Annotated in this window: 55 protein-coding genes (2 of these 55 only partly in view); 43 read left to right on the forward strand and 12 right to left on the reverse strand. The window is 63.8% G+C overall.

Going from position 1 to position 56,777, the window contains the following annotated elements:
* The 10 genes in view from BLU39_RS05875 to BLU39_RS05920 are tightly spaced (at most 46 nt apart) and all read left to right on the forward strand, a layout consistent with a single transcriptional unit that may run on beyond the window.
* Positions 1-770, forward strand: the end of a protein-coding gene (locus tag BLU39_RS05875) for a type II and III secretion system protein family protein (protein WP_092710894.1). The gene continues 823 nt to the left of window position 1, outside the view; 770 of the gene's 1,593 nt are visible here — the last part of the coding sequence; its start codon lies off the left edge, out of view; the stop codon is at positions 768-770.
* Between the two features lie 9 nt (positions 771-779).
* Positions 780-1,067, forward strand: coding sequence for a hypothetical protein (locus BLU39_RS05880; RefSeq protein WP_092710897.1), 288 nt, complete (start codon positions 780-782; stop codon positions 1,065-1,067).
* A 46-nt stretch (positions 1,068-1,113) separates the two neighbouring features.
* Positions 1,114-2,664: a Tad domain-containing protein gene (locus BLU39_RS05885; RefSeq protein ID WP_092710900.1), complete on the forward strand. Its 1,551-nt coding sequence runs from the start codon at positions 1,114-1,116 to the stop codon at positions 2,662-2,664.
* A 7-nt stretch (positions 2,665-2,671) separates the two neighbouring features.
* On the forward strand, positions 2,672-3,139 hold the full coding sequence (locus tag BLU39_RS05890; RefSeq protein ID WP_092710903.1) for a TadE/TadG family type IV pilus assembly protein: 468 nt from the start codon (positions 2,672-2,674) through the stop codon (positions 3,137-3,139).
* 10 nt (positions 3,140-3,149) lie between these two features.
* Positions 3,150-3,665: a TadE/TadG family type IV pilus assembly protein gene (locus tag BLU39_RS05895; RefSeq protein WP_092710907.1), complete on the forward strand. Its 516-nt coding sequence runs from the start codon at positions 3,150-3,152 to the stop codon at positions 3,663-3,665.
* Positions 3,666-3,699: 34 nt separating this feature from the next.
* Complete coding sequence (locus BLU39_RS05900) at positions 3,700-4,851, forward strand: CpaE/TadZ family protein (protein ID WP_092710910.1); 1,152 nt, start codon at positions 3,700-3,702, stop codon at positions 4,849-4,851.
* A gap of 45 nt (positions 4,852-4,896) precedes the next feature.
* On the forward strand, positions 4,897-6,264 hold the full coding sequence (locus tag BLU39_RS05905) for a TadA family conjugal transfer-associated ATPase (protein WP_092710913.1): 1,368 nt from the start codon (positions 4,897-4,899) through the stop codon (positions 6,262-6,264).
* Between the two features lie 10 nt (positions 6,265-6,274).
* Positions 6,275-7,249 carry a type II secretion system F family protein gene (locus BLU39_RS05910; RefSeq protein ID WP_092710916.1) on the forward strand — a complete coding sequence of 325 codons (975 nt, stop codon included), beginning with the start codon at positions 6,275-6,277 and terminating at the stop codon, positions 7,247-7,249.
* A gap of 19 nt (positions 7,250-7,268) precedes the next feature.
* A complete protein-coding gene (locus BLU39_RS05915; protein ID WP_092710919.1) occupies positions 7,269-8,216 on the forward strand; it encodes a type II secretion system F family protein in 948 nt (315 codons plus the stop codon).
* 13 nt (positions 8,217-8,229) lie between these two features.
* Positions 8,230-9,258, forward strand: coding sequence for a LytR C-terminal domain-containing protein (locus tag BLU39_RS05920; RefSeq protein WP_092710922.1), 1,029 nt, complete (start codon positions 8,230-8,232; stop codon positions 9,256-9,258).
* Here BLU39_RS05920 and BLU39_RS05925 read toward each other — a convergent pair.
* The 3 genes from BLU39_RS05925 to edd form a co-directional block, all read right to left on the reverse strand.
* On the reverse strand, positions 9,220-9,732 hold the full coding sequence (locus BLU39_RS05925) for a hypothetical protein (protein ID WP_092710925.1): 513 nt from the start codon (positions 9,730-9,732) through the stop codon (positions 9,220-9,222). The genes BLU39_RS05920 and BLU39_RS05925 overlap by 39 nt on opposite strands.
* A 62-nt stretch (positions 9,733-9,794) precedes the next feature.
* A complete protein-coding gene (locus tag BLU39_RS05930; RefSeq protein ID WP_092710928.1) occupies positions 9,795-10,424 on the reverse strand; it encodes a bifunctional 4-hydroxy-2-oxoglutarate aldolase/2-dehydro-3-deoxy-phosphogluconate aldolase in 630 nt (209 codons plus the stop codon).
* 3 nt (positions 10,425-10,427) lie between these two features.
* Positions 10,428-12,341: a phosphogluconate dehydratase gene (gene edd / locus BLU39_RS05935; RefSeq protein WP_092710931.1), complete on the reverse strand. Its 1,914-nt coding sequence runs from the start codon at positions 12,339-12,341 to the stop codon at positions 10,428-10,430.
* A gap of 336 nt (positions 12,342-12,677) precedes the next feature.
* On the opposite strand from edd, the gene pgi reads away from it, so the two are divergent.
* Positions 12,678-14,342 (forward strand): glucose-6-phosphate isomerase, encoded by a 1,665-nt coding sequence (gene pgi, locus BLU39_RS05940; protein ID WP_092710934.1) that lies wholly within the window; start codon positions 12,678-12,680, stop codon positions 14,340-14,342.
* Between the two features lie 14 nt (positions 14,343-14,356).
* Complete coding sequence (locus BLU39_RS05945; RefSeq protein WP_092710937.1) at positions 14,357-15,253, forward strand: SMP-30/gluconolactonase/LRE family protein; 897 nt, start codon at positions 14,357-14,359, stop codon at positions 15,251-15,253.
* A gap of 222 nt (positions 15,254-15,475) precedes the next feature.
* On the opposite strand, the gene BLU39_RS05950 is transcribed toward BLU39_RS05945, so the two are convergent.
* A complete protein-coding gene (locus tag BLU39_RS05950; protein WP_034750860.1) occupies positions 15,476-16,429 on the reverse strand; it encodes a chemotaxis protein in 954 nt (317 codons plus the stop codon).
* 563 nt (positions 16,430-16,992) lie between these two features.
* Here BLU39_RS05950 and zwf point away from each other — a divergent pair.
* From zwf to tal, 3 genes are all read left to right on the forward strand, one after another.
* Positions 16,993-18,465, forward strand: coding sequence for a glucose-6-phosphate dehydrogenase (zwf, locus tag BLU39_RS05955; protein ID WP_046685898.1), 1,473 nt, complete (start codon positions 16,993-16,995; stop codon positions 18,463-18,465).
* 87 nt (positions 18,466-18,552) lie between these two features.
* Positions 18,553-19,407 carry an SIS domain-containing protein gene (locus BLU39_RS05960; protein ID WP_034750862.1) on the forward strand — a complete coding sequence of 285 codons (855 nt, stop codon included), beginning with the start codon at positions 18,553-18,555 and terminating at the stop codon, positions 19,405-19,407.
* A 91-nt stretch (positions 19,408-19,498) separates the two neighbouring features.
* Positions 19,499-20,434 carry a transaldolase gene (tal, locus tag BLU39_RS05965; protein ID WP_092710941.1) on the forward strand — a complete coding sequence of 312 codons (936 nt, stop codon included), beginning with the start codon at positions 19,499-19,501 and terminating at the stop codon, positions 20,432-20,434.
* Positions 20,435-20,500: 66 nt separating this feature from the next.
* Here the strand turns inward: tal and BLU39_RS05970 are convergent, their stop codons facing one another.
* The gene (locus BLU39_RS05970; protein ID WP_092710944.1) at positions 20,501-21,352 is read right to left on the reverse strand and encodes a hypothetical protein; all 852 of its coding nucleotides are present in this window, start codon (positions 21,350-21,352) and stop codon (positions 20,501-20,503) included.
* 205 nt (positions 21,353-21,557) lie between these two features.
* Between BLU39_RS05970 and BLU39_RS05975 the strand changes: the two genes are divergently transcribed.
* From BLU39_RS05975 to BLU39_RS05985, 3 genes are all read left to right on the forward strand, one after another.
* Entirely contained in the window at positions 21,558-22,631 is a 1,074-nt protein-coding gene (locus tag BLU39_RS05975) for a patatin-like phospholipase family protein (protein WP_092710947.1), read from the forward strand.
* A gap of 121 nt (positions 22,632-22,752) precedes the next feature.
* Positions 22,753-24,480 carry a methyl-accepting chemotaxis protein gene (locus BLU39_RS05980; protein ID WP_092710949.1) on the forward strand — a complete coding sequence of 576 codons (1,728 nt, stop codon included), beginning with the start codon at positions 22,753-22,755 and terminating at the stop codon, positions 24,478-24,480.
* 142 nt (positions 24,481-24,622) lie between these two features.
* A complete protein-coding gene (locus BLU39_RS05985; protein WP_254788896.1) occupies positions 24,623-25,798 on the forward strand; it encodes a tetratricopeptide repeat protein in 1,176 nt (391 codons plus the stop codon).
* Here the strand turns inward: BLU39_RS05985 and hemW are convergent.
* The 3 genes from hemW to rph all read right to left on the reverse strand — a co-directional run bounded on the left by hemW (position 25,795) and on the right by rph (position 28,517).
* Entirely contained in the window at positions 25,795-27,069 is a 1,275-nt protein-coding gene (gene hemW / locus BLU39_RS05990) for a radical SAM family heme chaperone HemW (protein ID WP_092710952.1), read from the reverse strand. The two genes, BLU39_RS05985 and hemW, sit on opposite strands and share 4 nt — an antisense overlap.
* Positions 27,066-27,650 (reverse strand): RdgB/HAM1 family non-canonical purine NTP pyrophosphatase, encoded by a 585-nt coding sequence (gene rdgB / locus BLU39_RS05995; RefSeq protein WP_092710955.1) that lies wholly within the window; start codon positions 27,648-27,650, stop codon positions 27,066-27,068. Before rdgB ends, hemW begins: the two co-directional genes overlap by 4 nt.
* 138 nt (positions 27,651-27,788) lie before the next feature.
* The gene (rph, locus tag BLU39_RS06000; RefSeq protein ID WP_092710958.1) at positions 27,789-28,517 is read right to left on the reverse strand and encodes a ribonuclease PH; all 729 of its coding nucleotides are present in this window, start codon (positions 28,515-28,517) and stop codon (positions 27,789-27,791) included.
* 300 nt (positions 28,518-28,817) lie between these two features.
* Between rph and BLU39_RS06005 the strand changes: the two genes are divergently transcribed.
* Positions 28,818-29,708 (forward strand): YicC/YloC family endoribonuclease, encoded by an 891-nt coding sequence (locus tag BLU39_RS06005; RefSeq protein ID WP_092710961.1) that lies wholly within the window; start codon positions 28,818-28,820, stop codon positions 29,706-29,708.
* A gap of 3 nt (positions 29,709-29,711) precedes the next feature.
* On the forward strand, positions 29,712-30,038 hold the full coding sequence (locus BLU39_RS06010; protein WP_092710964.1) for a hypothetical protein: 327 nt from the start codon (positions 29,712-29,714) through the stop codon (positions 30,036-30,038).
* A gap of 15 nt (positions 30,039-30,053) precedes the next feature.
* Here the strand turns inward: BLU39_RS06010 and BLU39_RS06015 are convergent, their stop codons facing one another.
* Positions 30,054-30,464: a DoxX family protein gene (locus BLU39_RS06015; protein ID WP_092710967.1), complete on the reverse strand. Its 411-nt coding sequence runs from the start codon at positions 30,462-30,464 to the stop codon at positions 30,054-30,056.
* 210 nt (positions 30,465-30,674) lie between these two features.
* On the opposite strand from BLU39_RS06015, the gene gmk reads away from it, so the two are divergent.
* From gmk to BLU39_RS06030, 3 genes are all read left to right on the forward strand, one after another.
* The gene (gene gmk, locus BLU39_RS06020; protein WP_077407781.1) at positions 30,675-31,313 is read left to right on the forward strand and encodes a guanylate kinase; all 639 of its coding nucleotides are present in this window, start codon (positions 30,675-30,677) and stop codon (positions 31,311-31,313) included.
* A gap of 55 nt (positions 31,314-31,368) precedes the next feature.
* Positions 31,369-31,572, forward strand: a complete 204-nt coding sequence (gene rpoZ, locus BLU39_RS06025; protein ID WP_010400723.1) for a DNA-directed RNA polymerase subunit omega — start codon at positions 31,369-31,371, stop codon at positions 31,570-31,572.
* Positions 31,573-31,653: 81 nt separating this feature from the next.
* On the forward strand, positions 31,654-33,936 hold the full coding sequence (locus BLU39_RS06030) for a RelA/SpoT family protein (RefSeq protein ID WP_092710970.1): 2,283 nt from the start codon (positions 31,654-31,656) through the stop codon (positions 33,934-33,936).
* Positions 33,937-34,171: 235 nt separating this feature from the next.
* On the opposite strand, the gene BLU39_RS06035 is transcribed toward BLU39_RS06030, so the two are convergent.
* Positions 34,172-34,813, reverse strand: a complete 642-nt coding sequence (locus tag BLU39_RS06035; protein WP_092710973.1) for a transposase — start codon at positions 34,811-34,813, stop codon at positions 34,172-34,174.
* Positions 34,814-34,882: 69 nt separating this feature from the next.
* Positions 34,883-35,449, reverse strand: a complete 567-nt coding sequence (gene greB, locus BLU39_RS06040; RefSeq protein ID WP_092710976.1) for a transcription elongation factor GreB — start codon at positions 35,447-35,449, stop codon at positions 34,883-34,885.
* A gap of 115 nt (positions 35,450-35,564) precedes the next feature.
* Between greB and BLU39_RS06045 the strand changes: the two genes are divergently transcribed.
* The 12 genes from BLU39_RS06045 to BLU39_RS06100 all read left to right on the forward strand — a co-directional run bounded on the left by BLU39_RS06045 (position 35,565) and on the right by BLU39_RS06100 (position 48,425).
* Positions 35,565-36,155: a hypothetical protein gene (locus BLU39_RS06045; RefSeq protein ID WP_092710979.1), complete on the forward strand. Its 591-nt coding sequence runs from the start codon at positions 35,565-35,567 to the stop codon at positions 36,153-36,155.
* A 17-nt stretch (positions 36,156-36,172) separates the two neighbouring features.
* Entirely contained in the window at positions 36,173-37,663 is a 1,491-nt protein-coding gene (locus BLU39_RS06050) for a sensor histidine kinase (RefSeq protein ID WP_232731177.1), read from the forward strand.
* Positions 37,664-37,715: 52 nt separating this feature from the next.
* Complete coding sequence (locus BLU39_RS06055; protein WP_034753998.1) at positions 37,716-38,363, forward strand: response regulator; 648 nt, start codon at positions 37,716-37,718, stop codon at positions 38,361-38,363.
* Positions 38,364-38,557: 194 nt separating this feature from the next.
* Positions 38,558-40,129: a diguanylate cyclase gene (locus tag BLU39_RS06060; RefSeq protein WP_092710983.1), complete on the forward strand. Its 1,572-nt coding sequence runs from the start codon at positions 38,558-38,560 to the stop codon at positions 40,127-40,129.
* A gap of 340 nt (positions 40,130-40,469) precedes the next feature.
* Positions 40,470-41,966, forward strand: coding sequence for a flagellin N-terminal helical domain-containing protein (locus tag BLU39_RS06065; RefSeq protein WP_092710986.1), 1,497 nt, complete (start codon positions 40,470-40,472; stop codon positions 41,964-41,966).
* Positions 41,967-42,050: 84 nt separating this feature from the next.
* Entirely contained in the window at positions 42,051-42,422 is a 372-nt protein-coding gene (locus BLU39_RS06070; RefSeq protein ID WP_092710989.1) for a flagellar protein FlaG, read from the forward strand.
* A gap of 229 nt (positions 42,423-42,651) precedes the next feature.
* Positions 42,652-45,333: a flagellar filament capping protein FliD gene (gene fliD / locus BLU39_RS06075; protein ID WP_254788897.1), complete on the forward strand. Its 2,682-nt coding sequence runs from the start codon at positions 42,652-42,654 to the stop codon at positions 45,331-45,333.
* A gap of 22 nt (positions 45,334-45,355) precedes the next feature.
* Entirely contained in the window at positions 45,356-45,802 is a 447-nt protein-coding gene (gene fliS, locus BLU39_RS06080; RefSeq protein WP_092710992.1) for a flagellar export chaperone FliS, read from the forward strand.
* A gap of 3 nt (positions 45,803-45,805) precedes the next feature.
* Positions 45,806-46,132, forward strand: coding sequence for a flagellar protein FliT (locus BLU39_RS06085; RefSeq protein WP_092710995.1), 327 nt, complete (start codon positions 45,806-45,808; stop codon positions 46,130-46,132).
* Positions 46,133-46,155: 23 nt separating this feature from the next.
* Positions 46,156-47,334 (forward strand): flagellar hook-length control protein FliK, encoded by a 1,179-nt coding sequence (locus tag BLU39_RS06090; RefSeq protein WP_092710998.1) that lies wholly within the window; start codon positions 46,156-46,158, stop codon positions 47,332-47,334.
* Positions 47,327-47,653, forward strand: coding sequence for an EscU/YscU/HrcU family type III secretion system export apparatus switch protein (locus BLU39_RS06095; RefSeq protein ID WP_034787205.1), 327 nt, complete (start codon positions 47,327-47,329; stop codon positions 47,651-47,653). The genes BLU39_RS06090 and BLU39_RS06095 overlap by 8 nt, the downstream gene beginning before the upstream one ends.
* A 25-nt stretch (positions 47,654-47,678) precedes the next feature.
* Complete coding sequence (locus BLU39_RS06100; protein WP_092711001.1) at positions 47,679-48,425, forward strand: flagellar brake protein; 747 nt, start codon at positions 47,679-47,681, stop codon at positions 48,423-48,425.
* A gap of 98 nt (positions 48,426-48,523) precedes the next feature.
* On the opposite strand, the gene fliE is transcribed toward BLU39_RS06100, so the two are convergent.
* Positions 48,524-48,826: a flagellar hook-basal body complex protein FliE gene (gene fliE / locus BLU39_RS06105; RefSeq protein WP_254788898.1), complete on the reverse strand. Its 303-nt coding sequence runs from the start codon at positions 48,824-48,826 to the stop codon at positions 48,524-48,526.
* A gap of 328 nt (positions 48,827-49,154) precedes the next feature.
* Here fliE and fliF point away from each other — a divergent pair, with 328 nt between their 5' ends.
* The 8 genes from fliF to fliM form a co-directional block, all read left to right on the forward strand.
* Positions 49,155-50,870 (forward strand): flagellar basal-body MS-ring/collar protein FliF, encoded by a 1,716-nt coding sequence (fliF, locus tag BLU39_RS06110; RefSeq protein ID WP_092711008.1) that lies wholly within the window; start codon positions 49,155-49,157, stop codon positions 50,868-50,870.
* Positions 50,863-51,861 carry a flagellar motor switch protein FliG gene (gene fliG, locus BLU39_RS06115; protein WP_034787109.1) on the forward strand — a complete coding sequence of 333 codons (999 nt, stop codon included), beginning with the start codon at positions 50,863-50,865 and terminating at the stop codon, positions 51,859-51,861. The genes fliF and fliG overlap by 8 nt, the downstream gene beginning before the upstream one ends.
* Complete coding sequence (gene fliH, locus BLU39_RS06120; protein WP_269800009.1) at positions 51,854-52,606, forward strand: flagellar assembly protein FliH; 753 nt, start codon at positions 51,854-51,856, stop codon at positions 52,604-52,606. The genes fliG and fliH overlap by 8 nt, the downstream gene beginning before the upstream one ends.
* 89 nt (positions 52,607-52,695) lie before the next feature.
* Positions 52,696-54,012 carry a flagellar protein export ATPase FliI gene (gene fliI, locus BLU39_RS06125; RefSeq protein ID WP_232731380.1) on the forward strand — a complete coding sequence of 439 codons (1,317 nt, stop codon included), beginning with the start codon at positions 52,696-52,698 and terminating at the stop codon, positions 54,010-54,012.
* A gap of 32 nt (positions 54,013-54,044) precedes the next feature.
* On the forward strand, positions 54,045-54,485 hold the full coding sequence (gene fliJ, locus BLU39_RS06130) for a flagellar export protein FliJ (RefSeq protein ID WP_092711014.1): 441 nt from the start codon (positions 54,045-54,047) through the stop codon (positions 54,483-54,485).
* Positions 54,486-54,504: 19 nt separating this feature from the next.
* Positions 54,505-55,776, forward strand: a complete 1,272-nt coding sequence (locus BLU39_RS06135; protein ID WP_254788899.1) for a flagellar hook-length control protein FliK — start codon at positions 54,505-54,507, stop codon at positions 55,774-55,776.
* 186 nt (positions 55,777-55,962) lie between these two features.
* Positions 55,963-56,475, forward strand: coding sequence for a flagellar basal body-associated protein FliL (gene fliL, locus BLU39_RS06140; protein ID WP_092711017.1), 513 nt, complete (start codon positions 55,963-55,965; stop codon positions 56,473-56,475).
* 6 nt (positions 56,476-56,481) lie between these two features.
* A protein-coding gene (fliM, locus tag BLU39_RS06145; protein WP_034754035.1) for a flagellar motor switch protein FliM crosses the window boundary here: on the forward strand, positions 56,482-56,777 show its 5' portion. Its footprint extends 691 nt past the window's final position; only the first 296 of its 987 coding nucleotides appear in the window; it begins with the start codon at positions 56,482-56,484; the stop codon falls past the right edge of the window.

The raw sequence follows: 56,777 nt of genomic DNA on the forward strand, positions 1-56,777 counted from the left end.
TGCTGTCCAGTCTGCTCAGCAACAATCCCAGCGGCTTGAGCGGCGCCAGCAAGAACAACTTCTTCAACCTCGACGCGCAAAAACGCGATGGCCTGATCAAGGTGCTGGCCGAACCGAACATCATGGCCATCAGCGGGCAGGAGGCCAGCTTCCTGGCCGGCGGCAAGATCTTCATCCCCGTCAGCCAGACCAACAATGGCGGCGTGCCCACCATCACGCTGGAAGAGAAGGAGTTCGGCGTGGCCGTGAAATTCACGCCCACCGTGCTCGAAGGGGGGCGCATCAATCTGAAGGTGGCGCCGGAAGTGTCGGACCTGAACAAGGACGGCATCGGCATCACGGCCACGGGCATCTCGGCCACGGCCGTCCTGCCTTCGTTTACGACGCGGCGCGCCACCACGACGGTGCAGCTGTTCGACGGCCAGAGCTTCGCCATCGGCGGCCTGATCAAGAACAATGTGACCAGCAATATCAAGGCCCTGCCAGGCCTGGGCGAAGTGCCCGTGCTGGGCGCCCTGTTCCGCAGCACGGACTTCCAGACGGACCGCTCGGAACTGGTCTTCATCATCACGCCGCACCTGGTCAAGCCGCTGCCGGCCGACTACAAGCTGCCCACCGACGGCTACATCCAGCCGACGCGCGGCGACATGTTCATGCAGGGAAAAATGGAAGGCAGCGCACCCACAGCGGCACCAATGCCTGCGGCAACGGCCCCCATGCAGCCGCAAGCGGCCGCGCCCCAGCCTGCCGCCGGCTTCGACCTCAAATAGGAGAACACCATGAAAACCGCACATTGCCTGCCTTGCGCCACCCTGTTGTCGTTGCTGTCGCTGCTGGCCGGCTGCGCCGCCACCACCACGCCCGTGCTCGATTCGCACTTCGGCGAATCGGTGGCCCTGCTCAAGGCGCAGCAGATCATGTATCCGGACGCCTACCGCAATACCGACCCGGTCAGCGGCATCGACGGCAAGGCCGGCGCCAGCGCCTACCAGCGCTACCAGAAATCGTTCGCGGCGCCGGAACCGCAACCGAATGTCTTCACCATCGGCGTGGGCGGACGCCAGTAGGCGCCGGTTCCGCCACGCACTCCCCCCAGGCCACCAGGAGACAGCCATGAACACCGCATTTCGCAGGCACGACAAGCAGCAGGGCGCGATCGCCATCGTGCTGGGGCTGACCCTGGTGGTGCTGTTTGCCATGGGCGGCCTGGTGCTGGACCTGGGCCACCTGTACATCGCCAAGACGGAACTGCAGAACGGCGCCGACAGCGCGGCCCTGGCCGGCGCCGTGGAACTCAACCAAAGCGCCACCGGCATCGACAATGCGCAGGCCAAGGCCATCGCCATCGCGCAAAAGAACCGCTACGACTTTTCCACCGCGCTGACCATCACGGCCGCCAACATCGAGTTCGGCCCCAGCCCGGACGGCCCCTGGTCATCCGGCGCCAGCGCCCGCACCAGCCCGGACGGACAGACCTTCATCCGCGTCGACACGGGCAGCAAGACCTTCGCCACCTACCTGATGGGCATCGCCGGCATCGCCAGCACCAGCACCTCGGGCGTGGCAGTGGCGGGCCGCTTCGTCAACGACGTCACGCCCATCGGCGTGTGCGCCGTCGATCCGGCCAACAAGACGGCGCAATACACGTATCCGGCCGCGCCGGCCGGCACGGGCCTGACGGAGCTGGTGGAATTCGGCTTTCGCCGCGGCGTCACCTACAATCTGTTCGGTCTCAATCCGCTGGGCGGCTCGTCCGATCCCTACCTGATCAACCCCGTCGACGCGCCGCCCGGCAGCTGCAGCGCCTCGCATTCGAGCGCCAACTCCACCGCGCCATTCATGTGCACGGGCAGCAGCGCCGTCATCACCAGCGGCACGGGCCAGGTCTACACGAACACGGGACTGACGGCCTCGCTGGCCGCCTCGCTCAATTCGCGTTTCGACGATTATTCCTCGCCCTCCGTGTGCGATCCCGTGACGGCGCCGCCCGACACCAACATCAAGGAATATCCATGCGTGGGCGCCGCGTCGCCCTGTACCGCCACTGCCGCCAACTCGCCACCCACGGGCTGGATGGAACCGGGCGCCAGCACCCTGCCCAGCCAGCAGCCCGTCAGCCTGGCCGGCAACAAGCCGAATTACCAGCTGCCGTCGGCCGGCAGCGTGCCGGCCCCCTCGGCCACGTTCGCCCAGTTTTCCGGCTACGGCGTGCTATGGTCCTACGGCCCCGCCTACCAAAGCAATGGCGCCACCCCGGCCAAGGCCGGCACGGCGTACAGCGTGGCGGACGGCAACGCCAACCCCCTGTATAGCACGGCCAAGGCGAATTACTTCGACACGGCCAGCTACCCCGTCAGCCCCGGCGCAGGCTTTCCTGCCAGTACGCCGCCTTCGCCGTACAACCAGACCAGCGGCCCCACGTTCCAGGCGCCCTCGGTGGCCCATCCGGGCCAGCGCAACCGGCGCATCCTCAACGTGGTGCTGATCGACTGCCGCACGGCGCCCGTGGGGCCGGCCTCGTGCGGGACCATGAATGCGGTGGGCATCGGCAAATTCTTCATGACGATGAAAGCCGATTTCAGCGGCGGCACCAAGCGCCTCGACGTCGAGTTCGCGGGCCTGATCGAGCCCGTGCCGAATTCCGAAATCAAACTCTACAGGTGAGGCGGCTATGCGCAACCACTTTTCCCATCCCAGGCAGCACGGCGGCGCCGCCGTCGAATTCGGCATCGTGCTGGCCCTGCTGATCACCTTGCTGGCCGGCATCTTCGGCTTCGGCCGCGCGTTCTGGTACTACGACGCGCTGACCAAGGCCACGCGCGACGCGGCGCGCAACATGTCCGTCAAGGCCAAGGCCGGCATAGCCTCGCAGGGCGTGCCGGCGGCCAAACAGACGGTGGTCGACGCGGCCATCAGCGCCGGCATCAGCGACTTCGTCACGGCCAACGTGACGGTCACCTGCCTGGACGCGAGCTTCAACGACAGCAGCTGCACCGATGGCACGGCGCCGGGCGGCATCCGCGTCGAAGTCGTCAACTACACGCTGTCGGTGGGCCAGTACCTGCCCTTCGTGATCGGCGCGGCCAGCAGCTATGCCACGCCGCTCTCGCCGCGCACCACCATGCGCTACATGCTGTAAGGAGAACGCCATGCGCCACCTTCCACCTGCCCCCGGGACCGGCCGCCAGCGCGGCGCGGCCGCCGTCGAATTCGCCCTGGTGGCGCTGCTGTTTTTCACCCTGCTGTTCGGCATCCTCGAATTCGGCCGCATGCTGTTCCTGTACAACACGGTGCAGGAAGTGAGCCGCCGCGCCGCGCGCGAAGCGGTGGTGCGCTGGATCGACCAGACCGACGCCGTCAAGACCCTGGCCCTGTTCGGCGGCACGGCCCTGCCGGCCGCGCCGGAACTGACGGCCGCCAACATCACCATCCGCTACCTGAACAAGAGCGGCGCCGAAGTGACCTTGCCGCCGAGCGACCCGGGCGACAACCTGTCGGCCTGCGGCGACAACACGCGCACGGCCAGCTGCATCGACAGCGTGCGCGTGTCGATCGACAACGTCAGCTATACGCCGATGGTCAGCCTGTTCGGTTTTCTCAATATTGCCGTGCCGGCCTCGGTGGTGGTCATGCACGCCGAAAGCCTGGGCTTCCAGATCAATTGAACACCTTACCGTACACTTTACCGGGGAGTACCAAGTGAATATCGTCATCGTCTCGAAGAATGAAGCCCAGCTCAAACGGCTGACCCGCCTGCTGCGCGAACGCAGCTCATCCGACCGCGTCGCCCTGCTGGCGAGCATACCGGATGTATTCGACAACGGCGCCACGCCGGAAGTGCTGCTGCTGGAGCAGGAACAGACGGGCGAGACGGAGCTGGAACAGCTCGAACTGCTGGGCGGGCGCCATCCGAACCTGGCCATCATCGTGCAATGCCCGCAGCAAAGTCCGCAATTCCTGCTGCGCTCGATGCGCGCCGGCGTGCGCGAAGTGCTGCAACCGGACGACGACGCGTCCCTGTGCGCCGCCTTGCGCCGCATCGAGGAAAAGCTGCAAAAGCAGGTCACGCGCAAGGGCCAGGTGCTGGCCTTCGTCTCGTGCAAGGGCGGCAGCGGCGCCACGTTCATCGCCGCCAACCTCGGCTACGCGCTGGCCGCCGGCGAGCAGCGCAAGGTGGCGCTGTTCGACCTGAACCTGCAGTTCGGCGACGCCGCCCTGTTCGTCTCGGACCACAAGCCGGCCGCCACCCTGTCGCAACTGTCGCAGCAGATCGTGCGCCTCGACGCCTCGCTGCTGGCCGCCAGCATGATCCAGATCACGCCCGCCTACAGCGTGCTGGCCGCCGCCGACGATCCGGCCCATGCGGCCGACGTCGAAGCCGACCATATCGACCGCCTGCTGACCCTGGCGCGCAGCCAGTACGACTACATCCTGCTCGACGTGGGGCGCGGCCTCGACCCCGTCAGCGTGCGCGCGCTGGACCGGGCCGACCTGATCTTCCCCGTGCTGCAGGCAACCTTGCCGTACGTGCGCGACGGCAAGCGCCTGCTCGACGTATTCCGCGGCCTCGGCTACCGCGAAGACAAGATCCGCCTGATCCTGAACCGCTATGCCAGCAGCGATAACATCCGCGTGGCCGACCTGGAAGCGGCGTATGGCAAGCACGTCTACAAATCCATCCCCAACCACTACGAGGCGGTGGCGGCCTCCGTCAGCCAGGGCGTGCCCATCCTCAAGCTGACGCCGCACAACGCCGTCTCGCGCGCCCTGCAGGAACTGGCCGCCAGCCTGGCCGGCGAAACCCCGCCCGCCGCGCAAAGCTGGGTTTCGCGGCTGCTGGCGCGCGCCTGATTCCCTACAGCGCGCTTGATTCCCTACATTTACCGGAGACCGACCATGACTGCCGAAAAACTCACCCTGCGGGACCGCCTGGGCTATGCCCAGGATGACGCCAGCCAGAATGACGATGCCGCGCACCAGGGCGCATCGAGCCAGAGCTACCAGCAACTCAAGCACCGCACCCACCAGGCGCTGCTCGACCGCGTCGACCTGGAAAGCATGCAGCGCCTGTCGCGCGAGCAGATCCGCGAAGAGCTGAAGATCCTCGTCAGCGACGTGCTCACGGAAGACAATGTCGTGATCAACGAACTGGAACGGCGCTCGCTGATCCGCGACATCCAGGACGAGGTACTCGGCTTCGGCCCGCTCGAGCCGCTGCTGGCCGATCCCGGCGTGTCCGACATCCTCGTCAACACCTACCGCCAGGTGTATGTCGAGCGCCACGGCCGCCTGGAGCTGAGCGACGTCTGCTTCACCGACGACGCGCATTTGATGAAGATCATCGACAAGATCGTCTCGCGCGTGGGCCGGCGCATCGATGAATCGAGCCCCATGGTCGATGCGCGCCTGCCCGACGGTTCGCGCGTCAACGCCATCATCCCGCCGCTGGCCATCGACGGGCCCGTGATGTCGATCCGCCGCTTCTCGGCCCAGCCCCTGCGCCTGGCCGACCTGCTGCTCAAGCACAGCCTGACGGAGGAAATGAGCACCACCCTGCAGGCGCTGGGCAAGGCCAAGGTCAACATCCTGATCTCGGGCGGCACGGGCAGCGGCAAGACCACCATGCTCAATGCGATTTCCGGTTTCATCAGCACGGCCGAGCGCATCGTCACCATCGAGGACGCGGCCGAACTGCAGATGCAGCAGCCGCACGTGGTGCGCCTGGAAACGCGGCCAGCGAACATCGAGGGCAAGGGCGAAGTGACGCAGCGCGCGCTGGTGCGCAACGCGCTGCGCATGCGCCCCGACCGCATCATCCTGGGCGAGGTGCGCGGCGCCGAAGCGCTCGACATGCTGGGCGCCATGAACACGGGCCACGAAGGCTCGATGGCCACCATCCACGCCAACACCCCGCGCGACGCGCTGACGCGGCTGGAAAACATGATCAGCATGGCCTCCGCGGCCCTGCCCGTGAAAGCCATGCGCCAGCAGATCAGTTCGGCCATCAGCGTGGTGGTGCAGGTGTCGCGCCTGACGGACGGCAAGCGCAAGGTCACGTCGATCCAGGAAATCACGGGCATGGAAGGCGAGATGATCACCATGCAGGAAATCTTCACCTTCCGCCAGACGGGCATCGGCGAAGACGGCACGGTACAGGGGCATTTCCATGCCAGCGGCGTGCGGCCGCGTTTCCTCGAACGCCTGCGCGCCTTCGGCATCAGCCTGCCGGAAACCCTGTTCGATCCCGCCCGCCAGTACCATTAAGGGGAGCATCATGGACTATCTCTATTACGTATTCGCCATCCTCACCTTCATCGCCGTGGTACTGCTGATCGAGGGCGTGTACCTGGCGTGGAACACTTCGCGCGGCCCGGAAGCGGAAAGGGTCGCGCGCCGCCTGCGCATCATGTCGGCCGGCGCGCATGGCGACGCAGGCAGCTCGATGATCAAGAAGCGCCTGCTGAGCGACACCCCTGCCCTGCAGCGCGTGCTGCTCAGCGTGCCCCGCGTGCATGCGCTCGACCGCCTGCTCGAGCAGTCTGGCCTGAGCTGGAGCGTGGCCAGCTTCGCCGGCGTGATGCTGGCCACGGCCGGCGCCGCGTTTTTGCTGCTCAGCTACATCAGCGTACCGTGGCTGCTGCGCCTGCCGCTGGTGGCCGGCGCGGCCCTGCTGCCGCTGCTGGTCGTCTTGCGCGCCAAGGCCAAGCGCCTGCAGCGCATCGAGCAGCAATTGCCCGATGCGCTGGACCTGATGGCGCGCGCCCTGCGCGCCGGCCACGCCTTCCCCACGGCCCTGAAAATGGTCGGCGATGAAATGAACGCGCCGCTGGCCGTGGAATTTCGCGCCACCTTCGACGAAGTCAATTTCGGCATCGCCATGCAGGACGCCCTGATGAACCTGGCCACGCGCGTGCCCAGCACGGACTTGCGCTACTTCGTCATCGCCGTGCTGATCCAGCGCGAAACGGGCGGCAACCTGGCCGAGCTGCTCGACAGCATCAGCCGCATCATCCGCGAGCGCATCAAGCTGCTGGGACAGGTGCGCGTGCTGTCGGCCGAAGGCAAGCTGTCGGCCTGGATCCTGTCGCTGTTGCCCTTCGGCGCGGCGGCCATGATCCACCTGACCAATCCGCAATTCCTGGAAATGCTGTTCGTCGACCCGGGCGGACGCAAGATGCTCGTCGGCGCCCTGGTGATGATGGTGTGCGGCATCCTGGTCATGCGCAATATCATCCGCATCCGCGTCTGAGCCCGCAAGGAGAACTCTCATGAATCCCGTCCATTACGCCTTTCTCGCCCTGCTCTTCATCGCCGTCTTCGGCACCGTGCTGGTGGCCATGCGCAGCTTTGCCCCCGATCCACTGCGCCAGCGCATGGACAACGCCACCGGCAAGAGTGCGGCGGCGCCTGGCGCCTCCGCGCCCAGCCCCTGGCTGGCGCGCATGGTGCGCCTGAGCGGTCCGCTGGCCAAACTGTCGATTCCCGACCAGGGCTGGGAAGGTTCCGTGATGCGCCGGCGCTTCATGAATGCCGGCCTGCGCCAGGCGTCGGCGCCCATCCTGTTCTTTTCCGCCAAGACCATGCTGGCCATCGGCCTGCCCCTGCTGCTGTTCCTGGGACTGAGCGCGTCGGGCAGCCAGGTGGCGGGCAAAGCTCTCTTGTTCTGGCTGCTGATCGTGGCCGCCATCGGCTACTACCTGCCCAATATCGTGCTGGCGCAAATGATCAAGCGGCGCCAGCGCGACATCTTCGAAAGCTTTCCCGATGCGCTGGACTTGATGACGGTGTGCGTGGAAGCGGGCCTGGCCATGGACGCCGCGCTGGCCAGGGTGGCGGCCGAGATCGCCCTGAAAAGCGCCGTGCTGGCCGAGGAATTGCACCTGGTGATGCTGGAACTGCGCGCCGGCAATACCAAGGAGCGGGCGCTGCGCAACCTGGCCCTGCGCACGGGCGTCGAGGATGTCGACGCGCTGGTGGCCATGCTGATCCAGGCCGAGCGCTTCGGCACCAGCATCGCCGCCTCGCTGCGCGTGCAGTCGGACCAGCTGCGCACCAAGCGCCGCCAGATGGCCGAGGAAGAAGCGGCGAAGATCGCCCTCAAGCTGCTGTTCCCGCTGATCTTTTTCATCTTTCCTTCGCTGCTGGTCGTCCTGATGGGACCAGCGTTCCTGCAAATCTACCGCGTGCTCCTGCCCAGCATGGGCAGCGGCAGCTGACCGGAGAACCGCCATGTCACAGCACACCACCCTGATGCTCATGCTCGCCTGCGCCGGCCTGCTGCCCGCCTGCGGCCACCTGCCCGGCCCCGCCAGCCAGGGCAACCATGCCGCGCCACCGCAGGCGCGCATCGATGACAGCCCCGCCACCCGCAGCGCCGCTTTCTGCAAGCTGGGCAAGCGCATGCAGGAACTGGGCGACCCGCGCGCGGCAATGGAGGCGTACCGCGAAGCGCTGCTATTGACGCCCGATTCGGCCGATGCCCGCAATGGCGCCGCCGTGCTGCACGCGCAACTGGGCCAGCTGGAAACGGCGCGCGGCATGCTGCAGGCGCTGGCGCAAGAGGCCCCGGCGGCCAGGACCTACAACAACCTCGGCTACGTGCTGTACCTGCAGGGCGATTACGCGCAGGCGGCCAGCGTGTTGCGTCAGTCGCTGCAGCTCGACAACGGCCAGCAGCCGGCGCGCGCCAACCTGGATCTCGCCATTGCGGCGCTGGCGCGCAGCGTAGGAACAGTCGATGCGGTCAACACCGCCGCAGAGGCCATCGCGCCCGACCTGGCGCCGGCACCTGCGCCAGCGGCGCCCGCCAGTCGCTTGCAGCTGACGCAGTTACAGCCGAATATCTTCACGCTGAGCTGGCGCGACGCGCCCGTGGCCGCGCGCACAGCCTTGCCGGCCCCGGCAAAACCGGTGGCGCCGGTGGCAACCCTGCCACGGCTGGAAGTCATCAACGGCAATGGCGCAACGGGGATGGCGGCGCGCATGCGCGGCATGCTGGGCGGCATGGGCATCAGCGTCCTGCGGCTGGGCAACCAGCGGCCATACGTGGTCCGGGCCAGCAGCATCGTCTACCGCCCCGGCCACGCCGAGGCGGCGGCCACACTGGCCCTGGCGCTGGGCGGCATGCCGCAAGTACAGGCATCGGACGACAGCGGCGTCGGCGCGGGCGCCGACCTGCGTATCTTGCTGGGCAAGGATGCGGTAGCCAGCCTGGCGGCGTCAGCGCGGCAGCAGTTGACGGTCGCCGGGATTGAGTAGAAAACCCTGCAGGATGTCCTGCAGCTGCGGCAGCTGCGCCACGTAGGCGGGAATGCCCAGCTGGCGCGCGCCGAAGTAGTGGGCGATGATGTCGCCCTGCTGTTCCATGTTGAAGTCGGACAGGGCACCGCCCGCCTGCGCATCGTAGCGGTAGGCGCGTTGCCCGATGTAGCCGCCGCGCAGCGCCAGCAGCACGCCGTGCAGCAGCACGCTGTAGCCGAGCTGGTACTGCCACACGTGCACCATTTCGTGGATGAAGAACAGCTTGCCGCCATTGCCTTCGCGGGAAAAATCGTCGCGGTACTGGGCCGGCATGAAGTGCAGGCTGCCGCGCGGCGTCATGGCCGTGTTCTGGTCCTGCAAGCCGAACGGAAGAAAGGAGCCGCGCACGACGCGCACGCGCGCGTAGTCGATGGCGCCCTGGAAGACGCTGCGGGCCATGGCGGTTTCGCCGATGGTGAGGGGGCGGCGCAAGACTCGCATAAAGAATAGGGAAGAAAGCGCGGCAAGCGGGAAGCCTGCCGCGCGGGTACCGCTTAAACCGAACGCAGGCCGCTGGCAGCTTTCGCGATTTCAGTGATGCGGTCCCAGTTGCCGGCCGCGATCGCGTCTTTCGGCGTCAGCCACGAGCCGCCCACGCAGGCGACGTTTTTCAGCGCCAGGAACTGCGACGCCGTCTCTTGCGAGATGCCGCCCGTCGGGCAGAACGTCACGTCCGGCAGCGGGCCGTAGATCGCGTTAAGCATGCCGATGCCGCCCGCCGGCACGGCCGGGAACAGTTTCAGCTGCTGGAAGCCGTTTTCACGCGCCGCCATCACTTCGCCTGGCGTCATCACGCCTGGCAACAATGGCAGGCCGCTGCTTTTCGCCGCCGCCACCAGGGCGGACGTCAACCCTGGCGACACGCCGAAGACGGCGCCCGCATCGCGCGCCTGCGCGAATTCCTCGGGACGCGTCAGGGTGCCGACGCCGACGATGGCGCCCGGTACTTCCGACATGGCGCGGATCGCTTCCAGGCCGTGCTTGGTGCGCAAGGTTACTTCCAGCACGCGGATGCCGCCCGCCACCAGCGCGCGCGCCAGCGGTACGGCGTGTTCAGGATCGTCGATCGCAATCACGGGGATCACGCTCGAGGTGCGCATAATTTCCAGTAGTGTCATGGTCATCTCTTATTTCCTAGCCAAAAAGTCTTCATCGGAACCCGGTACGGTGTCACCGACATTGTCGGCGTCGTGCAAGGCGACGGTGGTGGGAATCGGCGACGGCAGGCCGAAGGTGGTGGCACCTTCTTCCGCCGCGCTGACGGTGGAACGGAACATGGAAAACAGCTCGCGGCCCATGCCGACGTGGTTCGGCGACAGGTCGGTCGTGACCAGCGAACGGGCATGCCAGACGTCGGCAGGCACCAGCGCCTCGAGCACGCCGGTAAACGCGTCGAGACGGATGATGTCGCCGTCGCGCACGAGACCCAGCGGACCGCCGGCGAGGATTTCTGGCGATACGTGGATGGCGGCCGGCACCTTGCCCGACGCGCCCGACATGCGGCCATCGGTAACGAGCGCCACGTGGCGGCCCGCATCCTGCAGGTTGGCCAGCGCCGGCGTCAGCGCATGCAGTTCCGGCATGCCGTTGGCGCGCGGGCCCTGGAAGCGCAGCACGGCGACGAAGTCGCGGTCCAGCGTACCGGCCTTGTAGGCGGCCATGAATTCTTCCTGCGAATTGAACACCAGGGCTGGCGCTTCGACCGTGCGGTGCTGCGGCTTGACGGCCGAGACCTTCATCACGGCGCGGCCCAGGTTACCGGCGACCAGGACCATGCCGCCGTCCGGCGCGAACGGGTTCGAAGCGGGGCGCAGCACGCTGTCGTCGGCGCTGGCGGCCGGTGCATCTTTCCAGAAGACCTTGCCGTCTTCGCCGAGGAACGGTTCCATGCAGTGCGCGCGCAAGCCGTGGCCCAGGATGGTGTTGACGTCTTCGTGCAGCAAGCCCGCGTCCAGCAATTCGCGGATCAGATAACCGGTGCCGCCGGCCGCGTGGAAATGGTTCACGTCGGCGTCGCCGTTCGGGTAGATGCGCGTGAGCATGGGCACGATGGCCGACAGTTCATTGAAATCGTTCCAGTCGATGACGATGCCGGCCGCCTTGGCGATGGCCACCAGGTGCAGGGTGTGGTTGGTCGAACCGCCCGTGGCCAGCAAGCCCACGACGGCGTTGACGATACATTTCTCGTCGACGATATGGCCGACCGGCAGGTAGCTGCCGCTTTGCGCCGTGATGACGGCCGCGCGCTGGGCGGCGGCTTTTGTCAGCGCATCGCGCAGCGGCGTGTTCGGCGTGATGAAGGCGGCGCCCGGCAAGTGCAGGCCCATCACCTCCATCAGCATCTGGTTGCTGTTGGCGGTACCGTAGAAGGTACAGGTGCCGGCGCCGTGGTAGGCTTTCGATTCGCCTTCGAGCAAGTCTTCACGCGTGGCCTTGCCTTGCGCATACAGCTGGCGCACCTTGGCTTTTTCCTGGTTCGACAGGCCCGACGTCATCGGACCGGCCGGCACGAAGACGGCGGGCAAGTGGCCGAAGTGCAGCGCGCCGATCAACAGGCCCGGCACGATCTTATCGCACACGCCCAGGTACAGGGCGGCGTCGAACATATTGTGCGACAGCGCCACGGCCGTCGACATGGCGATGGTGTCGCGCGAAAACAGCGACAGTTCCATGCCCGGCTGGCCTTGCGTCACGCCATCGCACATGGCGGGCACGCCGCCGGCGAACTGGGCGACGGCGCCCACTTCGCGCACGGCTTGCTTGATGATCTGCGGGAAGCCTTCGAAAGGCTGGTGCGCCGACAGCATGTCGTTGTACGAGGACACGATGGCGACGGACGGCTTCTTGTATTCCTTCAGCGACAATTTGTCGTTGGCGGGAAAGGCGGCAAAGCCGTGCGCCAGGTTGGTGCACGACAGGGCGCCGCGCTGTACGCCCTGGATGCGGGCCGCATCCAGGTGCGCCAGGTAGGCGCCGCGCGATGGCCGGCTGCGCGCGATGATGCGCGCTGTTACGGATTCGACTACTGGATGCAGCGCCATATGGATTTCCTTAAAAATGAGTATTTCGTGAAATTTTACTACAAAACGGTGAAGAAGAAGCACTCTTGCATGGGCCGACAACAGAAATAAGCGACAGATTGCGGCGTATCAAGGCAAACCCGGGCCATATCGCGTATCGGTGCCTGCCAACATGGCCCTTATATGTCACTGGCGCAATCGCTAAAAAAAGCACAACAAAATCCGCTTCGCGTCACAAACTGTAGTGAAATTACGTTTTTCTGATGTATTATTCTCATACCAACGCCCGATCCGCTGTTCGCCACGACGAACGCGCCGCGCTCCTTTCAACCGAGACAAGCACCCAAGCCGACCGCCATGCGCCAGCCAGCACCCACTCCCGCCATCACCGCCACCGCCAGTTTCCAGTCCCTGCAAGCGCATAGCGCCAGCCTGCGCGACGTGCATCTGCGTCAGCTGTTCGCGGCCGACCCCGCACGTTTTTCCAGCATGACGGTCGATGCGGCCGGCCTGCTGCTCGATTACTCGAAGAACAGGGTCGACGCCACCACCATGCGCCTGCTGATGGACCTGGCACGCGAGCGCGGCGTGGAAGCGCAGCGCGAAGCTATGTTCACTGGCGAGAAAATCAATCTTACCGAACATCGGGCCGTTCTGCATACCGCTTTGCGCGCGCCGCGCGGCACCAGGCTGGTCGTCGATGGCCAGGATATCGATGCCGACGTACAAGATGTGCTGCAGCGCGTGAAAGCGTTTACGGACAAGGTCCGCAATGGCAGCTGGCTCGGCTACACGGGCAAGCCGATTTGCGACATCGTCAACATCGGCATCGGCGGCTCGGACCTGGGCCCGAAAATGGCGTGCCTGGCCCTGCGCTCCTACGCCAACCCGGGCCTGGAAATGCATTTCGTTTCCAACGTCGACGGCCACGACATGGAAGCGACATTGTCCAGGGTTGATCCGGAAACGACCTTGTTCATCGTGGCATCGAAAACTTTCGTTACGGCTGAAACCATGCTCAACGCCAACACGGCGCGCGCCTGGTTCCTGCTCGAAGGCGAAGAAAGCGACTTGGCCAAGCACTTCGTGGCTGTCTCGACCAACACGCAAGCCATCGTCGACTTCGGCATTTCGCCTGACAATATGTTCCCGTTCTGGGACTGGGTCGGCGGCCGTTACTCCGTCTGGTCGTCGATCGGCCTGGCCGTGGCCCTGTCCGTGGGCTTTGAATACTTCAGCGATTTCCTCGCGGGCGCGCATGCGATGGACCAGCATTTCCGCCAGGCGCCGCTGGAACAGAACATGCCCGTCGTGCTGGCCATGGTCGGTTTCTGGAACCGCCAGTTCCTCGACTGCGGCTCCGTTTCCATCGCGCCGTATCACCAGGACTTGAGCCGCTTTGCCGCCTATCTGCAACAGCTGGACATGGAAAGCAACGGCAAGCGCGTCACCAAGGATGGCGTGCCCGTCGATGTGCCGACCGGCCCCGTCATCTGGGGCGATTGCGGCACGAATGCGCAGCATGCGTATTTCCAGCTGCTGCACCAGGGCACGGACATCACACCGATCGATTTCATCGCCGCCCTGCGCGCCACGCACGATTTGCCGGGCCACCACGACGCTCTGCTGGCCAACTGCTTCGCCCAGTCGGAAGCCTTCATGACGGGCAAGACGGGCGAGGAAGTGCGTCTTGACTTGCAGGCGCAAGGCTTGCCGGACAGCGAGATCGAAGCGCTGGTGCCGCACAAGACTTTCCCAGGCAACCGCCCCAGCAACACCATTTTGATGGATCAGCTGACCCCGACCACCCTGGGCGCCCTGATCGCGCTGTACGAACACAAAACCTTCGTGCAAGGCGTCCTGTGGAACGTCAACAGTTTCGACCAGTGGGGCGTGGAACTGGGCAAGGTGCTCGCCAAGAAAATCCAGGCCGAACTGACGGGCGAAGCCCGTCCCGACCACCACGACAGCTCGACCAATGGCTTGATTGCCCTGGCGAAAGCCGCCAAGGCGGCGTACTAACTTAATTGAGGTTTATGAATATTTACGAAATCAAAGTAGTGAGCGACAAGCCCATGCAAGTGGGCGAATGCCCGCTATGGCATGGCAAGGAAGCGGCCCTGTACTGGGTCGATATCGATGGCCGCGCCGTGCACCGCTTGCACCCGGCCAGCGGCAAGCATGAGCAATGGAGCATGCCGACGGAACCGTCAGCGCTGGCCATCAATGCGGGCGGCGGCCTGATCGTGGCCTTGCGCAGCGGCTTTGCCCACCTCGACACGAAGACGGGCAGCCTGGCGGAAATCGCCCCGGCGCCTTTCGACATGGCCACCACGCGCTTCAACGATGGCAAGGTCGACCCGGCAGGCCGTTTCTGGGTCGGCACGATTTTCGAACCGCGCAACGCTGACGCTGCAGAGATGTTTGTGCTGGAAAAGGGACAAGTGCGCAAGGTCTGGTCGGGCGGCATGACCGTGTCGAATGGCCTGGGCTTCAGCCCGGACAAGCGCACCATGTACCACTCGGACACCACCACGCACCGCATCGACCGCTTCGATTTCGATGCGGCCTCGGGGGCCATTTCCGCGCCGCAACCGTTCCAGCGTTTTTCCACGGACAAGAAAGCGTTTGATTACGGCGGGCGCCCAGATGGCGCGGCCGTTGACAGCGAAGGCAATTACTGGTCGGCCATGTTTGAAGGCGGCAAGATCTTGCGCTTCGCACCCGATGGCCATCTGCTGGGCGAAATCAGCGTGCCCGTGCGCTGCCCCACCATGGTGACGTTCGGCGGGCCCGACCTGCGCACCCTGTACATCACCAGCGCCAGCCACAACCGTTCGGCTGCGGAGATCGCCGACTACCCGTTGACGGGCCACGTGCTGTCCGTGCGCGTGGACGTGGCGGGCCAGCCGGAAACAGCTTACCAGGCGTAATCCGACACCATTGTTGCGCGTGGCGGCGTCGGATTACGCGCAGCTTCGCTGCGCTAATCCGACCTGGCGGACTGCCCGTGGCGGACCGGCCGTAATCGTTTGCCAGCAAGAAAAAGCGCCGGCACCCGCAAGGGTCCGGCGCTTTGCGCAACGGCGTAGGTCGGATTGGCGGGACGAAGCCCCGCGTAATCCGACAACAGTGTTAACCATGGCCGCGTCAGATTAACGCGACAATACCTTGCGTATCGTCTCGGCCAGTTCAGCCGCCACGAACTTGGCCACATAGCCATCGGCGCCCACGCCCTTGACGTGGTCTTCGTTGGTCGAACCCGTCAGCGACGAATGGATCACCACGGGGATGTTGGAGAAACGGCCATCGTTCTTGATGTTGCGCGTCAAGGTAAAGCCATCCATTTCCGGCATTTCCAGGTCGGTCAGCACCAGCGCGACCTTGTCTTTCGCCGTCTTGCCTTCCGTCGCCGCCTGGGCCGAGATCGCCTGCAGGCGTTCCCATGCTTCCTTGCCCGTCTTGGTCATGATGAAAGGCACGCCCATCGCTTCGAGACCCTTTTCGATCAGCGAGCGGGCCAGCGAGGAATCGTCGGCCGCGAGGATCACGGCGCCGGCCGGCAAGCGCACTTGCGGGCCGATGCTGTTCTCGTCCACGTCCGGGTCGCCCGACGGCAGCACATTGCGCAGGATTTGCTCCACGTCCAGCACTTGCGCCAGGCGCGTCTTGTCCGTGTCGCCATCGAGGCGCGCGATGCTGGTGACGAGGCCGCCACCGACGCTCGATTCGGCCGACAGCACCTGGTTCCATTCCAGGCGCACGATTTCATCGACCTCTTCCACGGCAAACGCCTGTGTCGAGCGGGCAAATTCGGTCACCATCAGTATCTTCAAGCCGCTGCTCTTGCAGCCGACCGCCATCGGCAAGTCGATCACGGGCACGATCTGGCCACGGATATTGACCACGCCCAGCATGTGCGGGTGCGAACCGGCCACGGCCGTGATGGCCGGCATTTCCATGATTTCGCGGACTTTGAACACATTGATGCCGAACAGTTCGCGGCTGGTCGAGTGATCGCTGGTGCCCAGCTTGAACAGGAACAGTTCGAATTTGTTATTGCCCGTCAGGCTGGTGCGTTCATCGACATCTTGCTGCATTGAATTCATTGTGTCCCCTTGAGCCGTCTTGTAAAGTTAAGTCGCCTGCCCCTGATGCTGCGGACAGTGCGGACTGCACGTCGCACGGACGTCGGATGGCGGGTTCGGGGCATGGCCGGCGCTAGCGGTGCAGTGTGTATCGTGCAATTTCATACAACCAATAGTTGCTATCGATTCGAGCTTGAATTATACGGTTTTTTACTTTCCTCAAAGCTACTTTACGCTGCCAACGGCGATACTGGCAGCATTTCTTGATTTGCCTGTTGCTACAGCGCAAATGATGATGGAGAGAACTAGAAATTTCCCTGGCAACCATGGTTGCTTTGAAAAGCCATGTGACAAGCACGACGCTGCGCCAGTGCCGGTGAACGGCATATAATGGCCATGCCGGCATCGCTGGCAGGCATAGCGGGCAAAATGGCGACGGCAGCGGCTGGAATGTAGTAAAATTTCTTGCAATTGCCTGTTCTACGTAGTAAATTTACACCACCGATTATAGTAGCGACAGACTGGCACTTCCGGTCGGTTTCCTCCCCGCTCCGGCCCTTTTACTTTTGCGACGACACTCACTTATGGCACTTACCGATTTTGACCTGGTCCTGTTTGGCGGCAGCGGCGATTTAGCAATGCGCAAGTTGTTGCCTGCAATGTATGCGCGCGACGTCGCGAACGATTTGCCGCCGACGGCGCGCATCATCTGTGTGGGCCGCCAGGACAGCGGCCAGGATGCTTTCCTGAAAATGGTGGAAACCAACTCGCGCCCGCATATCAAGGCCAGCACCCTGAATGCCGCCACCTGGAGCAAATTCTGCGCGCGCATCGTGTACGTGTCGCTCAACGCCAGCGATGCGGCCACGTATGCCCCACTGGTCGAAGCGCTGCGCGGCGATGCCGACCTGACGCGCGTGTACTACCTGGCGACGCCGCCCCATCTGTTCGCCCTGATCTGCGACAACCTGGAAGACAACGGCCTGGTGACGCCGAACTCGCGCGTGGTGCTGGAAAAACCGCTGGGCCGCGACCTGGCCAGCGCCAAGCAGATCAATGCCGAAGTGGGCAAGGTCTTCCAGGAATCGCAGATCTACCGTATCGACCATTACCTGGGCAAGGAAACCGTGCAGAACTTGCTGGCCCTGCGCTTCGGCAACATCCTGTTCGAACCGCTGTGGCGCCGCGAATGGATTTCCGACGTGCAGATCACCATCGCCGAGAAACTGGGCGTAGGCAACCGCATGGGTTACTACGACACCTCGGGCGCGCTGCGCGACATGCTGCAAAACCACTTGCTGCAACTGCTGTGCATCGTCGCCATGGAGCCGCCGACTTCGATCGCGCCGGACGCCGTGCGCGATGAAAAGCTGCAAGTGCTGCGCTCGCTGAAAAAATTCACGCCCACCACCCTGGCGCAAAACATCGTGCGCGGCCAGTACCGTGCCGGCCACGTGGACGGCGCCACCGTGCCGAGCTACCGCGACGAGCCCGATGCGCCGGAACATTCGCGCACCGAGACCTTCGTTGCCCTGAAGGCCGAAATCGACACCTGGCGCTGGGCCGGCGTGCCGTTCTACCTGCGCACGGGCAAGCGCATGGCCGACAGCCTGGCCGAGATCGTCGTGCGCTTCAAGCAGATTCCGCACTCGATCTTCAACCAGCCGACGTCGAGCTTCCAGCCGAACTGCCTGGTGATCCGTCTGCAGCCGGACGAAGGCCTGCGCATGAATCTGATGGCGAAGACCCCGGGCGACGGCATGCGCTTGAAACCGGCGGAACTGGAACTCGATTTCCGCGAATCGTTCAAGACCCCGCGCATGGACGCCTACGAGCGTTTGCTGCTCGACGTGCTGCGCGGCCAGCTGACCCTGTTCATGCGCGGCGACGAACTGGAAGCGGCCTGGGAATGGGTCGAACCGATTCTCGACAGCTGGGAACAGAACGACAGCGCGCCGATTCCGTACACGGCCGGCACCTGGGGCCCGGCGGCCGCCAGCGCCCTGATCGGCCGCGATGGCTTGCAGTGGCGTGAAGAAGCATTACCCGAGGATTAACAGGCAAGACAAGGGCCTGCCCGCAGATGGGCAGGCCCTTTACCTGTCATCCCCACACTCCTGAACACCTACCAGAAGACTACCCTGATGCTGCTTGATTCCATCCGCACCCAGCTCGATTCGCTCTCCAAGTCGGAGAAGAAGGTCGCGCTGGCCGTGCTTGACCAGCCTAACCAGACGGTCAGCCAGAACATCACGGCGCTGGCGAAAAGCGCGCAGGTGTCGGAACCGACCGTGGTGCGCTTTTGCCGCACCCTGGGCTATGACGGCTGGCATGAATTCAAGCTGAAGCTGGCGCAGGGCCTGGCCCTGGCCATGCCGGGCGCGAACGAGCAGCCGGCGCAGGATGACCTGGCGGCCGACCTGGTGAATAAAATCTGCAGCCGCTCGATCAACACCCTGCTCGACCTGCGCAACAACCTGAACCCGGAAGCGATCCAGCGCGCGCTCGACATCCTGTCGCGCGCCAGCAAGATCGAATTCTATGGCCAGGGCACGTCGGGCATCGTGGCGGCCGACGCACAGCACAAGTTCTTCCGCTCGGGCGTGCCGACGGTCGCCTACAGCGATCCGAACATCCACAGCATCGCCGCTGCCCTGCTGCGCGGCGGCGACTGCCTGGTGGCCATCTCGCAGCGCGGCAACAGCCCCGCCCTGGTACGCTCCGTGAAACTGGCGCGCCGCGGCGGCGCCGACGTCGTCGTGCTGGCCCCATCGGGCACCCCGCTGGCCGACCTGGCGACCGTGCTGATCCCGATCGACCTGGTCTTCAACACCGACCCCTACACCCCGATTTCCGCGCGCCTGGCCTACCTGGTCGTGATCGACGTGCTGGCCGTGGGCCTGGCCCTGCAACGGGGACCGGAGTTCCGCAAGAAGATGCAGAATGCGCAGAAGGCGCTGCAGGAATTCGACATGCAGTTTGATTCTTTTATTGGCTGAGGGGTATAGTTCCGGAGTAGCAGCAGACGGCTGGGGTCAGACCCGGCGGGTCTGACCCCGACTCCGACCACTTTAACTATCATCTTTCGCCATGAACCAACTCGAACAACTGAAGCAATTTACTACCGTGGTGGCCGACACCGGCGACTTCCAATCGATCCAGGCCTACACGCCGCGCGATGCGACGACGAATCCGTCGCTGATCCTGAAGGCCGTGCAGAAGGATGAATACAAGCCGCTGCTGGAAAAGGCCGTGCGCGACCATCCGAACGCCTCGACCGCCGAAATCATCGACCGCCTGCTGATCGCGTTTGGCGTGGAAATCCTGCAAACCATCCCCGGCCGCGTCTCCACCGAAGTCGATGCGCGCCTGTCGTTCGACACGGAAGGCACGGTCGCCAAGGGCCGCGACCTGATCGCACTGTATTCGAACGCGGGCATCCCGCGCGAGCGCGTGCTGATCAAGATCGCCTCCACCTGGGAAGGCATCCGCGCCGCCGCCATCCTGGAAAAGGAAGGCATCCGCTGCAACATGACCCTGCTGTTCTCGCTGGCGCAGGCCATCGCCTGCGCCGAAGCGGGCGCCCAGCTCATTTCACCGTTCGTCGGCCGCATCTACGACTGGTACAAGAAATCGACGGGCATCGACTACATGGGCGCGGAAGACCCGGGCGTGCAATCGGTCCGCCGCATCTACAACTACTACCGCAAGTTCGGCTACAAGACCGAGGTGATGGGCGCGAGCTTCCGCAACACGTCGCAAATCCTCGAACTGGCCGGCTGCGACTTGCTCACCATCAGCCCCGACCTGCTGCAAAAGCTGGCCGACAGCGATGCGCCCGTGGAACGCAAGCTGAGCGCCGAAGCGGCGCCATCGACCAACGTCGTGCAAATGTCGCTGAACGAAGAAGCCTTCCGCTTCATGATGAATGAAGACGCGATGGCGACGGAAAAACTGGCCGAAGGCATCCGCGCCTTCTGCGTCGATTCCGGCAAGCTGAAACAGATGATCGCCGCACTGCGTTAATTCCGGCACGCGAAAAAAAAGCGGCGTCCGTGCATGCACGGCGCCGCTTTTTTCATGCCCGCGCGATCAGGAGCAACGGAACGTGGCCACGCCCTGGTAATTGGCGCCATTCGCCAGCTGCGTCTTGTAAGCGGCGATCAGCAGATAGCGGCCGGCGCCGCCGTCGCCCAGCATCAGCTGCGCGCCCGTGCCGCTCGACAGGTAGCCGCCGATAATGCTGCTCGACGCGGCCGAAGCCATGCTCGTTGACGCGCTGACCTTGCCCGTGCTGCCACCGGCACTGGCATCAATGGACAGCGCCACCTTGGCGCCGGAGGCATCGAACGACACGCTGGCGGTACCGCTGGCCTTGCCGAAGTTAGCATCCGAGGAGACGCTGGCGCCACCCGTGTAGGCCGGCGCCGTGAACGTACCCGCGTCGCAGCTTGGCGTGCCGCTGGCAGGCAGCGCGGCGAGGGCATTGTAAGCAACGTAATGGGCGCTGGCGTTATTGCCAGGCAAGCTGGTGGCGCCAAAGGTGTTGGTAAACGTCCCCTTGAACCAGCGTCCCTGCGCGAAGCTGGCATCGCCGCTAATTTCGCGCGTGACGGCCGGATTGCCGGTGAAGACGATGCCATTGATGTCGCTCAGGGCGCCAGCAGCGTCCTGCACCAGTGAACCGGCCTTGCCACTGCTCTGCAAGCCGATCGAGGCAAAGACAAAACGGGCACTGTCGCCTTTGACAAAGCGCGCGCTGACGGCGCCCGTGTTTTCGCCAGTGGCTGTGGGCACGACAGGAACGACGGGCGCCACCGGATCAGCAGGCTTGGTCGTATTCACGGCGACCGCCGCGTCGGATGGAGAGGACGAGCCGCCACCACCGCAAGCGGCAAGCGAAGCGGCGATCAGGGTCAGAACAACAGCGTGATTCAGTTGCATACGATTCCAATAAAAAAAAGCAAGACATAAGGAATCCTTGGCACATGCCAAAAATTCAACGTCCAATATTATGCAACATTTCTCAAGAGAATGGTTGCCTTAAAGAAATTTATTAATGCTAACAATGGGACTATAGCTAGCGCGACTGTGTCGTGGCGCCGCGCTGGCGGTAAAATATCTGACTACAGGCCGCCAACGACTACTCATGCAATCACCGATCACCATCCGCCTGGGCCGCCGCGCCCGGGCCCGCATCGCCGAAAACGGGGTGCGCGCCAGCGATATCGCCATCGTTCCTGCCGCCGCTGGCGGACCGAAAGGCTTGATCCTGCACCAGCTCGATTGCTGGCTGTTCGGCGATTTCCTGCCGCAGGCACCGCGCCAGCGCCACTTCGTCGGCGCCTCGATCGGCGCCTGGCGCATGGCCGCCGCCGTGTTTCCCGACCCGGTGGCCGCGCAGCGCCGCCTGGTGCGCGAATACGTGGGCCAGCGCTATCCCGACAAGCCCGAGGCGGCGCACGTCAGCCGCACCTGCCGCGCCCTGCTCGACGCCGTGCTCGACGGCCAGGATGCGCAGCTGCTGCGGCATGCGCAACATAGCCTGTCGGTACTGGCCGTGCGCGGCGTCGGCGCGCTGGCGCAGCCGGGCAAATGGCGCGACCGGCGCGGCTTCCTGCTGGCGGCCGCCGGCAACGCCGTGGCGCGCGCGCGCCTGGCCGCCTCGCTGGAACGCGCCGTGTTCCATGCCGGACCGGACGGCGCCAGCTGGCTGCGCTCGCGCTTCGACGCCTTTCATTCGCACTTCGTGCCGCTGGCGCAAGACAACCTGCGCGACGCGCTGCTGGCCTCCGGCTCCATCCCGCTGGTGCTCGACGCGGTCACGGACATCGCCGGCGCGCCGCCCGGGCGCTACTGGGACGGCGGCCTGGTCGACTATCATCTGCACCTGCCCTACCAGCGCGAACCGGACCTCGTGCTGTATCCGCATTTTGCCGACCATATCGTGCCGGGCTGGCTGGACAAGGCCATGCCCTGGCGCCGCGCGCGCAGCGGCGATAGCGCACTCGACAACATGATCCTCGTCTCGCCCTCACCCGCCTTCGTGGCCAGCCTGCCCAATGGCAAATTGCCGGACCGGCGCGACTTCCCCCATTACGGCCAGGACCACGCGGCGCGCATGCGCGACTGGCGCCGCGCCATCGCGGAAAGCGAGCGCATGGCGGCCGCCTTCGCCCGTTGGGTGGAGCAGCCGGACCTGCGCCAGGCGGGAAATCTGTAGCACGGGCGTGGCTGCAACAGGAGCCGAAACAAGCGCGCTTTTCCCTCGCTTCTTGGTCGCTTCTCAGTGCATACTATGTTGCACAGGCAATTAAATCCCCTCTGCGACAGGAGCTCCTACCATGCACGCCCTCTCCCACCTTCGTATCGGCACGCGCCTGGCTGCAGGCTTCGCGCTGGTGCTGTTGCTGTCCGTCATTTCCACCTCGTACGCGCTGTACAGCGCCAGCGTGAATGCCGAGGCGACGCGGCAAATGATGGAAAAACCACTGGCCAAGGAGCGCCTCGTATCGGACTGGTACGTGCTGATCTATTCGGCCATCGCGCGCACCTCGATGATCGCCAGGAGCACGGATGAAACCCTGTCGAACGTGTTTGCCGACACCATCGCCGACAGCACGAAACAGGGCAGCGAACTGCTGAAGAAAATCGAGGCGCTGCTCGACAGCGACGAAGAAAAAGCCATTTTCAAGGCGTCCATCGCCGAACGCGTCAAGTACCAGGATGCCAAGACCCTGGTGATGAATGCACGCAAGGCCGGCAACGCGGCGCAGGCGGAAAGCACCTACCGCGACAGCTTCGCCCCCGCCGCCACCAGGTACCAGAACAACGTCAAGGCCCTGCTGTCGCAGCAGCGCCAGGCCATCGACGCGACGGCGCATGCGATCGAGGCGGCCAACGGGCGCAGCTTCACCCTGCTGCTGACCTTGTGCGCACTGGTGGTGGCGCTGGGCAGCGTCTGCGCCTGGCTGATCACGCGCTCGATCACGCAACCGTTGAAGGCCGCCGTGAAGGTGGCCGAAACGGTGGCCGACGGCGACTTGCGCACGCATTTCGGCAAAGCCGCCAGCGATGAAATCGGCGACCTGATGCGCGCGCTGCACGGCATGAACGAGGCGCTGCGCAAGGTGGTGTCGGAAGTGCAGACGGGCACCAATGCAATCGCCACGGCGTCGAGAGAGATCGCCGCCGGCAACCAGGATTTGTCGGCGCGCACGGAGCAGCAGGCCAGTTCGCTGGAAGAGACGGCGTCGTCGATGGAAGAACTGACCAGCACCGTCAAGCAGAATGCGGACAATGCGCGCCAGGCCAACCAGATGGCGGTGGCCGCGTCCGGCGTGGCCGAACGGGGCGGCAGCATCGTCAGCCAGGTGGTCGACACCATGGGCGCCATCGATACGGCATCGACGAAAATCGTCGACATCATCGGCGTCATCGACGGCATCGCCTTCCAGACGAATATCCTGGCCTTGAACGCGGCCGTCGAAGCGGCGCGCGCGGGCGAGCAGGGACGCGGCTTTGCCGTCGTCGCCACGGAAGTGCGCAGCCTGGCGCAGCGTTCGGCTGCGGCGGCGCGCGAAATCAAGACCCTGATCGGCGACTCGGTGGAACAGGTCAACAACGGCACCCGGCTGGTGCAGCAGGCCGGCAGCACCATGGGCGAAGTGGTCGACAGCGTGCGCAGGGTCACCGACATCATGGCCGAGATCACGGCCGCCAGCGCCGAGCAAAGCATGGGCATCGACCAGGTCAACCAGGCCATCGCGCAGATGGACCAGGTGACGCAGCAGAATGCGGCCCTGGTGGAAGAAGCGGCGGCGGCCGCCGAAAGCATGCAGGACCAGGCGGCGCGCCTGGCGCAAGTGGCGGCCGGCTTCCAGCTCGACCACGTAGCCGCGGCGGCGCCGGTGCGCACCGCGCGGCCGGCCAGGGCCGCCATCGCCGCCACGCCAAAACCCGCGCCACGCCAGCCCCAGGCCACGGCCGGCAAGCCGGCAGCGCCCAGGGTTGCCGCAGTGCACAAAACGCCATCGCACATCACCGGCGACCAGGACTGGGAAGAATTTTAGGCCCGGTTTTCAAGCACGGTTTCAGGCGATGGCAAGGCGCTTGAAACCATTTGACAGCGGCGCCAAGCGCGCCGATACTGGTTTCAGGTGGGACTGGCGCGCCACCGCGACATGAGACAGCCGGCGCCTCCAGGGAGAGACCATGCGCCCCCATCTTGTTTCCGCCCGCGGCTTCATGCGCCTGCTTGCCGTCCTGCTCTGCGCCACGCTGGCCGCCTGCGCCGCCACGGCTCCCCCCACCTTGCCCCCGATCTTCAACGACAGCGATTTCGCACCGGCCGCCGCCATCGACGCCAGCCAGGTCTTTGCCATCGACGAGACCATGCGCCAGTATGTGCAGACGCAAGTGCGGCACGCGGCGCGCAACGGCAATCCGCGCATCGCGCTGTACGAAGCCTTGTACGACAAATCCAGGCTGAAACTCGAGTACGATGCGGCCCTGACCCGCAATGCGCGCGAAACGTTCGCCGCGCGCCAGGGCAACTGCCTGTCGCTGGTGATCATGACGGCGGCGCTGGCGCATGAACTGGGCTTGCAGGTGCGCTACCAGGAGGTGTTGGGCGAAGAAAGCTGGAGCCGCAGCGGCGACATGTATTTTGTCGCCGGCCACGTCAACCTGGTGCTGGGCCAGCGCCTGGGCGAAAACCGGAATAACTACGATACCAAGGGCACGCTGGTGATCGACTTCCTGCCGTCCGGCGACGTGGCGGGCTACCGCACGCGCGAAATCAGCGAAGCGACCGTACTCGCCATGTACATGAACAACCGCGCCGCCGAAACCATGAGCGAGGGCCAGCTGGACCAGGCGTACTGGTGGGCCCGGGCCGCACTGCTGCAAGATCCCTCATTCAGCGGCGCCTACAACACCCTGGGCGTGATCCAGTTCCGCCATGGCGACCTGGCCGCGGCGCGGCGCACGCTCGCCCATGCGCTGATACGCGCGCCGGACAACACGGTGCTGCTGTCGAACCTGGCGCAGGCGCTGGAAGCGTCCGGCCTGCCCGATGAAGCGCTGCCGCTGCGCCGGCGCCTGCTGGCGCTGCAGCCGCAGCCGCCCTTCCACTACTTCAACCTGGGCAAGGCGGCCATGCAGCAAAACGATTACGTCAAGGCGATACAGCTGTTTTCACGTGAAATCGCGCGCGACCCGTACTACCACGAATTCCACTTCTGGCTGGCGCAAGCCTACGCGCGCCTGGGCCAGCTGGAGCAGGCCGGCAAGCAGCTGGAACTGGCGATGAGCAACAGCACCACGCGCGGCGACCACACGCTCTATGCGGCCAAGCTGCAGCGCCTGCGCGCCGTCACCACGCATTAATCTTCCAGGAACATCTGCTGCAAATCGTTCAGGAAGCACAATCCCCGTTCCGTCGGGCGGATGACCTGGTGGTCGCGGTACAGCAAGCCTTTCGCTTCGGCCGCATTGAGCGGCTGCTCGATGGCGTTGAGGGCCAGGCCCGTGCGCTCGGCGAACAGGTTCGGCCCAAAGCCCTGCGTCAGGCGCAGGGTATTGAGCATGAATTCAAAACCCATTTCCTCGCGCGCCAGTTCGCGCTCTTCCTGCACCGGCTTACCGGCCAGTACCGCGTCCATGTAGGCGCGCGGCTGCTTGTAGCGGGCCTGGCGCAGCACGCGGTGCGGGAACGAGATCTTCGAATGCGCGCCCGCGCCGATACCCAGGTAGTCGCCGAATTCCCAGTAATTGCGGTTGTGCTTTGCCTGGCGGCCCGGCTGCGCGTAGGCCGACACTTCGTAGCGGCCGTAGCCCGCCTGCGCCGCGCGCGCGGCCACCATGTCGGCGATGTCGGCGCTCTCGTCGTCGTCCGGCAGCACGGGCGGATACTTGGCGAACAGGGTGTTCGGCTCCAGCGTCAGGTGATACAGCGACAGGTGTGGCGGCGCGAACGACAGCGCCGTTTCCAGGTCCTGCCGCGCCTCGTCCAACGTCTGCGTGGGCAATGCATACATCAGGTCGAGATTGAAATTGTCGAAGTTGGCGTGCGCGATCTCCACCGCGCGGCGCGCCTCGTTGTCGTCATGGATGCGGCCCAGCGCCTGCAAATGGCGGCCATTGAAGCTCTGGATGCCGATCGACAAACGGTTGATGCCGCTGGCCCGGTAAGACTTGAATTTTTCCGCTTCGAAGGTGCCCGGATTGGCTTCCATGGTGATTTCGCAATCGGGCTCCAGTGGCAGCAGGGTGCGCACGTCCGACATCAGGCGGTCCAGGCCCGCCGCCGACATCAGGCTGGGCGTGCCGCCGCCGATGAAAATCGTGTGGATCTTGCGGCCCCAGATCAGCGGCAGCGCCATTTCCAGGTCCAGCCGCAGGGCGGCCAGGTATTCGGCTTCCGGCAAGTCGCCGCGCACCTCGTGCGAATTGAAGTCGCAATACGGGCATTTTTTCACGCACCACGGGAAATGGATGTACAGCGACAGCGGCGGCAGGGCCGTCAGGTTCAGCGCGCCCGGCTGCAGATATTTCAGGGCCGCCCCGGCCGCGCCGGAAATGCCTTCCTGCGGCGCGGGAGCGGCGCCGGGCCTGGCTGCCGACTTGGCAACGGCGCCCACCAGTTTGATCGGGATCATCGCAGCTTTTCCACCAGCGCGCGCAGGGCCTGGCCACGGTGCGACAGCGCGTTCTTTTCATCGGACGTCAGTTCGGCCGCGCACTTGCCCAGCGCGGGAATGAAGAAGTGCGGATCGTAGCCGAAGCCGCCGTTGCCGCGCGGCGTGGCGATCATCTCGCCATTCCAGCGGCCGTCGGCGATCACGGGCTGCGGGTCGTCCGCATGGCGCACGTACACCAGCACGCAATAGTAATAGGCAGACTTGTCGGCATGCGCCTCGAGGTCGGCGATCAGCTTGGCGCTGTTGGCCGCATCCGATTTCGGCTCGCCCGCATAACGGGCCGAGTACACGCCCGGCGCGCCGCCCAGCGCATTGACGCACACGCCGGAATCGTCGGCCAGCGCCGGCAATCCCGTCAGGCGCGATGCGTGGCGCGCCTTTTGCAGGGCGTTTTCAACGAAGGTGTGGAACGGCTCGTCGCTTTCCGGGACGTCATACTCGCCCTGGGCGTGAACGGAAAAACCGATGGTCGAGAGCAGCTCGTTGAATTCCTTGAGCTTGCCGGCGTTGTTCGAGGCGAGGATGAGGCGTTGGGTCATGTCAGTAGTCCGGTTGAAGTGCCGACATTGTAAACCTTTTGCGTCCCCCTCACCTTGCCCCGCCGCTGCCGGAAAAATCGGCAGGTGTGGGCTTTTTGCCCGGCGCGGCGGGCAATGACATGTAAATCTGTGTAAAGATTACATGCCGAGGGCCTGCTTTTGCAGGGCGATCAGATCGGCGATGCCGCCCTGCGCCAGGTCCAGCAAGCGGTTCATGCCGGCGCGGTCGAAAGCGGCGCCTTCGGCCGTGCCCTGCACTTCGATGAAGTGGCCCGCTTCCGTCATCACCACGTTCATGTCCGTGTCGCAGCCCGAGTCTTCCACGTAGTCCAGGTCCAGCACCGGCATGCCCTGGTAGACGCCCACCGAGATGGCGGCGACAAAGCTTTTCACGGGAATGGCGGCGATCGCGCCGCGCGCCTGCAGCTGGGAAAACGCGTCATACGCGGCCACCATGGCGCCCGTGATCGAGGCCGTGCGCGTGCCGCCATCGGCCTGGATCACGTCGCAATCGAGGTGCAGGGTGCGTTCGCCGAAGGCCTGCAAATCGAAGGCGGCGCGCAGCGAGCGGCCGATCAGGCGCTGAATTTCCTGCGTGCGGCCCGACTGCTTGCCGCGTGCCGCTTCGCGGTCCATGCGCGTGTGCGTCGAACGCGGCAGCATGCCGTACTCGGCCGTCATCCAGCCCTGGCCCTTGCCCTTCAGGAAACCCGGCACCTTGTCTTCGATGCTGGCGGTGCAGATGACCTTGGTATCGCCGCACTCGATCAGCACCGAACCTTCGGCATGCTTGGTGTACTGGCGGGTGATGCGGATGGCGCGCAGCGCGTCGACGGCGCGGCCGCTCGGGCGGGATTCGAATGTCATGGGATGTCCTGTGTGATTGGGGTTGCGGCAGCGATTCTACCACCGCGCGCCCGTCTATTTGCGGCCATGCAACAGCGCAAGGCGCAATGGCAGGCGGTGCACACATGATCCATACAATCCTGCCCCGCCAAACACAATTTTCTTTACAATGCCGTAAAACGCACACTATTCAGCAATTTTCAGGCCATCGTGCTCTTCGGTCTGTTTTGCGGCGCGGGCGGTATTGCCTGCGCTGGCTGATTAAGTGTATAAGTGACTGTATACAAGATCAAATCGGGGAATCCTTTGAGCATTTCAAGCATGACAGGCTACGCGGTTGCCACCAGCGAAGGTGCTGCAGGCACACTGACAATTGAAATCAAGAGCGTCAACTCGCGCTTTCTCGACCTGCAATTCCGGATCAACGACGATCTGCGGGCCCTGGAGCCCGACTTGCGCGCCGCCGTCATGTCCGCCATCACGCGCGGCAAAGTCGAGGTACGCCTGAGCTTTGGCCGCAAGGCCGCGACCGCCGGCACGCAGGCGCTGAACCTGCCCCTGCTGACGGAGCTGGCGCGCCTGCAAGCCGAAGTGGGCCAGCATTTTGTCTCGGCCCCCGTCATGACGGTGGCCGAACTGCTGCGCTGGCCTGGCGTCATCGAAGAAGCGCAAGTGGGACAAGAGTCCTTGCAGGCGGACGTGGGCGCGCTGACCCGCCGCACCGTGGCCGCCTTCGTCGAGAGCCGCAAGCGCGAAGGGGCGGCGCTCGAAGCCGTGCTGGTGTCGCGCATCGAGGCGATGGAAGCCATCGTCAAGCGCATCACGCCGCTGATCCCGCAAGTCGTCGCCGCCTTCCAGCAAAAAGCCATCGAGCGCATGCAGGATGCGCTGGGCCTGGCCAGCCAGGGCTCGAATTCGGCCCTGTCGCGCCAGGACGCCATGGAACGCATCCGCCAGGAAGTGATCTTGTACGGCATCCGCATCGACGTGTCGGAAGAACTGGCGCGCCTGTCGGCTCACCTGGGCGAAACGCGCCACATCCTCACCAAGGGCGGGCAAGTGGGCAAGCGCCTCGACTTCATGATGCAGGAACTCAATCGCGAAGCCAATACCCTGGGCGCCAAGGCGTCCGTCAAGGAACTGGCCGATGCGTCGATGGACTTGAAGCTGCTGATCGAGCAGATGCGCGAACAGGTGCAGAACCTGGAGTAAGCCATGACCGCACCACGCATCCTGACGCTCGCCAGCGTCACCCTGGCGCTGCTGGCGGCAGGCGCGCAAGCGCAACCTGCGCAGCAGCCGTCGCCGTATGCGGTTGAAGGCTGCACCTCCGGGTGTTTCGCTCTCAAGGAACGCGGCGCCGCCATCTACACGGGCGCCGACGCCGCCTCCTACCGCATCTGCTCGCGCAGCAACTTGGGCGCGGAAGTCTCGGTCGACAGCGCCATCGTGCGCATCAGCAACCGCGACTGCACCGATGTGAATGGACGGGCCATCGTTCTCAATAGCGGCGAAATCGCCCTGGGCCGGCTGCCCCGCTGAGGCAGGGCACGCAACTTACGTCAGGCGCGCTCCGGCGCGCCCCCTGTCGCTGGCGGCGATGACGACGCAGGCGACAAACAGCACGATGCTGTATTCCACGCCGCCGGCGCCATGCTCGCCCACGAACCAGCCCTTGGCCGCATGCACGATGACGATGCCGCCGACGCAGATCACCATCAGCCCGGCCGCCGCCCAGCGCATGTATTTGCCGGCGATGAGCAAACTGCCGCAAACGATTTCGACGACGGTAATCGCCCACACGACGGCCAGGCCGTAAATGAATCCCTTGTCTTCCAGGAAACCGGCAAAGCGGGGAATGGTGCCGTTGGCGATGCGCACGATGGCATGCGCCATGAACATGACGGCGATGGCCACGCGCAGCAGCAGCATGGCCTGGGCAACACTGAGAAATGGGAAATTTTTCATGCACGCATCCTGTCGGCAAATAGTTATCAAGAAAAAACCATTCCAAATTAAATAACTATTTCTTCAGGATCACAAGCAAAATATGCGCAGGCCTGGCGGCATCGCGCATCGCGGGGCTGGCTCGCCGCCTTGCCTCTTGGTAAAATACCGAATTGGGCGGCGCCCATGCAAGCGCAAACGCCGCCATCACACGCATATGGAAAGATCCGCATGAGCCACCCTACCGCCTTCTCCGGCAGCCTGTTCGTGGTCGCCGCGCCATCGGGCGCCGGCAAATCGACACTGGTCAATGCATTGCTGGCGCAAGAGCCCGGCATCAAACTGTCGATCTCGACCACCACGCGCGCGCCCCGTCCGGGCGAGCAGCATGGCCGCGAGTACTATTTCACGACGGCGGAAGACTTTGTCGCGCGCGCCGACCAGGGCGAGTTCCTGGAATGGGCGGAAGTGCATGGCAATTACTACGGCACTTCGCGCATCATGGTGGAACAGCAAATGCTGGCCGGCACCGATATCCTGCTGGAAATCGACTGGCAGGGCGCGCGCCAGGTGCGCAAGCAATTTCCCCGCGCGGCCGGCATTTTCATCCTGCCGCCATCGATCGATGCGCTGGAAGAACGCTTGAACAAGCGCGGCCAGGACGAGCCGCACGTGATCACGCGCCGCCTGCTGGCGGCCGGCGGCGAAATCGCACACGCTCCCGAGTTCGAGTATGTTATTATCAATGAAGAGTTTACGGTCGCTTTGTCCGAACTGAGCGCGATCGTGAGAGCGGCCCGTTGCCGGTTTGCGCAACAAGCGGCCCGCAACGCATCGCTATTCGCCCAGCTGGGCCTGCACGCAGAGTAATCCAGCCTGCACGCCAGTTCATACACAGCACCACGCAAAAATTTTAGGAGTTACTATGGCCCGTATCACAATCGAAGATTGCCTGAAGCAGATCCCTAACCGTTTCCAGCTGACCCTGGCTGCGACTTATCGCGCACGCCAGTTGTTGCAAGGCCACACCCCTAAGGTGGAAGCCAAGGACAAGCCTACCGTAGTCGCACTGCGTGAAATCGCTGCCGGTAAAGTCGGCATCGAAATGCTGAAAAAGGTCCCGATGTAGTGGGAACCCGCGTGCCGGAACAGTGCTGACCCCTGGTTCTACCGTATCCTTTATTCACACTGTGAAGCAACGCGACGTTTTATGAGTCTGACCCCAGCCGACACGACTTCCGCAGCACTGCCGCCCCTGGCCCCGCGCCAGGCGGCAAAATCGCAGGGCGCTTCCGCGCCCGGCGTCGGCACGTCCGGCGGCAATCCCTCCGCAGTGCCGCCGGCACCCGCCTTGGGCGTGGCCTCCGTCAGCCACCTGGCCGACAAGCTGGCCGAATACCTGTCTCCCGCCGACCTGAAAAAAGTCAAGGAAGCCTACCGCTTCTCCGACGAAATGCACCTGGGCCAGATGCGCCGCTCGGGCGAGCCGTACATCTCGCATCCGATCGCCGTCGCTGAAATCTGCGCCGACTGGAAACTCGACGCGCAAGCCATCATGGCAGCCCTGCTGCACGACGTGATGGAAGACCAGGACGTCAAGAAGGATGAATTGATCGAGCGCTTCGGCGCACCGGTGGCGCACCTGGTCGACGGCCTGTCGAAACTGGAAAAGATCGAATTCCAGACCCAGATCGAAGCGCAGGCGGAAAACTTCCGCAAGATGCTGCTGGCGATGGCGTCCGACGTGCGCGTGATCCTGATCAAGCTGGCCGACCGTCTGCACAATATGCGCACCCTGGACTTCATGACGGCGGCAAAAAAACGCCGCATCGCCAGCGAGACCATGGAAGTGTACGTGCCGATCGCGCACCGCCTCGGCCTGAACAATATCTACCACGAGCTGCAGGACCTGTCGTTCTCGCACCTGTACCCGATGCGCTACCGCACCCTGGCGAAAGCCGTCAAGGCGGCGCGCGGCAACCGGCGCGAAGTGGTCAACAAGATCATGGAAGCGGTGAAAAGCACCTTGTCCATGGCCGAGCTCGAGGCCGACGTCACTGGCCGCGAAAAGACCCTGTACGACATCTATAAAAAGATGCGCAGCAAGCATTTGTCGTTCTCGCAAGTGCTGGACGTGTACGGCTTCCGCGTGGTGGTGAGCAGCTTTGCCGACTGCTACGTGACCCTGGGGACCCTGCACAGCCTGTACAAGCCCATGCCGGGCAAGTTCAAGGATTACATCGCGATCCGCAAGCTGAACGGCTACCAGTCGCTGCACACGACCGTCATCGGCCCCTACGGCACGCCCGTGGAATTCCAGATCCGCACGCAGGAAATGCACCGCACGGCCGAGTCCGGTGTGGCGGCGCACTGGCTGTACAAGAGCGGCGAATCGAACCCGTCCGACCTGCAGCAGCGCACCCATGCGTGGCTGCAATCGCTGCTCGACATCCAGCAGCAGACGGGCGACTCGGCCGAATTCCTCGAACACGTCAAGGTCGACCTGTTCCCCGATTCCGTCTACGTGTTTACGCCGAAGTCGAAGATCATCGCCCTGCCGCGCGGCGCCACGGCCATCGACTTCGCCTATTCGATTCATACCGGCATCGGCGACCAGACCGTGGCCGTCAAGATCAACAACGAAACCTCGCCCCTGCGCACCGAGCTGCACAACGGCGACATCGTGGAAATCATCACCGATTCCTCGTCGCGCCCCAGCCCGACGTGGCTGTCGTTCGTGCGCACCGGCAAGGCCCGTTCGGCCATCCGCCACCATCTGCGCACGATCAACCTGCCCGAATCGATCGCCCTGGGCCAGCAGCTGCTGTCGCAGGCGCTGCAGACGCTGAACATCGACGCCGACCTGCCAGCGCCATTGGTCGAACGCCTGCTCAACGAATCGAGCGCCAATTCCATGGACGAGCTGTATGCGGACATCGGCATCGGCAAGCGCATGGCCACCCTGGTGGCGCGCCACATCTTCGGTTTGATCGGCGGCGAAGCGGCCAGCATGCCGGTGGAACACAACAGCGGCAGCGAGCTCGACCCCGTCACCATCTGCGGCAGCGAAGGCGTCTCCGTGCAGCTGGCGCCATGCTGTTTGCCGATTCCCGGCGACCAGATCATCGGCCAGCTGCGCCGCGACCAGGGCTTGCTCGTGCACACGAGCGACTGTTCGCAAGCGAAGCGCCAGCGCGCCAAGGAACCGGACCGCTGGATCGCCGTGCGCTGGGGAACCGAACTGAACCGCCGCTTCGACTGCCGCATCAAGGTGCTGATCAACAGCGAACGGGGCATCCTGGCCAGAGTCGCCGCCGAAATCGGCGAATCCGACGCCAACATCATCTACGTGGGCATGGACGAAGACAAGGACAACGTCCTCGACCAGCTGCGCTTCACCGTGCAGGTAAAAGACCGCGTCCACCTGGCCGCCCTGCTGCGCAATGTGCGGCGGGTAGCGGGCGTGAACCGCATCCTGCGCGAACGTAACTAAGAATTGTTGGCAAAAAGCTGGGGTCAGACCCTCAGGGGGAATCCGCCCCAATGGGGCGGATTCCGATCGCGAAGCGACTGACCCTGGATCTCCGCTGCGGGCTACCGGCTTATTTCCGCAACTCGCTGTAAAAACGCTTGGTTTCCGGTGGCGGGCGTGAACCGAGTCTTGCGCGAACGCAATTAAACCCCACGGCAAATACTGGGGTCGGACCCTCAGGGTCCGACCCCAGCACTCACGCTTTGCGGGTTTGCAGTTCCCTCACAAATTTGGCACTTCCAACGACCGTATTGCCACGGCTGGCGGCACGCAATGCCTGAACAGCCGTTTCTTCGTCCGCATGAAATAAAGCAGCGTAGGCTTGCCGCCGCTCATCCGGATTGTTACCCATGCTTAAATAGAGTGGATGCGGCCTTACCAGGGCATCCTCGCGCCTCTCCGCATTACAACGATAGCTGGACCATCGGTAATGCCCCGGATAGCGCACCATGCCCGCACGCACGGGATTGAGCTCAATATAGCGCTGGCATACCAGTAAATAGGTTTCGTCTTGCACCACGCAGGATTTGTAGCGCCCGTCCCACAGCGGCCCGGTCCGACGGCGGCGCCAGTTGATGTAATGCGCATATTCTTGCCCCAAGGCTTTCATCATGCGCGACACGGCAAGAACGCTATCCGCCGAGAGCAACAGATGCACATGATTCGTCATCAGGACATAGGCATGCAGCGCGCAGCTTTGCGCATGTGAGTGCCGCTGCAGTTGTTGCAAATACCAAAGGAAATCGGCGGGATCAAAGAAGCAGATTTGCCTGTCCGCTCCTCGCTGCACCACATGCAAGGGCATACCAGGCACAAACAAACGCTGGACTCTGGCCATGATGAGACTCCCATCAAGAAAAGTCCCAGCGTGACAGGCTTATCAAGACGACCCCTGCGTCACCGCAAACTACCCCTCCCCCGGCGCCGGATACGTCACTTCCAGCAATTCCAGTTCCTGCTCGCCCAGCGGCGTGTTGAGGGTGATCACGTCGCCTTCGCGGGCCTTGGTGATGGTGCGGGCCATGGGCGAGACCCAGCTGATCTTGCCGTTCAGGGGGTCGAACTCGTCGATGCCGACGATGGTGATGGTGTGCGTTTCGCCGTCGCTGGTGCGATAGGTTACCGTGGCGCCGAAAAATACCTGGTCGTTGCCATGGTGCACGCTGGGGTCGACGATGGCGGCCAGGTCCATGCGCTTGGTGAGGAAGCGGATGCGGCGGTCGATTTCGCGCAGGCGGCGCTTGCCGTAGATATAGTCGCCATTTTCCGAACGGTCGCCATTCGACGCCGCCCAATGGACGATGCGCACCACTTCCGGACGGTCGACGTCGATCAGCTGCAGCAGCTCATCCTTGATGCGCTGGTAACCGGCCGGCGTGATGTAGTTCTTGGCGCCGGCGGGAATGGCCAGCGCCAGCGCGGCCGCTTCTTCATCGTCGTCGTTGTCGGATTCTTTTACAAAGGCTTTATTCATCTGCCTATTGTAGCCCCGCCGGGGAGCGGCGGGCACACGGGATACGGGGGCGGACAGGCTTTTTTGACGTATCATCGTGGCAATCGCGGCAAACCTGCGCCGCACACGGAGACGGATGAAAAAATTCTACAGAGTCAGGCGCTGGCTGTTCGCGCCGCTGGTCTACCTGGCCGCCATCTTTCTGCTGATCGAGGAGTGGCTGTGGGCGACCGGGGCGCGCATCATGCAGGTGATCGCGCAGTTTCCGCCCCTGCATGCGCTCGAAGCGTGGATCAAGCGCCTGCCGCCCTACTGGGCGCTGGCCATCTTCGTGCTGCCGGCCGTGCTGCTGTTTCCCGTCAAGCTGCTGGCCCTGCTGGCGATCGCGCGCGGCCATGCATTTTCCGGCATCGGCGTGATCGTCATCGCCAAGCTCGGTGGCGCTGCCGCCGTCGCGCGCCTGTATACGCTGACGCGCCCTACCCTGCTCAGTTTGCCGTGGTTTGCGCGCTGGCACGGCCTGTTCATGGAAACCAAGGACCGCTGGATCGCCCGCCTGCGCGCCACGCGCCCATGGCGCAGAGTCAGCCGCCTGTCGGCAGCGCTGGGCCGCGCCCGCCGCGCCTGGTGGCAACGCCTGCGTACGCGCGCCGCCGCCGGGCGCCACAGTTCGCGTCCGGCACGGGTGCTGCGCCGCTTCGTCGCCTTCTGGCGCGCCCGCCGCTGATGAAGAAAGGCCACTCCATGCACGACACTCCCCGGCTGGCGCCCGCCATGCGCGCGGCGGCGCCGGAAATCTACCTGTACGACGCGGCCAGCTTGCAATTGCTGGACGCCAACGATGCCGCCTGCGACAACTTGCAGTACGCGCGCAAGGAATTGCTGGCGATGACGCCGTTCACCCTGGCGCCGCAACTCGACGCGCAGCAGCTGGCCGCCGTGCTGGCCACCCTGGACGACAGCATCGGCGCGCAAGCCCGGCTGCACGTGCAGCAACGCCGCCGCGACGGCAGCCTGTATTCGCTGAGCCTGCACCTGTCGCGCGCCCACCGCCAGGGGCGTTCCCTGCTGCTGGCCGAGGGCGAAGACTTGCGCACGCCGCAGGCGACGGCGGCCGCCCTGGCGCAGGTGCAGTCGCGCTTCAACGCCATCGTGTCGAACACGCCGGGCCTCGTGTACCAGTTCTGCCTGCATGCGGATGGACGGGCCTCCTTCCCCTACCTGAGCGACGGCTGCCAGGCCCTGCTGGGCCTGAGCCCGGCACTGCTGCACGCGCGCCCGGAACTGTTCTACCAGTTGATCCTCGCCGACGACCGCGCCTCGTATCTGGAATCGATGCAGGCCTCGAAAAACGCCTTGTGGAGCTGGAACTGGGAAGGCCGCATCTGGATCGATGCCTGGAAGGACGTCAAATGGATCAACCTGCGCTCCACGCCGCGCGCGCTGGCCGACGGCACGGTGCAGTGGGAAGGCATCATGACGAACATCACGGAAAGCCGGCTCGAACAGATCGAAGTACGCCAGTCGCGCGCCCGCCTGGCCGAGCTGACGGCGCACATCGACAAGGTCAAGGAACACGAACGCACGCGCCTGGCGCGCGAACTGCACGATGACCTGGGCGGCAACTTGACGGCCATCAAGATGGCGCTGGCCATGCTGGCGCGCCGCCTGCCGCCCGACGACCCGCAATTGCAGGAAAAGGCCGACTATGTCGACGCCCTGGTCGACCGCAGCATCGACGCCGTGCACCGCATTTCGCTGGACTTGCGCCCCTCCATGCTGGACCTGGGCCTGGTCGCCGCGCTGGACTGGCAAGTCAAGGAATTCGCGCGCCAGGCCGGCATCGAATGCCAGTTCATTTCCAACCGCCAGCACATCGAGCTCGAGCTGGACCAGGCGACCAGCCTGTTTCGCATCGCCCAGGAAGCGCTGACGAATATCGCCAAGCATGCGCAGGCAAGCAAGGTCACCGTGCGCCTGGCCCGGCAGCGCCAGCATATCAGCCTGTCGATCGCCGACAATGGCGTCGGCATGCGCCTGTCCGACCGCGCCAAGCCGCAATCGTTCGGCATCCGCGGCATGGCCGAACGGGCCAGCGCGCTGGGCGGCACCCTGAGCCTGATGGATGGGCCGGGCGGCGGCACCGTCCTGAGCATAAAAATCCGGCTGACCACGCCGCGAGAGGCGATAATAGCGGCTGCAGCCAGCGCACCAGCGCAAAGCGGATCGCCATGAGGCCACAGGGCCGCCGCAGGGCGCAGAGATTCAGATAGGAAACAACGCAGTCATGAAAGAAAAAGCCACCATCCGGGTATTCATCGCCGACGATCATGCGATCGTGCGCGAAGGCTTGAAACAAATCCTCGCCGACACGAAGGACATCATCGTGGCCGGCGAAGCTGAAAATGGCCACGACGCCATCAAACTGTTCCGCGGCTCGAAATGCCAGGTGTTGCTGCTCGACATCTCCCTGCCCGACCGCAGCGGCATCGAGGTACTCAAGCAGATCAAGAAGGAAAAGCCGGAACTGGCCGTGCTGATGCTGTCCATGCACCGCGAGGACCAGTACGCCATCCGTTCGCTCAAGGCGGGCGCGGCCGGCTACCTGACGAAACAGAGCGCGCCGCGCGAGCTGGTCACGGCCATTCGCCAGGTAGCGCAGGGCTTGAAATACATCAGCGCCTCGCTGGCCCAGGAATTGGCCAACACGGTGGGCGAAGACCACGAAACGGCCCTGCACGACACCTTGTCGGACCGCGAATACCAGACGCTGGTGATGATCGCCTCGGGCAAGGCCGTGGGCGCCATCGCCGAAGAGCTGAAATTGTCCGTGAAAACCGTCAGCGAATACCGCGCCCGCCTGCTGGTCAAGATGAAACTCAAGAATAGCGCCGAACTGACGCATTACGCCATCCGCAACCAGCTGGTGGATTGACGCAAAGCGGCATGCACGCTGGCATCGGGCGAATTGACAGGACTTCTCCTTGCTTCTCGCACAATAAGTTCTTTGCCAACTCGCATATCATGAGGATAATGAGAAATATCTGAAAAGGCTGTGCCTACATGTCCAGTAAATTGCCATCTTCACCAGCAAGCGCTCCCGCTGGCGCCACGAATGCCGCCGCCGCGATGAACCCGGCCGATATCGCCCGCGAAGCGTTTCGCCGCCTGGCCACGCGCCGCATCGCCCCGACACCGAGCGCCTACCGCGATATCTACAATGAAATCGCCGGCATCAGCGAACCTGCGGACACGCCGGCCGCGCCGGGCGCCGTGCTGGCCGCCAGCGCACCAACGGAGAGCGGCGCGGAAAACGTCCTGACGCAATTTGCCGCCAAGATGAGCGAATCGGCGGGCGAACTGGGCGACTTCGGCCGGCGCTTCCAGCGCGCCCTGAAAGCGCGCGACTGGGACAGCTATGCGCGCACCCTGGCGCAGCTGGCGGAAAAACAGGTCAAGAAAGGCGGCGGCATCGAATTGCCGCCCTTGCCGGACGGCGAACAGACGCGCACCCTGCGTGAATTGCTCAGCCGCACCCTGGGCTTTGCCGTCGCCACCTTGCTGACGGGCACGCCCGCGCTGGTGGAAGAGGCCGAATCGCTGGGCGCGGCCATCAAGCAGGCCCATACGGAAGAAGCGCTGAACGAAGCGGCCCTGCGCCTGAAGCAGCTGTGCTACCAGATCGAACTGAAAAGCGGCGACACGGCCGAGCAGCAGGAACTGCTGCTGCGCCTGTTCAAGTTGTTGCTCGATAACGTCAGCCAGTTGCTCGACGACGACAGCTGGCTGCGCGGCCAGGTCGATGCCGTGCAAAACCTGATCGCCGGCCCGCTCGACCAACGCGCGCTGGAAGACGCCACGCGCAGCCTGAAGGAAGTCATCTACAAGCAAAGCCAGCTCAAACACAGCCTGTCCGACGTCAAGCTGACGGTCAAGAACATGATGATGACCTTCATCGACCGCCTGGGACAAGTGGCGGCCAGCACGGGCGACTTCCATGAAAAAATCGGCGGCTATTCGGAAAAGATCAGCCAGGCGGAAAATATCACCGAACTGAACAGCGTTCTCGACGAAGTCCTGCGCGAAACGCGCATGGTGCAGAACGAAGCCTTGCGCGCACGCGACAAGATGGTGCTGGCGCGCCAGGAAGTGCAGGATGCCGAGCAGCGCATCCACACCCTGGAAGCGAAGCTCCAGCATATGAGCGAACTGGTGCGGGAAGACCAGCTGACGGGCAGCCTGAACCGCCGTGGCCTGGACGACGTGTTCGAGCGCGAGACGGCCCGCTCCGACCGCCGCGGCACGCCGCTGTGCATCGCCATGCTGGACCTGGACGATTTCAAGCGCCTGAACGACACCTACGGCCACCTGGCCGGCGATGCGGCGCTGAAACACCTGGTCAAGATCGTCAAGGAAACCCTGCGCTCGATGGACGTCATCGCCCGCTTCGGCGGCGAGGAATTCCTCATCCTGCTGCCGGAAACGACGGTCGAGGCGGCCTCGTCGACTATGACGCGCCTGCAGCGCGAGCTAACCCGGCATTTCTTCTTGCACGACAATGAAAAAGTCTTGATCACCTTCTCCGCCGGCGTAGCCCTGCGCCTGCCCAACGAAGACCAGGCCGAACTGGTCAAGCGCGCCGACCGCGCCATGTACCAGGCCAAGCAGACGGGCAAGAACCGGGTGGTGGTGGCGGAGTGAGCCCTGCCTGCATCATGCCATGCCGTCCCGCCACCAGGCCGGACGGCATTTTTAATGGCAAGAACAACAACACACCTCTCTCCCCAGCACGCCGCGAGCATGCGCACGATATAAAAATAAAACTATTTTTACCCTCAAGTTTCTTTAAATCATGCCGTCTAGCGCGCGGCCAGCGACAAACTGAAGGGCTAAAAATTAAAATTTAAAGCACTTTTCGCCATAAATTTTCCCGCAGAGCAACCGTTACCCTAAACAACAGCGGCTTGATTGTCCCGGAACAGCGGGGCAGGCCAAAGTGACTAGCACATAGCGCAATGTAGTACCTGTCTGGAGAATTAACATGGCTGCAGTAATTAATACCAACATCTCGTCCCTGAATTCGCAACGTAACCTGTCGACTTCGCAATCGTCCCTGAGCACCTCGCTGCAACGCCTGTCTTCCGGCCTGCGCATCAACAGCGCCAAGGACGATGCTGCTGGTCTGGCAATTTCCGACCGCATGACGTCGCAAATCCGCGGCATGACCCAAGCTACCCGCAATGCAAACGACGGCGTCTCGCTGGCCCAAACGGCTGAAGGCGCGTTGGCAAGCTCGGGCGACATCCTGCAGCGTATCCGCGAACTGGCAGTGCAATCGTCGAACTCCACCAACTCGGCCAGCGACCGCCAGGCGCTGCAAACCGAAGTAGGTCAGCTGGGTTCGGAACTGAACCGCATCGCCACCACGACCTCGTTCAACGGCCAGGCTCTGCTGGACGGCACCATGGGTACGGCCAACTTCCAGGTCGGCGCTGACGCCAACCAACTGATTTCGGCCAATGGCGCAAACTTTCTGACCAGTACTTACGGTAACAACCGCGTAGAAAACGATGCGGTTGCATCGAAAGTTGGCACCATCGCAGCACCGGCAACCAACGTCGTCGCCGCAAAAGATGTCGTCATCAGCGGCAAAGTAGGTTCGGCAACCTACACCACTACCGCAACCGATACGGCAAAATCGGTCGCCGCAGGCATCAATCAAAAAACAGCCAGCACCGGCGTGACGGCAACAGCGAAAACGGAAGCCAATCTGGGCCTGGTCAATGGTTCGTATTCGTTCAACATTGCATCTGACAACAGCAACGGCACCAACCCAGTAACGGTATCGTTCGCTGTCACAGGTGGCGCGACGACGGCAACCGACTTTGCCGCCGGCATCAATGCGATCAATGCGCAAACGGCTAAAACCGGCGTTACGGCCCAGTTCGACGCAACGAATGGCGGCATCAAGCTGAGCAATTCCAGCGGCTCCGATATTCAGATCATCGACAGCAATGCCGCCAACACCCAGCAACTGAAAGTGAACACCTACACAACGGCCGGCGGCATCGTTGCAGGCGCCGATGCCAAGGGTGCATCCGCTACAGCCAACGGTACCGTGACGTTCGATTCCGACAGCAGCTTCTCGGTCAGCGACGCTGGTTCCGGCCTGGGCCTGGGTGCAGCAGCAGCAGCCACCACCAACCAGGGTTCGCAACTGAAGTCGGTCGCATCGATTGACGTCACGTCGTTCGCTGGCGCCCAACTGGCTCTGAAGATCACCGATGCAGCCCTGTCGACGGTCAACAGCCAACGCGCCCAGTACGGTGCATTGCAATCGCGCTTCTCGTCGGCCATCGCCAACCTGCAATCGACGACGGAAAATCTGTCGGCATCGCGCAGCCGCATCGTCGATACGGACTTTGCGTCGGAAACGGCCAACCTGACCCGCGGCCAGATCCTGCAACAAGCTGGTACGGCCATGCTGGCGCAAGCAAATTCGCTGCCAAACGGCGTACTGAGCCTGCTGCGCGGCTAATCTCCGATTAGTCAGGCAACAGCGTAGGACTCTGATTCCCCTGCCGGATTTTTTCGGCCGGGGAATTTTCACTAGGAGAGCACCATGACTATCGACACGATAGCGGCCGCCTCCGCGGCCAGAATAGACAAGAGTTATGCGTCTGCGGACACGCATGCGGCGCGCCCGGCAGCGCCCCGCAGTGCCACGGAGACCGGTGCCACCACGGCACAGCAAGCGAGCAAGGAACCCAGCCGTGAACAGCTGGACAAGGCGGTATCGGACCTGAACCAGTCTTCGCAAATGAAGACCCAGGGCCTGGAATTTTCCGTCGACGAAGACAGCCAGCGCACAGTGGTCAAAGTGATCGACCAGGAAACCAAGGAAGTCTTGCGCCAGATTCCGTCCAAGGAAGCCTTGGCGCTCGCCAAGACCTTCGATGCGGCCAAGGGCTCCCTGATCAGCCAAAGCGCCTGAGATGAAAGCATGTCCACGGCGACAGCATCGTGGCAGCACGCATCAGCAACACACCGGGGCCAGGTAGCCTGACTACCGGGCCCCGCATTTTTACTGGAAATACGGCAACATCCCCCGTTTCCATCCCGTTTTTTTACCCGGGCTGAAAACAGCGCGGTAATTCCCCCTCTCAAGTCCTGATTGATTCTGCCGATAACAGCTTATATTAGCGTTTTCCTAGGAGCATTCCGTGGCCATCACCCCTACAATATCATCGCCTGGCATCGGCGCCGGCGCCAGCGGCCTGGACGTGAACGCCATCATCGACAAGCTGATGACGGCTGAATCCGCGCCGCTGAATCTCTATGACAAAAAAACCGCGTCCTACCAAGCCAAGCTCAGCGCGCTGGGCGCCCTGAGCGGATCCGTCAGCACCTTCCAAAGTTCGCTTTCGGGGCTGACGAATTCCAACAATTTCCGCGCCGTCAGCGCCACGCCATCTGACCCGCTGGTGCTGTCGGCCAGCGCCGGTGCCAAGGCCGTCGCCGGCAGCTATAACATCAATGTTTCCCAGTTGGCCCAGGCGCAGACGCTGACCTCGGGCGGCATGGCCAGCAAGCTGTCCACCATCGGCAGCGGCGCCAAGACGACGGTTTCCTTCCAGCTCGGCTCCCTCGCTGGCGGCACTTTTGGCCTGACCGGCACGACGCTGGGCGGCAGCACCCTGCTCACGGGCGTGAGCAACGGCTCACTGATCCTCAATGGCACGGCCATCCCCACGGATGCCAGCACCAAGAGCGCGCGCGCGCTGGCCGACGCCATCAATGCCAAAAGCAGCACCACGGGCGTCACGGCCACGGCCCAGCCCACGGCCAGCAATGCCAGCATGTTCAGCGGTTTCGGCAATATCGCCACCGGCGCGGACGGCACCTATGCGCTGTCGGTTGGCGGTATCGAAATAGTAACCCAGGGCAATGGCGTCGCCGCAGGCAGCGGCATCACGGCTGCCTCGCTCGATACGACACTTGCCGGTCCGAATGCCGTCTCGAATGCGCTGGCGGCCGCAAATATCACCGTCACCGGCACGGCAGCCGCCGGCAACCTGCAGTTTACGCGCGCAGACGGATCCAACCTCAATATTGAAGAAGTCGTCACAGGCAGCGTCATGGGCGGCGTTGGGCATGCCGCCAATTCCATCAACGATGGCTCGAATGTGACGCTTGCCAGTTCGATTACGCTGGCCTCGGGCAATGCCAGCCCCATCACCATTGCCGGCAGCAATCCGGCCGCAGCCGGGCTGACGGCCGGCACGGGCGGCGCTTATATGAATACGGGCTTCACCCAGGATGGCACGCAGGCCACAGGTTCGGTGGTGATCGATGCCACCAACAACACCCTGCAAGGCATCCGCGACGCCATCAATAACGCGGGCCTTGGCGTCACCGCCAGCATCGTCTCCGACGGTAGCGACAAGCCGTATCACCTGGTGCTCAGCTCGACCAAGACGGGTGCCAATTCGGCCATGAAGATTTCGCTCAGCGGCAGCGACGGCCAGCCCGCCGACAGCGCATTGAGTAACCTGCTGGCCTACGATGTGGCCGGTGCGCAAAATCTGAAACAGAACAGCGCAGCGCAAAACACCATGTTCAGTGTCAACGGTATTCCCATTACCAGCAGTTCGAACAACATCGATACGGCAATTGAAGGTGTCTCACTGAACATTACAAAGACAGGCATCAGCAGTTTGTCGGTTGCCAAGGATACTACTACAGTCAAAACCAGCATCACCGCCTTCGTCAAGGCATATAACGATCTGAACACCTCGATCGGGAAAATGACGGCCTACAATCCCGATACCAAGTCGGGGGCCGTTCTGCAAGGTGATTCGACGGTACAGTCAATCCAGAGCCAATTGCGCAGGCAGCTGGGCGCACCGATTACAGGCTTGAGCAGCGGCATGAGCAATCTGAGCCAGGTTGGCATCTCCTTCCAGAAGGATGGCAGCCTGACACTGGATACAAGCAAGCTCGACAAAGCTATCAGTGCCAATTTCGGCGACATCGCCGGTCTGTTCTCGGCCATCGGCAAGGCTAGCGACAGCAACGTCGCGTTTAGCGGCTCGACGGCCGCCACCAAGCCCGGCACGTATGACCTCACCATCTCCGCCATGGCCAGCCAAGGTTCGCTCACGTCGGATGGAGTACTGCCCGCCAGCACCACCATTGCCAGCGACACAACATGGAACGTCACCCTCAACGATACGGATCCCTCCGCGGCAAAGAACACGGCCGTTGTGACAATTCCGGCCGGCACCTACACTCCTACACAGCTGGCATCGCTGGTGCAGTCATCGATCAACGGCGTAAAGGCCTTTGCGGACGGCGGCTCGACGGTGTCGGCTGCGATCGATGGCACGGGCAAACTGGTCCTTTCCTCGAGCCGCTATGGCTCCGTCTCGAACCTGGCCGTCAGCAGCGGCACGGGAACCAGCATGGAAAGCCTGTTTGGTGCAGCCAAGCCACTCAAAGGCACCGATGTGGCCGGCACGCTGGGCGGGCAGCCGATCGTCGGCTCCGGCCAGACCCTGACGGGCGCCCCTGGCTCGCCAGCCGATGGTTTGAAAATTGAAGTGACCGGCGGCACCACCGGCTCACGCGGCACGGTCAGCTTTTCGCAAGGCTATGCCTACCAGCTGAACAACCTGGCCACCTCGTTCCTGGGCACGGGCGGCATGATCACCGGGCGCACGAACGGCATTAATGAATCGCTGAAAACGGTGGCGGCGCAACGCGACAAGTTCAGCGCGAAACTGACCGACATCGAGGCGCGCTACCGTGCCCAATACACGCGCCTGGACGTGTCCCTGAACAAATTACAGGGTACGCAAACCTATCTGACCCAGCAGCTGGCCGCCATCGCCGCCAACCGTTAAGCGCCATCATCAGGAGAATTACATGTTTGGAACCCAACAACGCGGCGTCAATGCCTATGCCAAGGTCGGCCTGGAAACGGGGATCGGCTCGGCCTCGCCGCACAAGCTGATCGTGATGCTGTACGACGGTGCCCTGGTGGCCGTGCTCAGCGCGCAGATGCACATGAAGTCGGGAAATATTCCGGAAAAAGGCAAGTCCATCTCGAAAGCCATCCAGATCATCGACAACGGCCTGCGCGCCAGCCTGGACAAGGAAGCGGGCGGCCAGATCGCCGAAGGCCTCGACGCGCTGTACGAATACATGAGCGCGCGCCTGCTGATGGCCAACCTGAACAATGATATTACCCTGCTGGAAGAAGTGCAGCGTCTGCTGACCGACCTGCGTGAAACCTGGAATGCCATCGGTTCCACGCCGGCCGCCATCCCCGGCGCCGATTTGAAACGTATGCCCAGCCTTGCGAGCGCCTGACCCATGATGACCAATCAAGAAGTCCTGACCACCTACGAAACCATGCAGACCCTGACGGGACGGATGGTGACCGCCGCCAGCAACGCCGACTGGGACGAGCTCGAAGCGCTGGAACAGCAAGTGAGCGCGCATGTCGAGGCGTTGAAGGCGAATGAAGAAAAAGTCGTGCTGGAAAGCGCGGGCCGCCAGCGCAAGGTCACCCTGATCAAGCAGATGCTGGAAGACGACCGCAAGATCCGCGACCTCACCATGCCGTGGATGGCGCAATTGTCCAAGCTGATCAACAGCACCGGCACCGAACGGCGCCTGGCCAGCGCCTACGGCCTCTAAGCGCCCACGGGGCAAGGTCACTCATGTTGCCGAAGATGGATGCGATCGGCATGACGCCCCTGACCCCGGTCAAGGTCACGCGGGCGGCAGATGCCGTCGCCGACCCACGCCAGGCCGAGTTCCAGCGCTCGCTGCAGGGACTGATCGGCAAATCCATGCAGGGACAGGTGCTGGCCCGCATGGGCGACGGCAGCTACCTCGTGCGCGTGGCCGGCACGCCGGCCCGCATGCAGCTGCCCGCCGGCGCCCAGCCGGGCTCGGAAATCCCGCTGACCCTGATCGGCATCAATCCCCGCCCCTCTTTTCAAATCGGCAATAATCGCGACCAGCCCGCCAGCGCCCTGCTGACCTATGCGGACGCGGAAGCGGAGCCCGAAGCGGCGGAAACGCGCGGCCCCCAGGCCGGCGCCGCCCAGGCGGGCACGCGCGCCAGCAGCACGGCCGCCACCCTGCTCAGCCGTGCGCCCCTGACACCCGCCAATCTGCTGCCCGCCCTGGCTGGCGACACGCCCGCGCCCGAGCTGAGCACCACCGCGCGCGCCATCAGCACGGTGCTGAGCCAGGCGGAAAGCGTGCCCGGCGCACCCCTGTCGCTGGTCGGCAAGACGCCGCTGATGGCCACACCCGGCGCCGCTCCCGCCCAGGTGGCCCAGAAACTGCAGGATGCGGTCGGCAGCAGCGGCCTGTTCTATGAATCGCACGTGGCCGAATGGGCCGAGGGCAAACGCCCGCTGGCCTCGCTGCTGCTGGAGCCGCAGATGCAGAAGGCGGCCCAGGGCGACATGGCCAGGACGGGTACCGACCTGGCTTCGGCGCAACTGATCAATTTGCAGCTGCATACGCACGAACAGGCGCGCGTGCAGTGGCAGGGCGAAGCCTGGCCCGGCCAGAAGATGCAGTGGGATATCAGCCGTGATGCGCCGGAAGGACAGCAGCACTCAGGCACGGAGGCCGACGAGGAAGCGACGGCCTGGCGCAGCAATGTGCGCTTCCAGTTCCCCCTGCTGGGCGACCTGGCCGCGCATGTGGTCCTGCAGGGCGGCAGAGTCGCCATCCAGTTGCAGGCGGGCAGCGAAGGCAGCGCCGACACCTTGCGCCAGCATGCGGCGCGGCTCGAAGCGTCGCTCGACGCGGCGGGCTGGCCCTTGTCATCCTTGACGATTGCCGGCAAGCCGGATGCGACAGGGGACGATGATGCTTGACGACACCAGGCGCAAGGTGCCGCAGACGGCCGTCGCGCTGGCCTACCAGAGCGGCACGCCGGCGCCCAAGGTGGTGGCCAAGGGCAGCGGCCTGATCGCGGACCAGATCATCAGCACGGCGCGCGAACACGGCGTCTTCGTGCATGAATCGAAGGAGTTGGTGGCGCTGCTGATGGATGTCGACCTGGACCGCCAGATTCCGCCCGGCCTGTATCGGGCGATTGCGGAACTGCTGGCCTGGTTATATCATATTGAATCTGCGAATGGCGGGCCGATTCCGCCGCCGCCCGACACCAGCGTCAACCTCACCGATACATAGACAGGCATCAATGCAAGCACATATTATGGATTCCGGCCTCGAAAACTGGCATGATTTTGAAGTGGAATCGCGGCGGGAAATCATCGCCTTGCTGCGCGGCATCAGCGAAAAGAACCAGCTGATCCGCATGCTGATCCACGGTGAATCCGATGTGTGCGTCACGTCCATCCTGGAAGTCGATGCCGACCACAATACCGTCATCCTCGACCGTTCCGTGAATGCCGACCAGAACCGGCGCATGGTGGCCGCCACCGGCATTTCGTTTGAAACCTCGCTCGACAAGATCCGCATCCTGTTTGCCAGCGCCCTGGTGGAAGAGTGCAATTACGGCGGCACGCCCGCCCTGAAAATTGCCATTCCAGAAACACTGATCCGCTTGCAGCGGCGCGAGTACTACCGCATGACGACGCCCGTGAGCAATCCCGTGCGCGTCTCGATTCCCCTGCCACCCTCGCTCGGTGGCGCCGACACCCTGTTTCCGCTGGCCGACATCAGCTGCGGCGGCATCGCCATCCTCGACAATAAACTGATGCTGGGCGAAACCATCGGCAGGGACTATCCCGGCTGCCGCATCGACTTGCCCGACGTCGGCATCGTCACCGCGACCTTGCAAATCCGCAATTCGCTGGACATGACCCTGCTGAACAACAAGCTGAACCGCCGCCTCGGCTGCCAGTTCGTCGACCTGCCGCGCAGCATGCTGGCGCACGTGCAGCGCTATATCACGCGTCTTGAACGCGAGCGGAATGCTCGCATGGCTGGGTTGGGCTGATATTCAGTTAAGTTAACCCAAAACGAAGACTGGGGTCGAACGGGGACGCCGAGTCCCTGAGGGTTCGACCCCGGCCCTTGCGCTTGGGGTGCCATAATTTAAACCTGCATATTCATGATGTCATGATATGCAGAAACCAGCTTGTTCCGCACCTGCACCGTCGCCTGGAATTCGATGCTCGACTTTTGCATCGATACCATCACGTCCGACAGGCTGACCTTTTCGTCGCCCATGGTAAAGCGCTGGCTCAGCGCCGACGACGCCTGTTGCGCGCCGCTCACGGAGTCGAGCGCGCTCTTGAAGGCATCGGCAAAATTCACCTTCGCCGCCGGCATCTCGGTCTGGATCGCCGGTATTTTCGCCTCCGGCCGCGTGGCCGCCGACTTCAGTTGCGCGATCATCGCCTCGATCCTGCTGCTATCGATACCGCCTGTTTTCACTTTGCCTCCCGATTCTGGTCTGCTTCATATCTGTTCCATGCCTGTTGCACCCAGAGAACAAAACCCTGGCTTGCAAGGCAACGACGGGTACAATAACTTCCGTCACATGTTGCCAGGGTTCCACAATACCAGCGCCAACGCCAGCCGCTCGGCCGAGCAGGCGGCAAAAGCGCCTTCTATTTGGACGATTGAAGCGCGTGACAGTGGCGGATAATTCTGCATATCGCCCCCTCCTCCTGTGGAAGCGGCCCCCACTCAATACCCAATATACGCGCCCCGGAAGGCAATCATGGCTGTAGCCGAAGAAATCGATGTGAACCGCATACCGCCGGAACCGGCGCCTGCCCGCTCGCCCGTGGAGTCCATCCAGGCGTTCGCCAAGACGCCGATGGGCAAGAATTTCCTGCGCGGCCTGGGCGTGGCGGCACTGGTCGCCATCGGCGTGGCGCTGTACATGTGGAACCAGCCGCCCGAATACAAGGTCCTGTTCTCCAACTACACGGACCGCGACGGCGGCGCCATCACCGCTTCGCTGGACCAGCTGGGCATCAAGCACAAGTTTTCCGAAGGGGGCGGCGCCATTCTCGTGCCGTCCGAGCAAGTCCACGATGCGCGCCTGAAACTGGCGGCGCAAGGCTTGCCCAAGGGCGGCAACGTGGGCTTCGAGCTGATGGAAAACCAGAAGCTGGGCGTGTCGCAATTTTTGGAACAGGTCAATTTCCAGCGCGCGCTCGAGGGCGAGCTGGCGAAATCGATCGAATCCGTCTCCGCCGTCGATACGGCCAGAGTCCACCTGGCCCTGCCGAAACCATCCGTCTTCGTGCGCGAACAGCAAAAACCGACGGCGTCCGTGCTGCTGAACCTGCACCCGGGCCGCGGCCTCGACCAGCTGCAAGTGAGCGCCATCGTGCATCTGGTGGCGTCCAGCGTGCCGGAATTGCTGCCAATCAATGTCACCGTCGTCGACCAGGCGGGCACCTTGCTGTCGAACCAGGAAAAGGACAAGGACCGCGCCAACGGCATCAAGAGCCTGGACCCGAACCAGCTGAAGTACGTGCAGCAGTTGCAGCAAAGCGTGATCAAGCAGGTCGAATCGATCCTGCTGCCCATCGTCGGCGAAGGCAATGTGCGCGCCGAAGCGACGGCCGACGTGGATTTCTCGCAAAGCGAGCAGGCGGCCGAAACCTACAAGCCGAATTCGCCGCCGGAAGCGTCCACCATCCGCAGCCAGCAAACGAGCGAATCGACGGGCGCCGGCAATGCCAACCCGTCCGGTGTGCCGGGCGCGCTGTCGAACCAGCCGCCAGGCGTGGCGACGGCACCGCTGACGGCCGAGGCGCCGGGCGCACCGGGCGGCACGCCGACGACGCCGACACAGAAGGAATCGACGACGAATTATGAAGTCGACAAGACCGTGCGCTACGAGCAGAAGTCCATGGGCGGCTTGCGCCGCCTGTCGGTGGCCGTCGTCGTCAACTATCGCCGCAGCTTCGACAAGGATGGCAAGGTCACCGTCAAGCCGATTTCCCCTGCTGAAATGGTCCAGATCAATAACCTGGTCAAGGAAGCGATGGGCTACAACAAGGAACGCGGCGACAGCTTCAGCGTGGCCAACTCGCCCTTCGACGGCATCGACCGCGCGCCGGAAGGCAAGCTCGAGTGGTGGCGCGACCCGGCCAACTTGCCGCTGGCCAAGGAACTGGCGAAATTCCTCATCACGGCCCTGATCCTGCTGTATATCTTCATCAAGATCGTGCGGCCGATGCTGCGCCCCGTGATGCGCAAGATCGACGATTTCGGCGCCCCGCCGCCCGTCATCGAGCCGGAACTGGAGAAGACGGACGAAGAAAACGAAGTCCTGCTCAGCGAAGCGGAGCTGGAAGAGCTGGAAGAAGACACTGCCCGCGGTTATCGCGAAAACCTGGCGATGGCCAGGAAACTGGCGCAGGAAGACCCGCGCGTGGTGGCCAACGTGATCAAAGCATGGATAGGCAATAATGACTGAGACAACGGGACTGCAAAAAGCGTCCATCCTGATGCTGGCACTGGGCGAGAGCGAAGCGGCCGAAGTGATGAAATTCCTCGGCCCGCGCGAAGTGCTGAAACTGGGCGCCGCCATGGCCACCATGAAGGGCATCGCGCACGAACAGGTGGTCGAAGTGCTCGACGACTTCCGCGCGCAGACGGAACTCAATTCCACCGTCGGCCTCGATTCGGACGAATACATCCGGCAAGTGTTGACCAAGGCGCTGGGCGACGACAAGGCGTCCGTGCTGCTGTCGCGCATCCTGGGCGGCAAGGATGCGTCCGGCATCGAATCGCTGAAATGGATGGATTCGCAATCCGTGTCCGAGCTGATCCGCAACGAGCACCCGCAGATCATCGCCACCATCCTCGTCCACCTGGAACGCGACCAGGCGTGCGAAATCCTCGGCCATTTCACGGACCGTTTGCGCAACGACGTGGTGCTGCGCATCGCCACCCTGGACGGCGTGCAGCCGGCCGCCTTGCGCGAACTCAACGACGTGCTGACGAAACTGCTGTCGGGTAACGAAAACATCAAGAAATCGTCGCTGGGCGGCGTGCGCGCGGCGGCCGAAATCCTGAACTTCATGAGCGGCGAGCAAGAAGGCTCGGTCATGGACAACATCAAGAACTACGACAACGACATGGCGCAAAAGATCATGGACGAAATGTTCGTGTTCGACAACGTGATCGATATCGACGACCGGGGCATCCAGCTGCTGCTGCGCGAAGTGCAGTCGGAAATGCTGATCATCGCCCTGAAAGGCGCCTCGCAAGAGCTGCGCGACAAGATCTTCAAGAACATGTCGCAGCGCGCCGGCGAAATGATGCGCGAAGACCTCGAGTCGAAAGGCCCCGTGCGCCTGTCGGAAGTGGAATCGCAGCAGAAACAGATCCTGCAGATCGTGCGCCGCCTGGCGGACGAGGGGCAGATTGTCCTAGGCGGAAAAGGCGAGGATTCGTTTGTCTAATTTGATTCCCAAAGAGCAGCAAACCGCCTACCAGCGCTGGGAAATGACCTCGTTTGGCGACGAACGTCCCAGCGTGGTGGCGGCGCGCAAGCTGCTGGAACCGGATCCGGAACCCGAGCTCGACCCGTTTGCGGAAATGCACGAGGAAGAGCTGGCCCCGCCGCTCGAATACCCGACGCAGGAAGAACTCGACGCCATCCGCGAGGAAGCGCGCGCCACGGCCTTCGAGGAAGGCCGCGCGGCCGGCTATGCGGAAGGCCATGCGGCCGGGCATGCCGATGGCCATGCCGAGTCGTATGCGCAAGGCAAGGCGGCCTCCGCCGTGGAGCTGGCGCACCTGCAGACCATCGCCGTCGACTTCGGCACGGCCGTGCACCAGGCCGACGAACTGATCGCCAACGACGTCATGGAACTGGCCCTGCAGCTGGCCAAGGGCATGCTCAAGACTGCCTTGCCCGTGCGCCCCGAACTGATGCTGCCCGTGGTGCGCGAAGCCATCGAATACTTGCCCGTGCTGCAACAACCGGCCTTGCTGATGCTCAACCCGGAAGATGCGCAAGTGGTGCGCGACGGCATCGGCGATGAGCTCGACAAGGGCGGCTGGCGTGTCATCGAAGACCCCAGCGTGGAACGCGGCGGTTGCAAGATCGACACGGCCAGCAACCAGATCGACGCGCAAAGCTCCACCCGCTGGCAGCGCCTGACGCATGCGCTGGGCAAGGACCTGGACTGGCTGGCGCCGTGAGCGAGCCCGTCAAAGGCCCCACTGCCCATGCGGCGCGCTGGCGCGCCTACCTGAACGACTGTTCGGCCGTCGTCGGCTTCGTGGAACCGATGCAAATCTCGGGCCGGGTCACGCGCGTGGCCGGCCTGGTGATGGAAGCCGTGGGCCTGCGCCTGGCCGTCGGCGCCGCCTGCACCGTGCCGCTGCCCAATGGCGGCCGGGTCGAGGCGGAAGTGGTGGGCTTTGAAGGCGACCGCCTGTTTTTGATGCCGCAAAGCGACGTCGAAGGCATCGTGCCCGGCACGCGCGTGTTTTCCGTCGAACCGGCCATCCCCCGCCCCGGCAGCGTGGCGCACCCGCGCCGCCGCCCCAGCGACCGCGCGCGCCACCTGCCCGTGGGTCCGCAACTGCTGGGCCGCGTGCTCGACGGCGCGGGTCGGCCGCTCGACCAGCTCGGTCCGCTGCACACGGTCGACAGCGCCCCCATCAATGTCCGCCCCGCCAATCCCTTGGGCCGCGCGCCCATCGTCGACACGCTCGACGTGGGCGTGCGCTCGATCAACGCCATGCTGACGGTGGGCCGTGGCCAGCGCATGGGCCTGTTCGCCGGTTCCGGCGTCGGTAAAAGCGTGCTGCTGGGCATGATGGCGCGCTACACGGAAGCGGACGTGATCGTCGTCGGCCTGATCGGCGAACGCGGACGCGAGGTGAAGGAATTCATCGAGCAGATTCTCGGCGCCGAAGGCCTGGCCCGCTCCGTCGTCGTGGCCGCGCCGGCCGACACGCCGCCCCTGATGCGCCTGCAAGGGGCCGCGTATGCGACGGCGATTGCCGAACACTTCCGCGACCAGGGGCAAAACGTGCTGCTGATCATGGATTCGCTGACCCGCTACGCCATGGCGCAGCGCGAAATCGCCCTGGCCATCGGCGAGCCGCCCGCCACCAAGGGCTATCCGCCGTCCGTCTTCGCCAAGCTGCCCGTGCTCGTGGAACGGGCCGGCAATGGCGAGGAAGGCGGCGGCTCGATCACGGCCTTCTACACCGTGCTGACCGAGGGCGACGACCAGCAGGACCCGATCGCCGACTCGGCGCGCGCGATTCTCGATGGCCACATCGTGCTCAACCGCCGCCTGGCCGAAGCGGGCCACTATCCGGCCATCGACATCGAGCAATCGATTTCACGCGCCGCCCACTCGATCACCACGCACGAGCACCAGCAGCAGGCGCGCAAGCTGAAACAGCTGTATTCGCGCTATGAACGCAGCCGCGACCTGATCAGCGTGGGCGCCTACAGCGCCGGCACCGACCCCGTGCTGGACCAGGCCATCGCCCTGCATGAAAAGATCGAGGCGTTTTTGCAACAGCAAATCACGGAGCGGGTCAGCATGGACGAGAGCTTGGGGCAACTTACCGCTCTATTCGACTGATTAGGACTTGCATAGCGGGAATATAATCAGCCATGGCTTCTCCTTCCCAACTTGCAACCCTGATCGACCTCGCCCAGCGCGAAACGGACGATTGCGCCAAGCGCCTGGGCGCGGCCCTGAAAGCGCTCGACGATTGCCGCCAGAAGCTCGACATGCTGTCCGGCTACCGCGACGACTATGCCCAGCGCTTCGAGGCGAGCATGAGCAACGGCATCACGCCCATGGCTTACCGCAACTTCCAGGCATTCATGACCAAGCTCGACAGCGCCATCATGGGCCAGCAGCAAGTGGTCGAGCATGCGCAAGCGCGCAGCGACAATGAAAAGATGCGCTGGCAACTGGCCGAACGCAAGCGCATGTCCTACACCACCCTGAACAACCGGGCGCAGGAACAGGCGCTGAAGCTGGAAAACAAGCGCGACCAGAAGGCAATGGATGAGCACGCGGCGCGACAAGCCTATTACAAACGCTAAGCAACACTAAGGCAGCATCATGCAAACCCAGCCAACCCCGATTTCCCAGATTATCTCGCCGAACGCCACGCCGGGCGCCGCCAACCGCAGCCAGCCGTCCACCAGCGGCGCGGCGGGCGACTTCCAGCGCACCCTGAACCGCCAGATCGAACAACGCCAGGCCAGCCGCAACGTGGCGCAAACGCCAGCGCCAGCGCCGGCGGCCCGTCCTGCCAGCCCTGCGGCCACGCCAGCGCCCGCCAATGAAGCAAAGCCGGCGCAAGCGGGCACCGAGCAGGCGGCCAGCAGCGAACAACCGCCAGCGCAGTCCACCGAAGCGACGGCACCCGCCGCCACCGACAGCACGGTGGCCGAGGCCAGCGCGCCCGCAGCCCCCGTCGAGACAACACCGCCGCCAGCCGATCCGGCCGCCGCGATGCTGGCCCTCGTGGGCAGCATCCAGCTGGCCATCCAGCCACCTGTCGCGACAGCCAAGGCCGTGCCGGAACTGCCCGTGCGCGCCGCCAGCGTCAAGGCCGAGGGCCTGGCAACAGGCCCATTGCTGGCTGCCGGCCAGGGCAGCGGCAAGGCCGCCGCCACCGTTACCACGCAAGCGGACAGCGGCGACTTTGCCGACAGCCTGGGCCTGGCCCAGGGCAAGGCGGCCGCCACACCAGGCGCCAGCGTGCCGGCAGGCAAGACCGAACCGGGCAAGCTGGCGATTGACGCGCAGCTGGCGGCGACCGCCAAGGCGGGCAGCGCCGCGGCCGAAGCTATCTTCAAGGAAATGCCTGCCGACCTGAGCCGCCTGGCGGCCCAGTTGCAGCCGAGCACGCTGCAACAGGCCGCGGCGGCCGTGGCCGTGCCGGCCGACAAGCTGACGGGCCGCGTCGGCACGCCGGCCTGGGACCAGCAACTGGGACAGAAAGTCGTGTGGATGGCGGCCGGCGGCGACCAGAGCGCCACCCTGACCCTGAATCCGCCCGACCTGGGACCCGTGCAAGTGGTCCTGACAGTCACCAATGACCAGGCCGATGCCGCCTTCATGTCGGCCCAGCCGGAAGTACGCCAGGCGCTGGAAGCGGCCATGCCGCGCCTGCGCGAGATGATGAGCGAAGCGGGCATTGCCTTCGGCAGCGCCACCGTCTCGGCCGGCACGCCGGAACAGCAAAACCATGGCGAACGGGCCGCCTCGGGCGAACGCCGTGGCAATGGCCAGGGCGGCGGCGTCTCCGGTGGCGAGATCGCCATCGCGCCGGCGGCAGGCGGACGCAGCCGGCCCAGCCTGAGTGCCGTCGATACCTTTGCCTGATGACAATTCGTCGTCCGCAGGCCACAGGCGCGCCCCAAGGCATAACTTTTCGTATAAAAACAGCGAGTTGAAGGCGCTTCCTCCCTCTTTTCACCGCATCCTTCTGCGCAGAATTTGCCGATAATGACATAATGGCGTCGTGATCCACTTCCATGCACTCGAGTACCATTGAAAGCAAATCCAAAAATGAAAGCAGATCCGAAAGCAGATGCAGGCCTGGCCCCCGCCGGCGCCTCGAAAAAGAAGCTTCTGATCATAGTGCTGGCCGCGGTGCTGGTCGCCGGCGGCATCGGCGGCGGTGCCGCCTGGTACTTCCTGCATGGCAAGGCCGATAAAGAAGAATCGGCGCCCAGCAAGAAAAAGCATGCCGCTTCGAAAGCAGGTCCGCCCGTTTTCGTGCCCATCGATGCCTTCACCGTGAACTTGCAGCCGGAAAATGGCGAGCAATATCTGCAGATCGCGTTTACCCTGCAGGTAGGCACGCCGGAAGAGATGGATAGCATCAAGCTGAACATGCCAAAGGTGCGCAGCCGCTTGCTGTTGCTGCTGTCCGGCAAGAAGGCGTCCGAACTCAATACCGTGGAAGGCAAGCAGCAACTGGCGGCCGAAATCATCAATCAGGTGAACCAGCCGTTCGAAGACAAAGGGCCGGAGCAGGACGTGACGGACGTATTATTTACCGCATTCATCATTCAATAAGCAGCCATGGCCGATAATTTCCTCTCCCAGGAAGAAGTCGATGCCCTTCTGAAGGGCGTCAACGGAGACCAGGACGACGCGCAGGCGCCGGAAGACGTCACGGGAGTTCGTACCTACAACCTGGCAACCCAGGAGCGCATCGTGCGCGGCCGGATGCCAACGCTGGAAATTATCAACGAGCGTTTCGCCCGGCTGCTGCGCGTGGGCCTGTTCAACTTCCTGCGCCGCAGCGCCGAAGTGTCGGTCGGTTCCGTGCGCGTGTCGAAATACAGCGAGTTCATCCGCAACCTGGTCGTGCCGAC

Source organism: Janthinobacterium sp. OK676 (assembly GCF_900103595.1).
Taxonomy (GTDB): domain Bacteria; phylum Pseudomonadota; class Gammaproteobacteria; order Burkholderiales; family Burkholderiaceae_D; genus Janthinobacterium.

Excerpts from the sequence above, each read along its gene's own strand:
- BLU39_RS06135 (WP_254788899.1), top strand. The coding sequence starts at position 54,505 with ATGCAAACCCAGCCAACCCCGATTTCCCAGATTATCTCGCCGAACGCC.
- BLU39_RS05980 (WP_092710949.1), top strand. The coding sequence starts at position 22,753 with ATGCACGCCCTCTCCCACCTTCGTATCGGCACGCGCCTGGCTGCAGGC.
- zwf (WP_046685898.1), top strand. The coding sequence starts at position 16,993 with ATGGCACTTACCGATTTTGACCTGGTCCTGTTTGGCGGCAGCGGCGAT.
- BLU39_RS05880 (WP_092710897.1), top strand. The coding sequence starts at position 780 with ATGAAAACCGCACATTGCCTGCCTTGCGCCACCCTGTTGTCGTTGCTG.
- BLU39_RS06085 (WP_092710995.1), top strand. The coding sequence starts at position 45,806 with ATGATGACCAATCAAGAAGTCCTGACCACCTACGAAACCATGCAGACC.
- BLU39_RS06030 (WP_092710970.1), top strand. The coding sequence starts at position 31,654 with ATGAGTCTGACCCCAGCCGACACGACTTCCGCAGCACTGCCGCCCCTG.
- BLU39_RS06055 (WP_034753998.1), top strand. The coding sequence starts at position 37,716 with ATGAAAGAAAAAGCCACCATCCGGGTATTCATCGCCGACGATCATGCG.
- tal (WP_092710941.1), top strand. The coding sequence starts at position 19,499 with ATGAACCAACTCGAACAACTGAAGCAATTTACTACCGTGGTGGCCGAC.
- hemW (WP_092710952.1), bottom strand. The coding sequence starts at position 27,069 with ATGATCCCGATCAAACTGGTGGGCGCCGTTGCCAAGTCGGCAGCCAGG.
- edd (WP_092710931.1), bottom strand. The coding sequence starts at position 12,341 with ATGGCGCTGCATCCAGTAGTCGAATCCGTAACAGCGCGCATCATCGCG.
- BLU39_RS06100 (WP_092711001.1), top strand. The coding sequence starts at position 47,679 with ATGGATTCCGGCCTCGAAAACTGGCATGATTTTGAAGTGGAATCGCGG.
- BLU39_RS05960 (WP_034750862.1), top strand. The coding sequence starts at position 18,553 with ATGCTGCTTGATTCCATCCGCACCCAGCTCGATTCGCTCTCCAAGTCG.
- BLU39_RS05895 (WP_092710907.1), top strand. The coding sequence starts at position 3,150 with ATGCGCCACCTTCCACCTGCCCCCGGGACCGGCCGCCAGCGCGGCGCG.
- fliE (WP_254788898.1), bottom strand. The coding sequence starts at position 48,826 with ATGATCGCGCAACTGAAGTCGGCGGCCACGCGGCCGGAGGCGAAAATA.
- BLU39_RS06090 (WP_092710998.1), top strand. The coding sequence starts at position 46,156 with ATGTTGCCGAAGATGGATGCGATCGGCATGACGCCCCTGACCCCGGTC.
- fliL (WP_092711017.1), top strand. The coding sequence starts at position 55,963 with ATGAAAGCAGATCCGAAAGCAGATGCAGGCCTGGCCCCCGCCGGCGCC.
- BLU39_RS05905 (WP_092710913.1), top strand. The coding sequence starts at position 4,897 with ATGACTGCCGAAAAACTCACCCTGCGGGACCGCCTGGGCTATGCCCAG.
- BLU39_RS05890 (WP_092710903.1), top strand. The coding sequence starts at position 2,672 with ATGCGCAACCACTTTTCCCATCCCAGGCAGCACGGCGGCGCCGCCGTC.
- BLU39_RS05915 (WP_092710919.1), top strand. The coding sequence starts at position 7,269 with ATGAATCCCGTCCATTACGCCTTTCTCGCCCTGCTCTTCATCGCCGTC.
- BLU39_RS06060 (WP_092710983.1), top strand. The coding sequence starts at position 38,558 with ATGAACCCGGCCGATATCGCCCGCGAAGCGTTTCGCCGCCTGGCCACG.
- pgi (WP_092710934.1), top strand. The coding sequence starts at position 12,678 with ATGCGCCAGCCAGCACCCACTCCCGCCATCACCGCCACCGCCAGTTTC.
- BLU39_RS06005 (WP_092710961.1), top strand. The coding sequence starts at position 28,818 with ATGACAGGCTACGCGGTTGCCACCAGCGAAGGTGCTGCAGGCACACTG.
- rpoZ (WP_010400723.1), top strand. The coding sequence starts at position 31,369 with ATGGCCCGTATCACAATCGAAGATTGCCTGAAGCAGATCCCTAACCGT.
- BLU39_RS06045 (WP_092710979.1), top strand. The coding sequence starts at position 35,565 with ATGAAAAAATTCTACAGAGTCAGGCGCTGGCTGTTCGCGCCGCTGGTC.
- BLU39_RS05945 (WP_092710937.1), top strand. The coding sequence starts at position 14,357 with ATGAATATTTACGAAATCAAAGTAGTGAGCGACAAGCCCATGCAAGTG.
- BLU39_RS06050 (WP_232731177.1), top strand. The coding sequence starts at position 36,173 with ATGCACGACACTCCCCGGCTGGCGCCCGCCATGCGCGCGGCGGCGCCG.
- BLU39_RS05910 (WP_092710916.1), top strand. The coding sequence starts at position 6,275 with ATGGACTATCTCTATTACGTATTCGCCATCCTCACCTTCATCGCCGTG.
- BLU39_RS05975 (WP_092710947.1), top strand. The coding sequence starts at position 21,558 with ATGCAATCACCGATCACCATCCGCCTGGGCCGCCGCGCCCGGGCCCGC.
- BLU39_RS05950 (WP_034750860.1), bottom strand. The coding sequence starts at position 16,429 with ATGAATTCAATGCAGCAAGATGTCGATGAACGCACCAGCCTGACGGGC.
- BLU39_RS06015 (WP_092710967.1), bottom strand. The coding sequence starts at position 30,464 with ATGAAAAATTTCCCATTTCTCAGTGTTGCCCAGGCCATGCTGCTGCTG.
- BLU39_RS06010 (WP_092710964.1), top strand. The coding sequence starts at position 29,712 with ATGACCGCACCACGCATCCTGACGCTCGCCAGCGTCACCCTGGCGCTG.
- BLU39_RS06095 (WP_034787205.1), top strand. The coding sequence starts at position 47,327 with ATGCTTGACGACACCAGGCGCAAGGTGCCGCAGACGGCCGTCGCGCTG.
- fliG (WP_034787109.1), top strand. The coding sequence starts at position 50,863 with ATGACTGAGACAACGGGACTGCAAAAAGCGTCCATCCTGATGCTGGCA.
- fliJ (WP_092711014.1), top strand. The coding sequence starts at position 54,045 with ATGGCTTCTCCTTCCCAACTTGCAACCCTGATCGACCTCGCCCAGCGC.
- fliI (WP_232731380.1), top strand. The coding sequence starts at position 52,696 with ATGCAAATCTCGGGCCGGGTCACGCGCGTGGCCGGCCTGGTGATGGAA.
- rph (WP_092710958.1), bottom strand. The coding sequence starts at position 28,517 with ATGACATTCGAATCCCGCCCGAGCGGCCGCGCCGTCGACGCGCTGCGC.
- BLU39_RS05920 (WP_092710922.1), top strand. The coding sequence starts at position 8,230 with ATGTCACAGCACACCACCCTGATGCTCATGCTCGCCTGCGCCGGCCTG.
- BLU39_RS06070 (WP_092710989.1), top strand. The coding sequence starts at position 42,051 with ATGACTATCGACACGATAGCGGCCGCCTCCGCGGCCAGAATAGACAAG.
- rdgB (WP_092710955.1), bottom strand. The coding sequence starts at position 27,650 with ATGACCCAACGCCTCATCCTCGCCTCGAACAACGCCGGCAAGCTCAAG.
- greB (WP_092710976.1), bottom strand. The coding sequence starts at position 35,449 with ATGAATAAAGCCTTTGTAAAAGAATCCGACAACGACGACGATGAAGAA.
- BLU39_RS06065 (WP_092710986.1), top strand. The coding sequence starts at position 40,470 with ATGGCTGCAGTAATTAATACCAACATCTCGTCCCTGAATTCGCAACGT.
- BLU39_RS06035 (WP_092710973.1), bottom strand. The coding sequence starts at position 34,813 with ATGGCCAGAGTCCAGCGTTTGTTTGTGCCTGGTATGCCCTTGCATGTG.
- BLU39_RS05985 (WP_254788896.1), top strand. The coding sequence starts at position 24,623 with ATGCGCCCCCATCTTGTTTCCGCCCGCGGCTTCATGCGCCTGCTTGCC.
- BLU39_RS05885 (WP_092710900.1), top strand. The coding sequence starts at position 1,114 with ATGAACACCGCATTTCGCAGGCACGACAAGCAGCAGGGCGCGATCGCC.
- BLU39_RS05970 (WP_092710944.1), bottom strand. The coding sequence starts at position 21,352 with ATGCAACTGAATCACGCTGTTGTTCTGACCCTGATCGCCGCTTCGCTT.
- fliF (WP_092711008.1), top strand. The coding sequence starts at position 49,155 with ATGGCTGTAGCCGAAGAAATCGATGTGAACCGCATACCGCCGGAACCG.
- fliS (WP_092710992.1), top strand. The coding sequence starts at position 45,356 with ATGTTTGGAACCCAACAACGCGGCGTCAATGCCTATGCCAAGGTCGGC.
- gmk (WP_077407781.1), top strand. The coding sequence starts at position 30,675 with ATGAGCCACCCTACCGCCTTCTCCGGCAGCCTGTTCGTGGTCGCCGCG.
- BLU39_RS05930 (WP_092710928.1), bottom strand. The coding sequence starts at position 10,424 with ATGACCATGACACTACTGGAAATTATGCGCACCTCGAGCGTGATCCCC.